This window comes from Pseudomonas sp. 18175 (assembly GCF_050432925.1).
In the GTDB taxonomy this organism is placed as follows: domain Bacteria; phylum Pseudomonadota; class Gammaproteobacteria; order Pseudomonadales; family Pseudomonadaceae; genus Aquipseudomonas.
In genome coordinates this window covers 115,344-173,014 of record NZ_JBKFTO010000010.1, presented here as the reverse complement: position 1 = coordinate 173,014, position 57,671 = coordinate 115,344, and the positions used below count along the sequence as shown (strand labels likewise).

Genomic DNA, 57,671 nt, shown 5'->3' with positions numbered 1-57,671 from the left:
GTCTTGACCACGGACAAGTCGCCGGCAGCCGCCACTTGCTGGATATACGTGCGCACCGGCAACCGGCCCTCATCCAACGCGGCTTGCTGGCCGTTGTCGATACCTGACTGCGAGTCTTTCGGCGGGTTATAGAACCGCGATTCGGCCACCGAACCGGAAAACCCATAGCGCAACTGCGCGCCATCAACGGTGCTCACGTACAAGGCCAGGTCAGTTACCTTCAACGCTCGGTGAAGGTTTATCCCATGGGCCAGCACCATGGGCGCAATAAAGCGCTCATACAGCCATGGTTGCGTAACCTGCGCCGGCGCCGGGGTATCGATGGCAAGCCAGTACATGCCCGCGAACTGATAACCGGGCGGCATAAAGAATGCGCCATCGGAGCCTGCGCGAAAGACCAGGCCCGGCGCAAAGACCGGCTCATCCACCACCACCGGCTCGGTCACGACAAACCTGGCCAGGTGCTGGTGCTTGAGCAAAAAGCCCATCTGCCGGACCTTGGGCTTGAGCAACAGGCGCTGCCCGGCGAAGTCCATGGCCGCCTGGGCTGCGCCATATACCTGGCTGATATAGGGGTCGACATTGGCCGGTTGCGGGTCGGGCGCATAGGCCTTCCAGCGTCGCGATAAGGGGCCGCGCCAGCCCGCCCAGGCCGGCGAGCTGATCACCACCGCTAACTCGCCTTTTTCCATCAGGTCGTGAATGTAGCGCTCTACCGGTTCGTGCTCGGCTGGCAGCGCATAGTCTTGGGGGGCAGGTGCCGGCCCCCCGCGCATAGAGACGCCGGTATCAGCCCAGAACCGGACCAGAGAGCCCTGGGGGCCAACGGCATAGAACGTAGATACCTGTAGGTTCAAGGCCGCCGTCGCCCTGGATGCCGGAAAACTCTGAGTCAGGGCAATACGTTGCGCCGACCAACTGGGTCGCAGACGCTGGATCTGGGCCTGGCGATCAATGTCGCAAAAGTAGTAGGCATGGTACCGATACCCCACGGGCATTAATCGATCACCATCAGTCTCCATGACAAACGGCCCTTCAAACAAAAAGTCCTCCAGCACGCCTTCAAGGGGCATCGTCGCTCGAAAGTGACCGCCAGGATCAATAAGGATGTAGCCGCCCATGGCACGGCCCTGGCGTTGGTCAATCTGAGCCATCGCGTAGCGGGCAGCATCGTCCGGGGTAAGAAAGGACGGGCTCAGGTGCCTCACCAGTTCATATGCAGCATGTGTAGACATTGCGAAATCCCTCGCGTGATTACAGTTCATCCCTGATGGGCCGTTGGGTGGAGGTGCCGGGCAAGTTCAGTTCGGCGTTGAGCCGGGTGCGCACAGTCCAGAAGTCGCCACTGCCGATCACACGCAACTCGCCGATGCGCGCCAACTCCGAGAGCACATGGGAGGGGTCGGGTGCGAACGAGGTATAGCCGCCCTCGGCGCTCCATTTGCCGGTGGTCGCCAGCAGGTTGTACTCGTCCTTGTTGAACTGCGGGATGTAGCTGAGCAACGCGCCGTCGCGGGCCGTCAGGTAAAACGCGCTGATGGCGAAACCACTTTTTTTCAAGTCGTGAACGTAATAAGCCAGCTCACGCCAAGAGACAAAGTTTTGCCGATAGGACAACTCAACGCCCAACTGGGGCTGATCAAGCCCGGCGTGAAACACCAGGTGCGCGGCGCTGACACGAAACCCGGCAGGCCACTGCGCGGGGAACAGGCTGGTTGCGATCGTCGATGGGAAACCATCATCCGGCACCGCCAGGACCGGCACATGGCTTTCACGGCCCTTGGTTCGCTCCAGCAATGCGCTGATCGCCTGCTGGCCGCTAAAGCGCCCGGCACGCTGGTGCACAAACTGCGCCGCATCGTCCCGATGGGCATGCACCGGCCCCAATGCAAAAGGGCTTTCCCCAGCGGGCAGTACGCCCTGTGAGCGTCCGGGCTGCCACTGTGCGTCCACCACGCCCACCTGCGGCCAGTGGGTGCTGGGCACCACGATGCGCAACTCCCCGGCCGCCGCCATGCGCCGGATATAGTCGCGCGGGCTCAGTTGCCGCTCGCGCAGGCTGATCAGGTCGCTCTGCTGGAAAATGATCCCGTTGCGTACCGTGAACTTCAGCAAGGCCCCATCGGCACACGACAGATAGAGAGGCAAAGCGGCGCGCTTGGGGGTGACAGCCACCTGATAAAACGCCGTCATGAAGGTGATGGGTGAGATCAGCCCGTGGAAAATCTCATCGCCAGCCTGCCATGGGCTGCCTGGATGGAAGTCATCCACCATTGGCCCACACACATAAATCCCGGCCAGCTCATGGCCGTGGGGGTAGCCCGCTTCGGAAAAGACCCGCCGATGGGCCAGGTTCGAGCCAGCATCGGTGACCGGCAGCGTGGTCACAAAATGCCCGTTGCCCTTGGCCTGCATCACATAGCCAAATTGCAACTCACCCCGCATGCCGGCCCGCTCGTGGGCATAACGCACCGCATCGTCGGCACGGATATGCACCGGGCTGCACGCCGGGTCGTGCTCGGCCTGCACATACCGGGTGTCGACACGGGCCGGGGAGGTAAAGGCACTCCAGGCCACCACCCGCCCCTGTTCCCCCCACATGGCACTGCCCACGACCACCTGCAATTCGAAGGTGGCGGCCACACGGTTGACGTATTCACTGGGAGTCAACTCACCGTTGCGGACCAGGCGCTCCAACCGGCCGCGCAGCCAATCGCAGCGACTGCGGGGACGGGGTATCAGGTCCAGCGGCGAGACCTGCGGGTACTTCAGTTCGGGGCGGGGCCGCAAGCGAATCAACGCACCGTCCGGCGCCAGCAGGTAGTGATAACGCCGCGCTTGTTCCACCGACAACGACTGGGCCAGCAGGCGTGTGGAAAACATATTGCCGTACACCGTCGATTCCGCCGGCGAAAGCACAAACGGCCACTGCCGGGCGGGCCGTGAATGATAGGCCCCGACCACGGCCACGCGTGACGGGTACAGGCCACGGCTGACCACCTCATCGGGGAACACCCATTTGATATCGAACACTTCATCCGGCACCCGCAGCGGTTCGGTCGCGACGAACCAGCCGTCATCGCGGCGCAGGATCACGCCGCCATAGGTGTATTCCAAACCAGTGGGCACACGCCCACGTACATAGCGTGCGGCGTCGTCCATTGTGAGAAACGCCGGGCTCAGGCGACGGCGCAGCAGGTGTTCGTAAGCATTCCACAGCCCTGGCACCGCGCCGACGCGATCCCAGCAATGGCTACTTTGGACCACACGTAGGCTGCCCGACGAAGCCACCCGGCGCACCACCTGAATCGGCGCCAGGGTGCCGACCTCCAACTTGGCTTGCAGCGCGCTGGCCGAGTCCGCTTCGCTGAGGGACTCGAACATCGCACGGGTAGAAGGCGACTGGTAACACAGCAGCGCGCCTTCCGGCGGCGCGATATACACCGGTGCACCGCGTGGCGGCAACCAGGCATTGGCCCGCGCCTGGGTGATGGCTTCGCTCAAGTCGGCGGGGGTAATAAAAAACCGTTGCAGCCAATCGGTGGAACCGTTGCCCGCCCACTGGCGGGTGTAATACAGGCTGTGGCATGCAAAACCTTCTGGCAGGCCCGCGCCATATAGGCTGGTAAGCGACAGCAACGGTGACTTGGCGGTGACCGGAATCAGCTCACTGGCCACGTACTCGTCGCGCGCTTCATGCTTGAGAATGAACGCGAAGTAACGGCTGACAGCGCGTTCGCCCTGGTCATCCGGATCGCGCAGGAGCAAGTCATTGGCGGCCGCATCGGCACTGTCAAAAACCGGCCCATGACCAACCGATTCGGGCCGCTGGTACGCCAGGGTCCGCACCCATGGCCCCCAATCCAGCTCGACATACCCGGCCGGCCCCCACAGGGCATTGCCCATCACCACCCGCAGCGTGCCAATCTCGGCCAGGGTGCGGACCACATCGGCAGGGGCTTTGGTGCCGTCCTCCAGGCTCTTGGCAATCGCACTGTTGCCGCCACCTACCGGCGCCTGCCATTGCTCGCGCCACGCCGGCAGCGTGGTGGCCGGTGCCAAGGCAATCAAACTGTCTTCGGCCCCCGACAGGTAGCCAACGCCGCCAGCAGCCAACAGGTCGGCCACGTCATGGTCGTGAAACATCTGGCCGTAGAGCTCGGCCGCCTGGCGGGTCCATTTGTAGCGCAGGGTGTGCGCAGGGTCGGTGAGCGACAACGCCCGGCGCGAGCCATAACGCCCATGCAAACGATGCCCTGGGGCGAGAATGATCGGTTTTTTCTGACGGTCCAGTGGGTACAGCTCGTTGAACGCAAACGGCCTCGGGCCGGTAGGCACAGGCTCGCTGATCACAAAGCGCCCGTCGCGCCGTTGCAGGATCAGGCCGCTCAGCGGCTGCTCGCGGCGCTGGCCAATCTGGCGGTGGGCATAACGGGCGGCGTCGTCGGCCGACAAAAACGCCGCGCTCAAGGTCGGCAACCCAAACCTCGCATAGGGCAGCCAGTCGTCACCCACTACGCCGCTGCGATCCCACAGTGCGCTGGTTTTTTCCACGCTCAGTTCGCCGGCAGCGGCCACTTGCCGGACGAAATCGCGGGTCAGCAACGAGCCATTGTGCAGCGAGGCCTGGATACCGTTATCGCTGACGGTGCCGTCGGCCGCCTGGGTAAACAACTGAGATTCCAGCGCCGAGCCTGAAAAGCGGTAGCGCAGGATAGCTTCGTCGCGCATGCGGATGTACAGAAAAACCCGCGTCTTAAGCCCATAGCGGCGCCACTGTGCAATATGCTGCGCCAACCCTATTGGGCTTACGAAATTACTGAACAGCCAGTCCTCAAAAGCCGGAGACTGCCCCGGCAGTGGCCGCGCATGAAAATAGATACCGTACAGATGAAATCCGGCAGGAAGCTGCGGCAGCGCGTCGCCTTCGGGCCAGCCAGCGGGCCCGGCAAACTCCGGCTCCGAAGCGATGTAATGTTCGTGGGTCGCGTGCTTGAGAATAAGCACGCGCTGCCTGGCAGTGGGCTTGCGCTGAATGCGTGTCCACGCCCGAGACAGTGCCTGAGCCTTGTCAGCAAATACTGGCCCGCAGGCCAAGGTTAATGGCAGTGCGTGAAAGGGTTTCATCGGCTCCCAGTTTTCAGGCACGTCCCCCACCGCCCCTCCCCATACAGGGCTCGACTGAAGAAACCGCAAGTGCCCCACCGAGGCGAGTTTTTTGAACGCGCCCTTGACGGTGCCATCGTGGGCATGGGGCGATTCCCATGGGCCTTTTGTGTGAAGCCACAGTGCATATTGATATTCGGCATTCGAATAACTGAGTTGATAACGCAGCAACGTCCCGTCGGGGCCCGACAGGTAGGCCATGGGCGTACTGACGCTCATGCCATGATTGGCGGCAACGTCAGTTTCCGAAAAAAAACTGGTGAAGGCTTTGACTTGTGCAGACGGCCAGCGCGGGTTGCGCCGCTGTATTTCGGCAGTATGGTCAGGGTGTGAATGCAGGCTCGCCGCAATCTTGTAGCCCTCTGGCTGCACGAAGTGATTGTCAGGGCCACGTTCCAGCAACTGATCAAAACTGAACGACACGCTTTGGCCGGGAACGGGTTCGGTAGCGACATACAAGTCATCGGACAGCCGGCGCAGAATAATGCTGCCGTACTCCACATCACTGCGACTGCCGATACGCTCGTGAAGATAACGGGCAGCATCGTCAGGGCTGGCGAAAGCCGGAGTGATCGCACCGAGCTTTGCATGCCCCTTGAGGCGGGCTTCGCGTTTTTCGCGGTCTCGCAGTTCATCCATGAGTGCACCTCATAACATAGAATTGAAACAACAGGCCCACCTCACAGGACAGGCACTAAAGGTTTCTCATCTTGAGAGCGCGGCCCCCCGTCAGTGCGCTACATAATGTTCACCTGGCACCACAACAGCCCATCGGCGTGCACGCGCGCCCTCGTCGAGCGCCACAATGGTGCACCGCCTGACCAGCAGTGCCTGGGCCCACCCCTTGCCTGCACGGCTTTGGCGACTTAGGCACAGCCCTTGCTATCTCCTACCTCCATCAGCCATCCAAGAAAAATCGGTCACGGAGATTGCACCATGAAGCGTCGCAGCTTGATCAAGGCTTTCACTCTTTCGGCATCCATTGCCGCCATGGGCATGACCTGGACGATCCAGGCCGCCGAGACCATCAAGGTCGGCATCCTGCACTCGCTGTCGGGCACCATGGCCATCTCCGAAACGTCCCTTAAAGACATGGCGTTGATGACCATCGACGAGATCAACGCCAAGGGCGGCGTGAACGGCAAGATGCTTGAACCGGTGGTGGTGGACCCGGCGTCCAACTGGCCGCTGTTCGCCGAAAAAGGCCGGCAGTTGCTGACCCAGGACAAAGTGGCCGTGGTATTTGGTTGCTGGACGTCGGTGTCGCGCAAATCGGTGTTGCCGGTGTTCGAAGAACTCAACGGCCTGCTGTTCTACCCCGTGCAATACGAAGGCGAAGAGATGTCGCCGAACGTGTTCTATACCGGTGCGGCGCCGAACCAGCAGGCCATCCCTGCGGTGGAATACCTGATGAGCGAAGAAGGCGGCGCGGCCAAGCGCTTCTTCCTGCTGGGCACCGACTACGTGTACCCGCGCACCACCAACAAGATTCTGCGCTCGTTCCTGCATTCCAAAGGCGTGGCGGATAAAGATATCGAAGAGGTCTACACCCCGTTCGGCCATGCCGATTACCAGACCATCGTGGCCAACATCAAAAAGTTCTCGGCCGGTGGCAAGACTGCGGTGATCTCCACCGTGAACGGCGATTCGAACGTGCCGTTCTACAAAGAGCTGGCCAACCAGGGCTTGAAAGCCACCGACGTACCGGTGGTGGCGTTCTCGGTGGGCGAAGAAGAACTGCGCGGCATCGACACCAAGCCGCTGGTGGGCAACCTCGCCGCCTGGAACTACTTCCAGTCGGTGGAAAACCCGGTGAACAAGAAATTCGTGGCGGACTGGAAAGCCTACGCCAAGAAACACAACCTGCCGGGCGCCGACAAAGCCGTGACCAACGACCCGATGGAAGCCACCTACGTGGGCATCCACATGTGGGCCCAGGCGGCGGAAAAAGCCAAGTCCACCGATGTCGACAAAGTGCGTGAAGCCCTGGCCGGGCAGACGTTTGCAGCACCGTCGGGCTTTACCCTGACCATGGACAAGACCAACCACCACTTGCACAAGCCGGTGATGATCGGTGAGATCCAGGCGGATGGGCAGTTCTCCGTTGTGTGGCAAACCAATGAGCCGATCCGTGCACAGCCGTGGAGCCCGTACATTCCGGGCAATGACAAGAAGCCGGACTATGCGGTGAAGAGCAACTAAAGCCCGACTCGGTCTAAAAAATGTGGGAGCGGGCTTGCTCGCGAATGCAGTGGATCAGTAACAGAGACATTGACTGACACACCGCATTCGCGAGCAAGCCCGCTCCCACAGTTTGAACCGTGCATGATCAGGACACTTTGTTATGCCCACTGCCCTCTGCCGTTTGATCCTCGCCGCCCTGCTGTTGCTGCCTTTCGCCGCACACGCCAGCGACGCCGAAGACTTCTTGTCCGCCAACCCCAGCCAACAAGCCAAACTGCTCCAGGACTGGGCCGCCCAGCCTGACCCGGCTCGCATCGAGTTGGTGGACGCCCTGCAACAAGGCCAGCTCACGGTCAACGGTGAAACCAAGACCGTGCGCCTGAACAACCGCCTGCGCAGCCTGATCGACAACGTACAAGCCAGCCAGCAACTGCTCGCTGCCGACCCCAAGGTGCGCCTGGCGGCTGCGGTGACCCTGCAAAAAAGTGCTACGCCTGCGCAGCTCAAATTCCTCGACCAGCAAGTCGCCAGCGAGACCAACGAGGACGTGCACACCGCCCTCAGCCTGGCCCTGGCCAATCTGCAATTGGTGGACACCGACCCCGTGGTTCGCCTCGCCGCCGTGCGCCTGCTGGGCAGCACCGGCGACCCGCTGGCCCGCACACGCCTTGAAGCCCTGCTCGCCCCTGGCGTCGAAACCGATGCCGCCGTGCACACCGCCGCCGAAACCAGCCTGGCCCAAGTCAAACGCAAACTGATGCTGGGCGAGATCCTCGGCCAAGCCTTCAGCGGCATGTCCCTGGGCTCGATCCTGCTGCTGGCAGCGCTGGGTTTGGCGATCACTTTCGGCCTGTTGGGCGTGATCAATATGGCCCACGGCGAAATGCTGATGCTCGGCGCGTATTCCACCTACGTGGTGCAAATGCTGATGCAGCGCTATGTACCGCACGCCATCGAGTTCTACCCGTTGATCGCGCTGCCGGTGGCGTTTTTTGTCACCGCTGCCATCGGCATGGCGTTGGAGCGCACGGTGATCCGTCACCTGTACGGTCGACCGCTGGAAACCCTGCTGGCCACCTGGGGTATCAGCCTGATGCTGATCCAGTTGGTGCGTTTGGTGTTTGGTGCACAGAACGTCGAAGTGTCCAACCCCGCGTGGCTGTCCGGTGGCATCCAGGTGCTGCCCAACCTGGTGCTGCCGTACAACCGCATCGTGATCATCGCCTTCGCCCTGTGCGTGGTGGTGCTGACCTGGCTGCTGCTGAACAAGACACGCCTGGGCTTGAACGTGCGCGCCGTCACCCAGAACCGCAACATGGCCGCCTGCTGCGGCGTGCCCACCGGGCGGGTGGACATGCTCGCCTTTGGCCTGGGCTCCGGCATCGCCGGCTTGGGCGGCGTGGCGCTGAGCCAGATCGGCAACGTCGGCCCGGACCTGGGCCAGAGCTACATCATCGACTCGTTCCTGGTGGTGGTGCTCGGCGGGGTCGGCCAGTTGGCCGGTAGCGTCATGGCGGCCTTTGGCCTGGGCATCGCCAACAAAATTCTGGAACCGCAGATCGGCGCCGTACTCGGCAAGATCCTGATCCTCGCGCTGATCATTCTGTTTATCCAGAAACGCCCGCAGGGACTCTTTGCACTGAAAGGACGGGTGATCGACTGATGAACCAGCCATTGATGCTCACGGCCGCGCAAAAGGCCGGCCCCAAAGTGACGATTGCGGTGGGTGCGGTGATCCTGCTTCTGCTGTTGGCGCTGCCACTGCTGTCGCTGCTGCCAGCCGACAACGCTTTTCATATCTCCGCCTACACGCTGACGCTGGTGGGCAAGATCCTCTGCTACGCCATCGTCGCCCTGGCGTTGGACTTGGTGTGGGGTTATGCGGGGATGCTGTCCCTCGGTCACGGCTTGTTCTTCGCCCTGGGCGGTTATGCGATGGGCATGTACCTGATGCGCCAAGCCTCGGGCGATGAGTTGCCAGCGTTCATGACCTTCCTCTCCTGGACCGAATTGCCCTGGTATTGGCTCGGTACCGAGCACTTCCTATGGGCCATGTGCCTAGTGGTGTTGGCGCCGGGTTTGCTGGCGTTGGTGTTCGGCTTCTTCGCCTTTCGCTCGCGAATCAAGGGCGTGTATTTCTCGATCATGACCCAGGCCCTGACCTTCGCCGGGATGCTGCTGTTCTTTCGCAACGAGACCGGCTTTGGCGGCAATAACGGCTTCACCAACTTCCGCAGCATCCTGGGTTTTGGCATTACCGAACCGGGCACGCGGGCAGTGCTTTTTATCGCAACGGTGCTGTTGCTGGTGGCCAGTTTGTTTATCGGCTGGCGCCTGGCAAAGAGCAAGTTCGGCCGGGTGTTGACCGCGCTGCGCGATGCCGAGAACCGCCTGATGTTCTGCGGCTACGACCCACGCGGTTTCAAGCTATTCGTGTGGGTACTGAGCGCCGTGCTGTGTGGTTTGGCCGGGGCGTTGTATGTGCCGCAAGTGGGCATCATCAACCCCAGCGAAATGTCGCCGACCAACTCCATCGAGGCCGCCGTGTGGGTGGCACTCGGCGGGCGTGGCACGCTGATCGGCCCGCTGCTGGGCGCGGGTGTGGTCAATGGCATGAAGAGTTGGTTCACCGTGGCCTTCCCCGAATATTGGCTGTTCTTCCTCGGGGCGCTGTTCATCATCGTCACGCTGTATCTGCCCAAGGGCGTGATCGGCCTGCTGAAAAAACGAGGTGAGTCATGAGATACCTGGAAATGCGCGCCGCGGGCGCCGCCGCCGAATTCATGCTCGAACCGATCCTGGACGCCGGCAGCGGCCGCGAGGCCATCGGCCTTGGCCAAGCGGCAGGCAAGGGCCTGAACACGCGCCACGGCACCATCCTGACCCTGGAAGACATCAGCGTCAGCTTCGACGGTTTCAAGGCCCTCAACAACCTGAACCTGTACATCGGCGTGGGCGAATTGCGCTGCATCATCGGCCCCAACGGCGCAGGCAAGACCACGCTGATGGATGTGATCACCGGCAAGACCCGCCCCAGCCACGGCGCCGCCTGGTTTGGCGAAAACCTCGATTTGACCCGCATGAGCGAAGTGCAGATCGCCCAGGCCGGCATCGGCCGCAAGTTCCAGAAGCCCACGGTATTCGAAGCCCTCAGCGTGTTCGAAAACCTGGAGCTGGCGCAAAAGACTGACAAGTCCGTGTGGGCCAGCCTGCGCGCACGCCTGAGTGGCGAGCAAAAGGACCGTATCGAGGAAGTGCTCGACACCATCCGCCTGACCACCTCAGTGCAGCGCCCGGCCGGCTTGCTGTCCCACGGGCAGAAGCAGTTCCTGGAAATCGGCATGCTGCTGATGCAAGACCCACAACTGTTGCTGCTGGACGAACCGGTGGCAGGCATGACCGACGCCGAAACCGAATTTACCGCCGAGCTGTTCAAGCGCCTGGCGGGCAAGCATTCGCTGATGGTGGTGGAGCACGACATGGGCTTTGTCGGCTCGATTGCCGACCATGTGACCGTGTTGCATCAGGGCAGCGTGCTGGCCGAAGGGTCGTTGGAGCAGGTGCAGGAAAACGAGCGGGTCATCGAGGTTTACCTCGGTCGCTGACCCAGACGCGCACTTGCTTTATGTGGGAGCGGGCTTGCTCGCGAATGCGGTGGCTCAGTAACAGATGCATGAACTGACACACCGCATTCGCGAGCAAGCCCGCTCCCACAAGGGATTTGAGGAGAGTTTGGATATGTTGCAAGTCGAAAAACTGCACCAATACTACGGCGGCAGCCACATCCTGCGCGGGCTGTCCTTTGACGTGAAGGTCGGCGAAGTCACCTGCCTGCTGGGCCGTAACGGCGTGGGCAAGACCACCCTGCTCAAGTGCCTGATGGGTTTGCTGCCCTCCAAGGAAGGCGCGGTGAATTGGGAGGGCAAAGCCATTACCGGCTTCAAACCCCACCAGCGTGTACATGCCGGTATTGCCTATGTGCCCCAGGGCCGGGAGATTTTCGGGCGACTCACGGTAGAGGAAAACCTGCTGATGGGCCTGGCGCGCTTCCCCGGTTCAGAGGCCAAGGAGGTCCCCGCGTTCATCTACGAGCTGTTTCCCGTACTGCTGCAAATGAAACATCGCCGTGGCGGTGACCTGTCCGGCGGCCAGCAACAGCAGTTGGCCATCGGCCGCGCCTTGGCCAGCCGCCCGCGCTTGTTGATCCTGGATGAGCCCACCGAAGGCATCCAGCCCTCGGTGATCAAAGAAATTGGCGCGGTAATCAAAAAGCTCGCCGCCCGTGGCGACATGGCGATTTTGTTGGTGGAGCAGTTCTACGATTTTGCCGCCGAGCTGGCCGACCAGTACCTCGTCATGTCCCGTGGCGAAATCGTCCAGCAAGGCCGTGGTGAAAATATGGAAAGCGAGGGTGTACGCGGCTTGGTAACCATCTAATCTGTAGCCTCCTAACGATAAGCACGCTGCCATGAACCTGCCCGCTACCTCTGCCCTGTTCACCCCCAGCTGGCACGCCGAGCTGGAACTCGGCTACGCGCGATTCGGCGACACTACGCGCCCGGTGATGCGCCGTCACCTTGGCCCGCTGCGGGTGCAAAAACACCTGTACGCCGAAGGCCCCGAGGTGTGCCAGCACATCATCGTGCACCCGCCCGGCGGGATTGCCGGCGGTGATCGCCTGGATATCAGCGCCCATGTGGCCGAAGGTGCCTGGGCCCAGTTGACCAGCCCCGGCGCGGCCAAGTGGTATCGCGCCAGCGGGCCAGCCTTTCAGCAGCTCGACCTCACCGTTGAGGCCGGTGCCACCCTGGAATGGCTGCCCCAGGAAACCATCGTATTCAGCGCAGCCCAGGCCGAACTCACCACGCGCATCGAGCTAAAAGGCGATGCCCGCTTGTTCTACTGGGACGTGATCGCCCTCGGCCGCCCCGCCAGCGGCGAGCGTTTTGACCTGGGCCACTTTCAATCGCACCTGGATATCCGCCGCGACGGCCAATTGCTGTGGCACGAACGCCAACGCATTGTCGGTGGCGATGGTTTGCTCGACTCCCCCATCGGGCTGGACGGGCACCCGGTGTTTGCCACGTTGCTGCTCACCGGCGATATCGACCCTGAACTACTCGAACAATGCCGCGCCCTGCCCCATGCGGTGCGCGGCGACCTGAGCCAATTGCCCGGCTTGCTGGTGGCCCGTTGCCTGGCCAGTGAAGCGCTGTTGGCCAGGGCTTGGTTGATTGATTTATGGAAATTGCTACGCCCCGCCGTACTGGGCCGGGAAGCCGTCTCACCCCGAATCTGGAGCACATGAAGATCCAAACTGTGGGAGCGGGCTTGCTCGCGAATGCGGTGGGTCAGCAACAAATTTATTACCTGACATACCGCTTTCGCGAGCAAGCCCGCTCCCACATTTGATCTCTGTTGTTTATAAGAATGCAGTCTAAGAGAGACCTTGAACCATGGACCTGACCCCACGGGAAAAAGACAAGCTGCTGATCTTCACCGCAGGCCTTGTCGCCGAGCGCCGCCTTGCGCGGGGCGTGAAGCTCAATTACCCGGAAACCATCGCCTACATCAGCGCCGCCCTTATGGAAGGTGCCCGTGACGGCCGCACCGTGGCCGACTTGATGCACTTTGGCACCACCCTGCTCAGCCGCGAACAAGTGATGGAAGGCATCCCGGAAATGATCCCGGATATCCAGGTGGAAGCCACCTTTCCCGACGGCACCAAGCTGGTCACCGTCCACCAGCCGATTGCGTGAGGCCAATGATGATTCGTGATGCAACCCAAACCGACCTGCCGGCGATTCGCGCGATCTACAACGACGCAGTGCTTAACACCACGGCAATCTGGAACGAACAACCGGTCGACCTGGGCAACCGTCAGGCCTGGTTCAGTGCCCGCCATGCCCAGGGTTATCCGATTCTGGTCTCGGTGGAAAACGATGAGGTCACCGGCTACGCCTCGTTCGGAGACTGGCGCCCGTTCGAAGGTTTCCGCTACAGCGTCGAGCACTCGGTGTATATCCGCAGCGACCAGCGTGGCAAAGGCCTCGGGCCGCTATTGATGCAAGCGCTGATTGAACGTGCGCGCCTGTGCGGCAAACACGTGATGGTCGCCGCCATCGAAAGCGGCAACCAGGCCTCGATCCGCCTGCATGAACGCCTGGGTTTCACCACCACCGGGCAAATGCCCCAAGTGGGCATCAAGTTTGGCCGCTGGCTGGACCTGACCTTTATGCAACTGGCCTTGAACCCAGGTGCCGAGCCGCCCAAGGAGTGACGTCGATGAACGCCGCGCAACTGCGTCGAGTCAATGCTGAAAGTTTTGCCCATTACCGCTCGGGCTTGGTGGAGCTGTTGCTGGACGCGGTCAAAAACGGCGCATCGGTAGGTTTTATCGCCGACTTCGATGAAGCCCAGGCGCGCACCTATCTGAGCGGCGTGCAGGCCAGCATCGAAGACGCCAGCCTGTTGCTGTGGGTTGTCGTTCGCGACGAGCAAGTGATCGCCAGCGTGCAATTGGCGCTGTGCCTGAAAGCCAATGGCCTGAACCGCGCCGAGGTGCAAAAGCTCTTGGTGCACAGCAGCGCACGGCGCCATGGCCTGGGCCAGCAATTGATGAACACCCTGGAACTCGCCGCGCGCCAGCACAAGCGCGGTTTGCTGTACCTGGACACCGAAGCCGGCTCCCCCGCCGAAGCCTTCTACCAGTCGCTGCGCTACACCAAGATCGGTGAATTGCCCGACTACTGCCAAAGCCCGGACGGGCGCTACAGCCCGACCGCCATCTACTTCAAAACCCTGGGGCAACCTGCATGATTCCTGGCGAATATCAGATCCAGCCTGGCGAGATCGAACTCAACGTCGGCCGTCGCACTGTCACCCTAAGCGTGGCCAACAGTGGCGACCGGCCGATCCAGGTAGGCTCGCATTATCATTTTTTCGAGACCAACGACGCGCTGACCTTTGACCGTGTGGCGAGCCGGGGCATGCGTTTGAATATTCCGGCGGGCACGGCGGTGCGGTTTGAGCCGGGGCAGAGCCGGGAGGTGGAGTTGGTGGATTTGAGTGGTGGGCGGCGGGTGTTTGGGTTTGCCGGGCGGATTATGGGTGACCTCTAGGGCCTCTTCGCGAGCAAGCCCGCTCCCACATTTGGAATGCATTCCCCTGTGGGAGCGGGCTTGCTCGCGAAAGCAGTCTCACATTCAACACAACTATTTCAGGGCACACACATGAAAATCACCCGCCAAGCCTACGCCGACATGTACGGCCCCACCGTCGGTGACAAGGTCCGCCTGGCCGACACCGAGTTATTTGTCGAAGTCGAACAGGACTTCACCGTTTACGGCGAAGAAGTCAAATTCGGCGGCGGTAAAGTGATCCGCGACGGCCAGGGCCAAAGCCAATTGCTCGCCCATGAAGTGGTCGACACCCTGATCACCAACGCGCTGATCATCGACCACTGGGGCATCGTCAAGGCCGACGTGGGCCTGAAAAACGGCCGCATCCACGCCATCGGCAAGGCCGGCAACCCGGATATCCAGCCCGGCGTGACCATGGCCATCGGCGCCAGCACCGAGGTGATCGCGGGCGAAGGCATGATCCTCACCGCCGGCGGCATCGACAGCCACGTGCATTTCATCTGCCCGCAACAGATCGAAGAGGCGCTGACCAGCGGCGTCACCACCATGATCGGCGGCGGCACCGGCCCGGCCACCGGCACCAATGCGACCACCTGCACCTCCGGCCCATGGCACCTGGCGCGCATGCTCCAGGCCAGCGATTCGTTCCCGATGAACATCGGTTTTACCGGCAAGGGCAACGCCAGTCTGCCGGAGCCGTTGATCGAACAGGTCAAGGCCGGTGCCATCGGTTTGAAGCTGCATGAGGATTGGGGCACCACCCCCGCGAGCATCGACAACTGCCTCAGCGTGGCCGACGAATACGACGTGCAGGTGGCGATCCACAGCGACACCCTCAACGAATCGGGCTTCGTCGAAACCACCCTCGCCGCCCTCAAGGGCCGTACCATTCACACCTACCACACCGAAGGTGCCGGTGGCGGCCACGCGCCGGACATCATCAAGGCCTGTGGCTTCCCCAACGTATTGCCCAGCTCCACCAACCCGACGCGGCCGTTCACGCGCAACACCATCGACGAACACCTCGACATGCTGATGGTCTGCCATCACCTGGACCCAAGCATTGCCGAAGACGTGGCGTTCGCCGAAAGCCGCATCCGCCGCGAAACCATCGCCGCCGAAGACATCCTGCACGACCTCGGCGCGTTCTCCATGATCAGCTCCGACAGCCAGGCCATGGGCCGTGTCGGTGAGGTGATCACGCGCACTTGGCAGACCGCCGACAAGATGAAAAAACAGCGCGGCGCCCTGCCCGGCGACGGCCCTGGCAACGACAACTTCCGCGCCAAGCGCTACATCGCCAAGTACACCATCAACCCGGCGATCACCCATGGCATCAGCCATATCGTCGGCTCCATCGAGGTGGGCAAGTGGGCTGATCTGGTGCTGTGGCGCCCGGCGTTTTTTGGCATCAAACCGACCCTGATCCTCAAGGGCGGTGCAATTGCCTCAAGCCTCATGGGCGATGCCAACGCCTCGATCCCGACGCCACAGCCGGTGCATTACCGCCCGATGTTCGCCAGCTTCGGCAGCTCGCTGCACGCCACCAGCCTGACCTTTATCAGCCAGGCCGCCCAGGACGCCGGCTTGCCCGCAGCCCTGGGTTTGAAAAAGCAGATCGCCGTGGTCAAGGGTTGCCGCGACGTGCAGAAAACCGACTTGATCCACAACGATTACCTGCCAGACATCGAGGTGGACCCGCAGACGTATCAGGTCAAGGCCGATGGCGTACTGCTGTGGTGTGAACCCGCCGACGTATTGCCGATGGCCCAGCGTTATTTTCTGTTCTGAGTCACGTCATCGTTACCCTGAACCACTTGGAAAGGGATTTCCGTACGCTGCAGTTTGGCGCGCTGCATCGCTTCGCGGGTCAGTTTGAGGATCAGCGCTCGCTGATCCGCTTCTATCACGCGCATGCCAGCCGTGTAGCTGCCGGGTGGTACGTCACCCTGATCGAGCAAGGCCTCGGCGCGAAGGCGAAACTGCTGGAACAGTTTTGGGTATGACAGTTTGACAAAGTCGGCCCAGAACGGCTGGCTGATGATCTGTTGTTCCAATAGAGGCCCTTCTTCCAGCGCCAGCACACGCTGGCGCGCTTCCTCGATCATCGCCTCGTTCACATCCGGCTCCCGGAACATCATGTTGCGTGACTGCCATGGCAAGTCCAACGGCTCCGCCAAACGCGTGGGGTAAATCATGTGGATTTCAACTTCATCAATATCCCTGAGCGCATTGCCCTGGCTATCGCGATGGGTGATGCGCAGCCCCTCTTCATCGTATTCGGGAAATTTGCGCCCTTGTTTGACCAACTCATTAACCCGCGCAACCGCGATACGACCCAGTTCGTTGAGCCGTGACTTGCCTTGCGCCAGCTCAAGCAAACGGGCCTCGATCAGGTCCACGGCCGCCAACTCATAGGCCTGCTTGATCAAGACTTCAACGCCCATTGCATTAAACAATTGTGCACCCGCATCCACACAGCTGGTGGGCGCTTGCGCCATGCGGAATAACGTTCTGCGCAACTGCCAGTCCTCTGCGGCTGCTTCAACCATCTCCCAGACTCGACGTGTCAGCGCCAAACGGGCTGCCTCATCCTCGGATAGCGCATCAGCCGAGGTCGCCAACTTGCGCAGCTCATCGAAAAACGGTTCTGAACCCAGCTCATCCTCAAGGCGCTCCCACACCTCGGATTTGGCCTGCCATTGCTCATCGTCAAGCCCGGCACGCCAACTGAAGCTGTCGAGCATGCCGCGGGCAGGGGAGCGGCGATTAGGGTCCAGGCCGACCGACTCGCGATAATTGCGCACTTGCTCCAGGTTCTGAGCCGAGATGTATTCAGGCTCCTCGCTGATCGTCGTGCGCGCAATCGTTTCGGCGGCATCGGAACCCAGCTCGACTTGGGGAATGCTTGCCAGCACATTTTCACTCAGGTCCAAGTTGAAGGTGCGCCCTCGTGGCAGGTCGAACACGCCCGCTGGCCAAGTGTTGATGCCGGTTTTCGCCAATATCACGACCACCAACTCCGGCATGCGGCCAATGTTCGGTATGACGGTAAGCGGGTTGCGTTCCAGGCTGAGAAAGCCCATATGCGCCAGTTGGCTCAACGCGTTGGCAGACTCCACGGTCAGTACGATGCGGTTGTCGGAGAGATCGAGATCGGTCAGTTGACGCATTTCGCCCACCGAAGCGGGCAGCGCTTCCAGTCGATTGCGACTCAGGTCCAAGCGGCGCAGCCTGGTGAAGTGCCCCAGAAAACCGTCGATGTTCTGGCTCAGGCCGGTATTGGACACATCCAGACGCGTGACATGGTCGAAGTTCGCGCTCAGCGCAGGCAGCGTATTGAGTTCACCCAGCAACTCCTCGTCAGCCAGGTCGAAGAATTGGCCCATCACCACACCTTCGACATTCACGTCGACCGTTCCGGTGCGCTGCCAGGCCTCAATCAGTTCCCTGGCTATGAGGCTACGGACGTGGCGCCGAGCGCGGAATGCATCGGCTGCTTGCTCTTGCTGGCTCACACCCTGCGACAGTTGCTGCTTCCAGGATCGCAAGCGGCTGGACAACTGCTTGAACTCCTTCTCCAATCGCCCAAGCTTCAGCTCTCGATCCTGCCCCAGGTTTTCTATAAATGTGCGCACCTCGGCCGTGGAAAACGCGGGGTATAGGCTGCGTACCCGCTCTTCGGTGATTTGCCGCCACGTCTCTTGGCCCGCGCCACGCCCGCTCAACGGATACCCCAGGCGCTCACCGGGCAGGCGCAGCGGCCACCGGACGATTGGCAGGCGCTCTGGCCGCATGCCCAAGACGCGACGTAACTGTTCGCGGGGCAGGGCCTTGGCGCGGATCAATGCCTGCAATTGCTCGCCTTGCCCCACGTGCGGCAGGCCGAGGGCTTTACGGTGCGCGTCGGGCAACGCGTGCTGCAAAGCGCCATACAGACCATTGACGCCATGCAGTTCCTGGCCGCGATCATCGAACGCTTGGTAGCGCCCATCGGCCACGCGCAGCAGGATCTTTTTCTCGCCGCTCTGCGGGCCGAAGCTGGCGCGCAATTCACCCTCCAAGCCACCTTCGCGCACTTCCAGGCGCAGGTTGTCCGACCAGCCGGGCAGGTTCGGTAACGAATTGAGCACCAGCGCTTCGGTGTCTCGGTTGGCCAGGGCGTCGAGGAACAGACCTTCGTAGGCGTGGCTCAAGCGCACCTGTTGTTGCAGCAAGCGGGCCTTTTGCGCGAGGTCCAGGGGCAAGCGCGTCGCGCGTTTGAGCGCGGCGCGTTGCGCAGCCGGCAGCTCGGCCAGCATCTCGCGCACCATCAGCGTCGGCAGGCTCTTGAAGTCACGCTGTACCAGCGCCTCCGCCGCATCGGTCAACGGCTGTTGATCGGCGTACACACTGCGCATCAAGCGCGCCCGCACCAGGTTTGCCCGGGCCTGCAATTGTGCTTTCACGGCTGCGATGCGGGCTACGCGAGTGCGCGGGGTGTAGCGTCCAACCAATTGCTCCAGTTGCGTATCGCTTAGAAAATCCACAATGCGCTCGGGCAGCTTCCCGCCCATCAACTCCCTGCGGCTGATTTGCAGGGTGTCCGAAGGCACCGCCTCGGCACTCCCGTACTTGACCGATGGGCCGGTGAGACCGGGCTCGTCAAACGCCTGCACCGCCCGCTCTACCGGCCAACCCGGCAGTTCGACGGCCAGGGTCGCCGCGTATCCGCACAGGGTATCGGGCAAGCTGCCGCTGCCGATGCCTTCGGCCACTTGCATCGCGCTGGCGTAGGCACGGAACTGGCGCGCCGTATCCAGTAGCACCGCCGGCACCGGCTCGCTTTCGACATGCACACGACGCAGCACGTCCTCGTCGATGTCGCTGACCTGGCGGATCTGCTCCAGTTGGACATCGCTGAACCCCTCGAACGTCGGGCCCAAGCGGCGCATCAGCCGAGGCCCCGCCCAGGTCAGCGGGCGCTCCAGCTCGTGACGCCAGGCGCCTGCGCCGTTGTGTTCAAGGGTCGGTTGATAGGCGTCCGGGCGGGACGGGTGTTCGATCACATAGCCGTCGTCGGCCGGCTTTTGGCGCACCTTGAAGCGCTTATCCTCCAGCGCGATCACCGCCTCGCCATTGACCTGGTGCACACCGTGCTCGTTGGGCACCGAGCCCTCGGGAATGGCGCGGGTATGCTCGTAAGGGGCGAGATCGGGATTCCACAGCCGCGTCTTGCCGCTGGGCAGCGTGACCCGCTTGAGGTTCTCGATGAAGGGCACCGCGGTAAAGTGAAACGCCGCGCCGCCGGCCACCAGGGCCGCGAGGTTTTCCACCACGTCGGTGATGTGCGCCCAACCGGCCTCGCGATCGCCCTCGCTGAGCTCGATCACACCGTCGAGGACTTCGTAGAGCATCTGGCCCACCATCACCACCGCCATCGCCTCGCCCAATGGCGGGATGACCATCGCGAGCACATTGACCCCAAGCAGGCCGATGTTCAGGTAATGCTGCAGGCGCCTGGCGCTGGCGGCCTCGTCCGCATCGGCCGTCGAGACGGCCTGGGCACTGGCATCGTCGAGCTGGCGCTGGCGCCAGCTTTCAAAGTGCTGTGGCCACAAGTCCACCGCCACCCACAGCCCACTGATGGAGTGGATATTGATGTAGAAATCCGGGTCGGTAATCGGCACGCGCACCTGGGGCTGCGGGTCCGTATTGACCAGTGTGAGTGTCGATAATGTCGGAGCCAGCAGCTTTGCCGCCACCTGCCCCCACTCCGACCGCAGCCACTGCGCGCCGATAGGCTGGGGCGGCGCATCCACCACCAGTTCGGTCAAGCGACGGAAATAATACGGGCGATCCTTGTAGGCGACGAACTGGCTGAAAAACCGCTGAAAGTTGGTGATCGACGTCGTCTCGGAGCGCTCGGCAACCCGCTGTGGCCCGGCCTTCAAGCGCGCGGTCAAGTCATTGCGAAACTCATTGAGCGAGGCATAGCGCTTGATCGGATGTTCCGGGTGGTCCGGGATATACGCGATAAACCAATCGCCGTAGCGGTGCTCCACACAGGGGTCGATGATCAAGCAACCCTGCAGCTGCAGGTTCATCAGGCAGGGCGCGCGATACCAGACCTGCTTGTCGCCGAGCATGATCTTCTGCTCGCCCGCCAGCACGCGCAGCAATAGCGCGTAGTCGCTGTCGGAGATATCCCCCTTGAGCTGCGCCAGCAGGGCCGCCGCCGCAAAGGCATCCTGGTGATAGCGGATGAATTGCTCGCGCAACACGCCTTCGGGCACGACGGCGCCAGGGTGCAGCGCGTTCGTGAGGTAGGTTTGGTACTTCGCGCCCAGGTCCAGCGTGCGGCACAGGCTGACGAACGCGTCGATGGCCAGCGTGGTGGTATGCCGCTCGAAGTGGCCGCGCTCATCCGGCGCGGTGATAAAACCCGACGCACTGTTGAAATAATCCGGCTCGGCTTCCCGGGCTTCGAAGTTGTTCAAGGCCGCTTGCAGCAGCGAATAGGTCCGGACCTTGAAGCCCCCCGTGCGCACGCCGAAGGCATCCTCGGCCGGGCTGTACAGGCGCAGCCAGGTGAGGTTGACGTCCAGCTCAAAGCCTTGCGCCTTGAGGGCCGCCACCAGCAATGGCTGCGCGAAGGCGTCCAGCGCCTGGGTCTTGCCCAGGGTTCGCTCCAGGCGGTTGAGCGACTCGCAGCGCGCCTGCAACAGGGTATTGAGTTGATCCTTGGACGCTTGTGAAGCGGCGTCGTACCAGGCCGGCACCTGTGGCGCGGTCTGCTTGAGCGCCAGGCGCCGCGCGGGAGACGACTGCACCAGGCAGTCCGGGATGACCTGGCGGATAAAGGAATAATGTTGCCCCTGCTCACCGGGCAAGGCCGGTGGCAGGGTTTCGGAGGAAGGCGTAGCAGGCATGATGTGGCTCCGGTGAAAAGGAGCCTCAATACATCATGGCCATGGGGCGAGTTATCGGTAGATAGTTAACCTCCCTGTCAACGCTCAGGCGTGCCCATCAGCTCGGCAGAGGTGCCTGGCTGGTCAGGGTCGCGCAACGCCGTTTCTGCGCGTTGCGAGACCGCGATGCGGGTGTTGGTTTCATCATTCTGCAACCGCTCGGCCAGCTTCGCCGCCGCGTCGGCGTAGCCTTCGCCGGTGTAGTCGGGGTGGTCGTTTTCAAACGCCTCGCGCGCCGCGTTACTGCGTTGCTCCAGTGCGGCGAAGTCTTCGGGGTAGCGTTCTTGCAGGTACTCGACCCAGAAGTCTCGCAGGATCAGGTTCTGATGAAACGCGGTGGTTTTTTCCTTCGACTTGATCGCCGCAGCCGCGTCGGTGGCCACCTTGCCAGTGATGGGTTTGTCGAAACGCATGGCGTGGGGGATGGCGGGCAAGTCGAGTTTGTCTTGCAGACCGATCAGGTACTTGAGGCGCACCTCGGCCGGGTCTGCCTGGCGACCGGTATTGTCCCGCGCCAACGCCTCGACTTGCTCCAGGCGAAACAGCTTGCGCGACAAATCCAATAACGCCGAGCCTTTGAGCCTGAGGTCGGTGGGATTGACCCCTTCCAGAGCGTTGGCGACATACACCCGCATCTCCAGTTGGCTGAAGCTCAGGATACGGCCATCGACGCACGTCGGGATGGTCTTGGCCAGGCTGAAAAGCTCCTCGCGCAGGTCGGCGCGGCGGCCCGCAGCCTCCATCACGCGCCAGACCCGTTGTGTCAGCGAGGTGCGAAAATTCTGGTAGTCCGGGGAATCACGCACCGCCGCCAACAGGTTGAACAGCGCTGCACTGTCGTCCTCCTCTGCCAGACGGTTCCAAAGCGCAGTGTTGTGCGTCTGTTCAGTCTGCGACAAACGCTCGGTCCAGGGGCTGAGGTCATCGGCCGTCACCCTTGGCGCTCCCAGTTGCTCGTCGGGCTGGAAAGGTTGCACGGGCAGCCCATCGTCGTCCTCGTCGCCGTTCGTGCTGAAGTCATCGTTGGACGGGCTCTCCAGTGCGTCGATCATCTCGTGGATATCTACCGGGCTCAAACCCAGCGCGCGATCGCGGCCGGTGCGCAGCGCATACGCCTGCAAGCGGTTCAGATCGTCCATCGAAAAATGGAAATTGTCCGACAGGTCGACGCCGGCCATCAGGGTATCGTGCGCGCCTTCCAGCGCCCCGGGCGGGATCGACTCCAGCCCGTTGCTGCTCAGGTCCAGCCTGCGCAAAGCTGGCGCGGTGAGTGCGCCTTGGGGCCATTCAGTCAGTTCGTTGTTGCTCAGGTTCAGGGTGTGCAGCCGGTCGAATTGATCGACCCGGAAACTGCCCAGGTCGCAGTAGCTCAGGTCCAGGTATTGCAACTGCTCAAGGCGCACCAGTGTGGCGTACAAGTGCTCAGCATCATTGATGCCGACCGCCGACAACTCCAGCCGGGTCAGGTGCGTCAAACCGGCCAAGGCATCCGGCAGGGTCGCCAAGGGGTTGCTGCTCAGCACCAGAGTCTGCACCTTGGGGAAGGCCCTGAGGAAAGCGTTGGAGCCTTGCGCGGAAATCTGCACGCCGTTCAGGTTCAGGGTGCCGATGGACTCCAGCGTCACCCCAAGCTCCGGCAGTTCACCCAGGGTCATGCCATAGAAGCTCAGCTCGCGCCCAGCGTCTGCTGACACCCCGGCAACGCCATCGCGCCAGCGGGCGAGGATGGTCTCGGCGGCCAACTGCCGCGTGTTGGCGGTCACCAGCATGTCGGGCCCCAGGCTGAACCGACGTGTGAATACCCAGCCATTGAGGCGCCGGGTCAGCCCATCCGCTGCCTGCTCCCAGGCGCTGATGCGCTCACGTATTTGCGGGTCAGTCAGGCCTTCGCTGCGCAAGCGTTCGAGCCATTGCCCGGCGCCCTCGTCACCCAGCGTTGGGTGCAGCTGTTGCAGTTGCTGCACCAGCGGCAGCGCGTCGTCGACCGGCGCCGGCAAGGGCACCAGCAACTCGGTAAGGCTGCTGCCGCTTTCAACCGGCGGGAACCCATCGCCCACCGGCCGCTGCTCGAACACACTCAACGTGCCTTGGGAGAGGCCCAGGCGATGCTCGATGCGATGGCGCGCCGTGGCCAGGGCCGATTGCGCCTCAGGCGTCAGCGGTACGCCAGACAACTGGGTGTCGAGCAGGATGCGGTCGTGGGCCAGGACGGTGTCCGGCAGTTCGGTGAGGCGTGTATTACGCAAGTCGAGCCACTCAAGCTCAGGCAATTGCTCTGCCCCGGTTGGCCAGGTGGGTAACGCGCTGCCGCGCAGGTTCACTGCCTGGAGCTGGCTGAGGCCGCTGACATCCAGCTCAACCAGTGGGTTGTTGCCCAGGTCCAGTTTGCGCAGTTGTGGCCACTCGCCGGGCGCCACGGTCCATTGCGTCAGGCCGCAGCCGTTCGCGTCCAGCGTGCGCAGGAATTTGAAGCCGCGGATAAACGCGTTCAGCTGCGCCGCAGGCACTTGCGAGTTTTGCACGCGTAACTGCGTCACATGGGCAAAGCCTTCCTCCGGCAGCCGTGGCAACTCGCTGACGTTGAGGGCCGACAGTTCCAGGGACGGGAAATGCGTCACCTCATACCGAGAAAACAAGCCCCGGTACCAGGTGCCGCGCAACTCGGTAGCGAGCATGGCGCGGTTATGCTGCTCGACGGGCTCGGCCGCCTGGCTCACCCAGGTGTCGAGGCCCTCGGCCAGTTCGCCGTATTCTGTCGTCAGTGCTTCCATGGCATTGAACTGCGCCTGGGCGCTCGGCCAGCGGGTAAAAAACGCATTCCTCATGTAGACGTCTTGTCCGAAGTCGATGCTCACCGGCCGGCCGAGGTGCTCATAGAAACGTCCAGTACAGTAGTCCCTGACCATTTCCTCCTCATAGAGCAGGTGCGCCGGCCAGTTCTTCACATAGTTGAACGCCGCCTTGAAGTGCTCGCGCGACAGCTTTGACCATTTCACCGACAGCCCGGCCCACAGGCGTTCATTCGCCGGATCAAACAGTTGCGCCGGCAACGCGTTGATATTCGCCCGGCCCAAATCCAGGGTCTGCAACTCGGGCAGGTCAAACACGCCGGACGGAAACGCCCACTGCGCCAGACCCGACAGCGTCAGGCTGCGCAGCTTGCGCATGCGGCTGAGATCCAGGGCACGCATCGCCCTCCCCGACAAGCCCAGATTCAGCTCTTGAAGCTGCGTCAGCCGCTCCAGCTGAAGCTGTTCGGCCTGCAGAAGCCCCGAGGAGGATTCGATATGCAAACGGCTGAGCCCGGGAAGCGATTCAAGTGCGCCGAGAACCGGCTCCAGCGAACTGCTGACACCCGCCAGCGTCACCCCTTGCAGTCCGGGGAAATTGCCCAGCATTTGCCCGACATTGCCCGAGATAAGCCGGCTGCCTCGTAGGGTCAACGTGCGCACATGGGAAAAGTCGGCGTTCAGCGCCGGCAACGCCACATCGCCGTCCAGGACCAGTTCGTCGTAGCGTGGAAATTCACTCAACAACCGCCGCTGCCAGCAGCGCTTGAGTGCCTGCGCCATCCGCGGTCGCGGGTCCAGTGTCGGCACCATGCCCGCGAACGGATCGTCCGACTCCGCCGCCATCCAGGTCTCCAGTGTGGTTTGCAACTGCTCCCATTCGCGGCGACTGTTTTCCAACAGGGTGAAAACCCCTGCGTGACCTCGACCGAGTTCTTCACTGCGCACAAACGCCTCGGCCTGTGCTTCGGACATCTCGGGATAGAGCGCCTGCGCCCGATTGGCCAACAACAGCCACGCGCCCTCCCCGCGCCCACTGGCCGGGTAGCCCAGCACGTTCGGTGCAATGCGCTGGGGCGGCTTGAACCAGCCTTGCCGCGCCGGAGCGTCTTCGACTATCTGCGTCGATTCCAGTGGGTGTGTAGCGGCGTAGTCGATGATCACGCGGCGCAGGTCCAGGCTTTGCCCTACGTGAGGCAGGCCCAGGGCCTGGCGGGTTTCATCGGGCAGCGCATGCATCAGCGAGGCGTAGAAGTTGTCGCCATAGCGCGCGTGGCTGTTGAGCGCCTCGCCGCGCTCATTAAACGCCTGGTACTGCGGCCCGCGCTTGACCAGGTACTTGCGCTGCTGCGCCGTCTCGCTGCCGATGCTGTCGAGCAGCGCGCCGTTGACGTTGCCGTCGCGCACTTCAAGGCGCAATGCGTCCGACCAACCCGGCAGTTTGCCCAAGGTGTGCAGGGCCAGGCGCTTGCTGTCGGCCGAGGTCAGGTTTTCCATGTGCAGGCCGGCGTAGGCGCGGCCCATGCGGCCCTGGCGTACATGCCAGCGCGCCAGTTCTTCCATGCCCAATGGCACTCGCCCGCTGCGGTGAAACCGCGCCAATTCGTCGAGGTCGGCGTGGGCCAGTACGCTTTGTGCGGCGTCTTCACTCAAGCCTGGGTACAGGCGTTGCAATTTCGCCACCGCGGGGTCAGGCCGTTCGGTGCCGGTGTAGAGGCTGTCGAACAGCGCCGGTTGGCGGGTGCGGGCATAGTCGGCCAATTGCGTGCGCAGCTCCTGGGGGCGGTTTTCGCGCACCCGCGCCGCTTCACCGCCGAGCAGGCCGACGATCTCCGACTCATCCAGCGCGGCCAGGATATGGGCCGGCAACTGGCTGGTCACCACATCGGCACGGGTGATGCGAATCCTCGGTTTGCGCGGGGCGCCGGGGTACAGGCGTTCGACGCCGTAGCGCTGTGAGTTGCCGGTGAACCCCGGGCCATCGAACACTTCCAACACACGGCCGGCGGGCCAGCGCGGCATTTCGGTGACGAGCGCCAGGGTATACAGGTAGCGACCGTCCACGGCCCGGCCGCTGCTGACTTGTTCGAGCACCTGGGCCACATCCTGATCCGCCCTGAACAGGCGCAGGGTATCGGCCAGTTCCGGCGGCGGCGCGGCGTTGTCCACGTGCATCTTGCGCAGGGCATCATCACTGACGCCGCTGATGTCGGCCATGTTCAACAGTTGCTCATCGGTGAAACCTTGGGCCATGGGCCCCAGGCGCTGCATCAACGTGAGGCGATCCCAGTCCTGCGGGCGCTCCAGAGAATAGCGCCAGGCGCCGACGCCATTGTGGCTGAGGACGGGCTGGTAGGCGCTGGGGTCGGTGGGGTGCTGGATGCGCCAGCGGCCCAGGGAAGGGTCCAAGGTTTTTTCATAGAACTTGCCCGCCTGGCGAATATAGGTCTTGCCCTGGTACAGGTACTGGCCCTGGGCGTTGGGAACGACATTCGCCGGCAGGGTCACGGGGCTTTCGTAGCCGCTCAGGTCAGGCTTCCATAAACGCGTTTGGCCGTTGGGCAACGTAACAGGGGCCAGGCCTTCGATCTGCGGGGTGGGCTTGGCCGCGATCACCTTGGACAACACTTTGCCACCCACTGCCATGAGCGCGATAAACGCCAGGTTTTCCGCCACGTCCACCAAGTGCGCCTTGGCTGCGCGGCGGTCGCCTTCGGCCCACTCGATCGAACCTTCGAGGGTCTCGTAGAGCAGTTGGCCGGCCATCACCACCATCATCACTTCGCCCAGCACCGGCACGAACATCGACACCACGTTCAACGCCAGCATGCCGATGCCCAGCAGTTTGGCGAACTTTTCCGAGCGCACCCGCGCATCTACATCAGCGGTGGGCACCGCGTGGCTGCGGGCGTCGGCCAGCAGCTTGTCGCGGTGCTGGTCGAAGAGGTAGGTCCACAGGTCGAGGTTGTCTTCCCAGCCGACAACGCCTTTTTGATTCATCCTGCTCGGGCCCAGGTACGGGGTCGGGTTCAGGCGCCTGATCGGTGCCGGGTCGGGTGGCACATCGAGCACAGGCGCGAATAACGAGAACGGATTAAGCCCCCGCAGAAAATCGTTCAGCAACGGCGAATAAGGCTTGAGGCCCGGCGTGGCCCCAGGCGCTGGGGTGGTTACCGTGAGTTCATCGAAATACCCAGGCAAGTCGCCGTAGCGCACGAACCGGCTGAAAAACCGATGGTAGGCCGTCGGGCTGCCATCATCGGGTGTCGAGGCGTCACGCTCGGTGAAGCGTTGCTTGAAGATCGCCTGGAACTCGTCCGCCGTGACGCGCTTGAGGGGATGGTGCGGATCGTGGGGGATGTAAAGAATCAGATCCCGGGTGTAGTGGTACTTCTCGCAGATCACAAACGCCATGCAGCCGGTGAGGCGTTTTCGCATCAGCTCCAGGTCGCGGAACCACACTTGGCGCGTGCCCATCCAGGGATGGTTCTGGCCATTGATCACCGAGGTGATCATCTGGTAATCCTCTGGCCCGATGTCCTGTGTCAGCAGCGCCTGCTCCGCCGCCGCCGCCAGGTCGGCCTTGCGGGCCGCGCTGAACTTATGGCGCAACGCCTGCTCGGCCGTTGAGTCCTCGGGGTACATGAAGGCCTTGAGGTAGCGTTGATACTGCGCGCCGATATCCAGCGAACGGCACAAGCCGGTGAACTGCACGACCGTCAGCGTGGTGCTGACCTTCTCGTAGGCATCACCTTGTGCGGTGGCGACCACAAAACCGGACGACGCATGAAACGCCCCGGCCTTGCATTCCCACTCTTCAAAGTTATGCAGCGCCGCTTGCAGCAGCGGCAGGCGCACGATATCGAACGTGCGTAAGGTATAAGCCGGCTGCCGCACTTCGACTTCGGTGCGCAGCTGCAAGATGGTCTTGTGCACGTCCAACTGCACATTGAACTGCTCGCTCAACGCCTTGACCAGCAGGGGCTCGGCAAAGCTGTCGATGTCTTGCAGGGTCGCGAAGGCCTTGTCCAGGGCGGACTGGGCGGTGAAGCTGGCGGTGTATGTGTCGTTCAGCGTTTTTTGCTGCTGCGGTGTGGCGCGCAGATACCAATCCGGGGGCTGCACGGGCGCGGCCTTGAGGTGCTCTCGACGGGCCGAAGTGGTGCCGACGAGCCAGGGCGGGCTGGAGCGTTCGAGATAATCGCGGTGGATACTGAGGGTCGCCGCCGGGGTGGCGGACGGAAGATCGGCCATGATGTTGCTCCTGTTAAAGGGAGCATCAGCACATCATGGCCGACTCTTTGAGCCGCGCTAGATAGTTAGCGCGTGGGTGCTATTTTCAGAACTGCTCACGTGGGTTGAACGCGGCCTTTTTCGCCAGTTCCTGCCACAGGGCGATGGTTTCGTCGTCAGCCTGCTTGGGCATCACGGCCTTGAGCTGGATGTACAGGAAACCGCGCTCCCCGGCCTTGTTCAACAAGCCATGGCCCTTGGCACGCATGCGCTGGCCGTTCTGGCTGCCGGCAGGCACCTTGAGGTTGATCTTGCCGGTCAGGGTCGGTACGGCCACTTCTGCGCCCAGTGCCAGTTCCCATGGCGCCAGCGGCAGGTTGATGATCAGGTTTTCGCCATCCACTTCGAATTTCGGATGCGGCGCAAACTTGATGATCAGGTACAGGTCGCCATTGGCCCCACCGCCAATGCCCGGTGCACCCTGGCCTTTGAGGCGGATGCGCTCGCCGTCGGCCACGCCGGCGGGGATCTTCACGTTCAGGCTCTTGGTGGTGTTGCTCACATGTCGGCCCGAGGCGTCGTACTGCGGCACCTGGAAGCTGATCTGCTTGGACTCGGTGGACAGTGTCTCTTCAAGCGACACCGTCAGTTGCAACTCCACGTCCTGGCCCTTGCGCCCGGTCGGACGGCGCTGGCCACCACCAAAAGCATCGCCACGGGAGCCGAAGATCGAACTGAAAAAGTCCGAGAAGTCCTCACCGCCGCCGCCGCCACCGCCAAAGCCGCCACGGCTCTGCCAGCCCGGTGGGCCCTGGAACGGTTGGCCATGCTGGCCGTATTTGCGCAGTTCGTCGTACTCGGCGCGTTTGTCGGCGCTTTTGAGCGCCTCGTAGGCTTCGGACGCGTCCTTGAACTTGGCTTCGGCGTCTTTTTCCTTGCTCACATCGGGGTGATATTTGCGCGCGAGCTTGCGATAGGCCGCCTTGATTTCCTTGTCGTCGGCCGTCGGCTCTACGCCCAATATCTTGTAGTAGTCTTTGAAATCCATCGGCGGTTCACCATCCTTAATCGAGATCGCACAGCCCGGGGCACAACGTGCGGTGGTTTGCACCTGTTGAGTCTTGTGGCCTGGGGGTGCGTCAAAGTGTTATCGGCGCTTGCCGTATGCAGCTGATGTGGGGGCGAATCGCCAGGTTTCAAGCAAGATTTAACAGATGGTCGGCCTACGCATCCGCCCTCGACTGGCATACACTGCGCGGCCGTTTTTCAACCGGAACCTGATTGTCATGGAAAACCCATCCCCAGCCCGTGCCTGCGGCATTGACTTTGGCACGTCCAACTCCACCGTCGGCTGGATCCGCCCCGGCGAGGAGACGCTTATTGCGCTGGAGGACGACAAGATCACGCTGCCGTCGGTGGTGTTCTTCAACTTCGAGGAGCGCCGCCCGGTGTACGGTCGCCTGGCGCTGCACGAGTACCTGGAAAACTACGAAGGCCGGCTGATGCGCTCGCTCAAGAGCCTGCTGGGTTCCAAGCTGATCAAGCACGACACCAGCGTATTGGGTACGGCGATGCCGTTCACCGACCTGTTGGCGCTGTTTATCGGCCAGCTCAAGAGCCGCGCCGAAGCCAACGCCGGCCGCGAGTTCGAAGAAGTGGTGCTGGGCCGCCCGGTGTTTTTCGTCGATGACGACCCGATGGCCGACCAGGAAGCCGAAAACACCCTGGTCGATGTAGCGCGCAAGATCGGCTTCAAGGACATCTCGTTCCAGTACGAGCCGATTGCGGCCGCGTTCGACTACGAGTCCACCATCCAGAAGGAAGAGCTGGTACTGATCGTCGACATCGGCGGTGGTACGTCCGACTTCTCCCTGGTGCGCCTGTCGCCGGATCGCCGCCACAACGACAACCGCCAGAGCGACATCCTCGCCACTGGCGGCGTGCACATCGGCGGGACCGACTTCGACAAGCAGCTCTCGTTGAACGGCATGATGCCGCTGTTCGGCTACGGCAGCCGCATGAAAAGCGGCGCCTACATGCCCACCAGCCACCACATGAACCTGGCCACCTGGCACACCATCAACTCGGTGTACTCGCAAAAGTCCCAGTTGGCCCTGGGCAGCATGCGCTACGACATCGAAGACACCGGCGGCATCGACCGTCTGTTCAAGTTGATCGAAGAACGCGCCGGGCACTGGTTGGCGATGGAAGTGGAAGAAACCAAGATCCAGCTGACCCACGATGACAGTCGCCATGTGGCGCTGGACCGTATCGAGGCAGGCTTGAGTGTGGACCTGAGCCGGACGCTGTTCGAGTCGTCCATCGACAGTTTGCTGGAGCGTGTGCGCGGCAGCGTGACGCAGCTGCTCAACGACGCCTCGGTGAGCGTGGCGCAGGTGGACACGGTGTTCTTTACCGGCGGTTCCAGCGGGATTCCGGCCCTGCGCCACAGCATCTCGGCGATGCTGCCGAATGCGCGGCATGTGGAAGGCAATATCTTTGGCAGTATCGGCAGTGGTCTGGCGATTGAGGCCAGTAAGCGGTACGGCTACTGAGTTTTAGCTGAAAGACCGCGGCGCGCCCTTCGCGAGCAAGCCCGCTCCCACACTGACTGTGTTCACAAGTCTAAATATGTAAACACAGTAAATGTGGGAGCGGGCTTGCTCGCGAAGAGGCCAGCCCAGCCAACACAAGGCCTAAACCATCCCGCCCAACTTCAACTCACTCTTGAGATACGCATAATAAATCGGCCCCGCCACCACACCGGGCAGCCCGAATGCAGCCTCAAACACCAGCATCGCCAACAACAACTCCCACGACTTGGCACTGATCTGCCCGCCCACAATCCGCGCGTTGAGGAAGTACTCGACCTTGTGGATAACAATCAAATACCCCAGCGCCGCCACCGCCACCCAGATCGACAACGACAGCGCGACGATGGTGATCAGCGTGTTGGACATCAGGTTGCCGATCACCGGCAGCAGGCCCAGCAGGAAGGTCAGCACGATCAGGGTCTTGGTCAGCGGCAGGTGAATCCCGCACAACGGCAGCACCACAGCCAGGAACACGGCAGTGAAGGCAGTGTTGAGCGCGGCGATCTTGATTTGCGCGAAGACGATATTGCGAAACGCCTGGACCAGCAGGTGCAGGCGGTCGAACAGCGCGGCGGCCAGGGGTTTGCGCTTGGTCAGGTCGGGCACGCGTTGCAGGGCGATGATGGCGCCGAGCACCATGCCGATCAGCAGGGTGACGAACATGTGGGCGGCGTCTTTGCCGACTAGCTGCAGTTCGCTCAGGTGCTTGCTCATCCAGTCGCCGATGGCCACACGGAACTCGGCGGCGCTGGCGGGCAAATAGGCGTCGATAAACGGCGGCAACTGGCCGCGTGCACGGTCAACTACGCCCATGAATTTGTCGAGGGACGCCCCTGGGTTTTCTGCTTCGTGGAGCAAAAAGCTGATGGCGCCGGCGAAGATCAGCGTCAGCACACTGACGATCAAGGTGCCGAGCAACGCCACCGCCAACCAGCGCGCACGCCGACCTTCGATCAGCCGTTGCAGTTGGGGGGTGAGCATGTTGACCAGCTCATACACCAACAGGCCCGCTAATAGGCTGGGCAGCAATTTGAGCGGCAGTACCAGCAGCAGTCCGCCGAAAATGATGATGTAGCTGGCCAGCAACAACACATGACGCTGAGAAAACGTTGGCATACAGCCTCAAAACGAACGGCGTTAAAGGATGGGCAGTCTGCCAGCCTTGAGGGAATCAAGCGAGAGTTCTGAAAATTGTGAACACCGTCAGTGTGGGAGCGGGCTTGCTCGCGAATACGGTGTATCAGTCGCCAGCTTTGTTGACTGACCCACCGCTTTCGCGAGCAAGTCGAGTCGTCGCACCGCCGCTCCCACAGGGGATCTGCGTGAATCAGCTGCCTTTGAGGCAAGTGCTCATAAAGGTCTTGCGCGCATCGCCCGTCAACGCCTTGGTTTTCGCCGAAGCATTGCAGTCTTTCATCTTCTGCTGCTGCGGCGTAAGGGTCTTGGCGTCGTTAGCCGCCGGGGCCGACAGACAGGTTTTCATGAACGCCTTGCGGTCGTCGCCCTTGAGCGTCTTGGTGGTGGCTTCGGCATTGCACGTGGTCATTTTGTTTTGCTGGGCGGTGGCAGCGAAGCCTTGGGAACACAGCAGCAGGCCCATCATCAACAGCGGAATTCGCAACATCTTCATGGAGTTTTCTCCCGGTTACCGCGCCGAGGGGCACGGCCTGTACAGCAGTGTAGTCAAAGCCTGTTACATCTTCACCGTGGGCGGATATTCGACCGACGGTACTGCTCCGGGGTGCAACCGGCGTGGCGTTGGAACATGGCGATAAAGGCCGAGGCGGTGCTGTAGCCCAGGTCGAAAGCCACATGTTGCACGCTGTGGTCACTGTCCAGGGCCTCAATGGCCGCGAGGTAGCGCAAGCGCTGGCGCCATTCGCCGAAGCTCATGCCCAACTCCCGCACAAATTGGCGGGCCAGGGTGCGCTCGCTGACGTGCACGTGCTCGGCCCACTGGGCCAACGGGCGGTTGTCGGCCGGGTCGACCTGCATGCCTTCCAATACACCCAGTAATCCTGGGCTTTGAGCGTAGGGCAGGAAACCATCGTGGATCGGCGCCTGCTTGAGCTGGTCCACCAGCAGCTGGGCCAGGCGGATGTCGGCTTCAGTCTGCGGGATATTCACATCACGTTTGGCGAAGTCGCTGAGGATGGCCTTGAGGATGTCGCTGATGGCCAGGGTGCAGGGCTGTTGCGGCAGCTGCGCGCAGAGTTCCGGGGCCAGGCCCACCGAGTGATAGACAATCGCCTCGGCATTGTAGGAGCTGTGCTCGGTATGGGGCGGCACCCACACCGCGTATTGCGGCGGTGACATAAAGCGGTTGCCGGCCACTTCCATGCGCATCACGCCGCTGGCGGAATAATCCAGCTAGCCCCAGGCGTGCTGGTGCGGTGTGCACTCGGTGTCCGGGGCAAAATCCGAATAACGAAAGTACACCGGGCTGGGCAGCCGGCGGAAATCCTGCAGGCGTACGTTGTGCTTGGCCATATTGTCTGGATGCAACGGTCGTTTGTCTGGATCGCAGTATAGGCTTCGATCCAGACAAGGGATAATCCGGCCTCATCAACACACCTGGTTCCTTGCGATGCAATACGCTTACCCCCTGCTGGCCATTTTTATCTGGGCCGGCAATACCGTGGTCAACAAGCTGGCCGTGGGTGCGATCTTTCCCGCCGAGATCGGTTTTTACCGCTGGTCGCTGGCCGCGCTGCTGTTTACGCCCTTCATGATCAAACCGGTGATCGCCCATTGGGCGCTGATCCGCCCGAACCTGGGCAAGATCGTCATCCTTGGCGTGCTCGGCATGGCGGTGTACCAGAGTTTGGCCTACTACGCCGCATCGCTGACCTCGGCGACCAACATGGGCATCATCCTGTCGCTGATGCCATTGATGGCACTGACGGCGGCGATCATCAGCCTGGGCCAGCGCCTCACCTACGGCGCGCTCACCGGTGCGGTGCTGTCGTTTGCCGGTGTGGTGGTGGTGGTGTCGTCGGGCAGCCTCGGCGCGTTGCTGCAACACGGGGTGAACCTGGGCGACGGCATGATGCTGATTGCGACCTTGGCCTACGCGGTCTACAGCACCTTGCTGAAAAAGTGGCAGCTGCGCCTGCCGCCTTTGGTGCTTCTGTACTTGCAGGTGCTAGTGGCGGTGGTGGTGCTGTTTCCGCTGTACCTGTTCTCGGCAAAATCTGGCCTTGGCTGGGCGAATATCCCGTTGGTGCTGTATGCGTGCCTGTTGGCGTCGATGCTGGCGCCATTGGCGTGGATGCATTCGGTGAAGACCTTGGGCCCGAGCCGGACCACGCTGTTTTTCAATTTGCTGCCGTTGATTACGGCGTTGATTGCGGCGGTGGTGTTGAAGGAAGAGTTGGCGCTGTATCACTTGGTCGGTGGATTGCTGACGTTGGGTGGGGTGATTCTGTCGGAGCGGTGGACCACGCCGGTGCGCACGGTCTAAATGTGGGAGGGGGCTTGCTCCCGATAGCGGTGTATCAGCCACATATCCAGTGACTGACACCCTGCTATCGGGAGCAAGCCCCCTCCCACATTAGACTCCTGCCGCCTTTAGCCTTTGCGCATGCTCCACAAACAACCGAATCGGCTCGGCGCCCTTGCCGACTAATCCCATCGATTGGTTGACGATATCGAAGTGGTCCAGAGCGTAGTCATCACCGATCACCACGCCAAGGTGCGAGCTGTAGCGCCCGACCATGCCGTCGCACTGGCCTTTTTCCCGTACAAAACTGCGGGCAAACAGGCGACAGCTGCGGTTCGTGCCATCGAACAGGTTGCGACCCCGATCGGTGATGCCCGGCTGCAAGGTGCCGGACCACGAGTAATAGCGCACCCCGTTGACCTCTGCATCGCCCTGCCCGCCCCACACCTGGGGCAAACCCTGGGGATATTCGCGATTGAACAGCGCCACCCCCGCACTGGTCAGGGAATGGTGCGAAGCCTGCAAATCCGCCTTGAAGCGCGGCCCGCGATAGCCGGTCTCCAGCACGCCCATCACCCAGGCGACCAGATGGAACAGCGCGCTCATGAGCCGCCCTTTCACGCCATCGATGGGGAAGTTGAGGTGAATATGGTCCGCCAGCTCCGAGCCATGGTTGGGCCCGGCCACCGAGGTCACCGACGCCACCCACTCCGGGCGTTTGGCCGCCGCGTAGCGCGCCGTCAGTGAGCCTTGGCTGTGGCCGATCAGGTTGACCTTGTCGACACCGGTGTCGCGGCGAATCTGCTCGATTTGCACCAGCAATTGCTCGCCACGCACCTCGCTGGAGTCCAGCGGTGCCACTTGCACGGGGAACACCTGCGCCCCGCCCGCCCGCAGTGCCGGCACGATGCCGTACCAATAGGGGAAAAACCCCAGGCGCACAAAGCCGAGCATGCCGGGCACCAGCACCAGGGGATAACGCGTGGCTAACGACTGCGGCATGGGCCGAACGTCCTCGATCAAAACGGATACTTGGAGGCTAGCCGAGTCCCGCGACGGGGTTGTGACATACATCCGATAAAACTTTTTGCGTGACGCGCCACTCACAACTGGGAGCGATCACGCCGGCAGAGCGTGGCGCAAAACCGGATTAGTACCAGGAGATTGAGATGACTGAAGCACACCTGACAGACGTTGCCACCCTGCGCAGCCGCGCCCGTCAAAACGTCGAAAATGGCGCCGTGACCGAAGGCTACGACGCCGACCGCGAAGAAATCATCCGCTTGCTCAACGCATCGCTGGCCACCGAGTTGGTCTGCGTGCTGCGCTACAAGCGTCACTACTTCATGGCCAGTGGTATCAAGGCCTCGGTCGCCGCCGACGAATTCCTTGAACATGCCACCCAAGAGGCCGAGCACGCCGACAAGCTCGCCGAGCGCATCGTGCAATTGGGCGGTGAGCCGGAGTTCAACCCGGACCTGCTGACCAAGAACTCCCACGCTCAATACGTGGCGGGCAAAGACCTCAAGGAAATGGTCTATGAAGACTTGGTCGCCGAGCGGATCGCGGTAGACAGCTATCGCGAAATCATCCAGTACATCGGTGACAAAGACCCGACTACCCGTCGCCTCTTCGAAGAGATCCTGGCTCAGGAAGAAGAGCACGCAGATGACATGGCGGACATTTTGGAAAGCCTGTAATCCAGCAACACTGCAAAACTAATGTGGGAGGGGGCTTGCTCCCTCCCACATTTGCTCCTGCGTTTAGTCCAGTTAGCCCTTCACGGTTTTCGGGGCCTTGCCTTCCTTCATCTGTTGCAGCAGTGGCGCGCATTCATTGGGCTCGCCACCGCTTGGCGCGACCAACGCAAGCAGGCCAGCAGCAGGCCCGGCAATCACACCCAACGCCACCATCCCCGCACCGCGCAATGCCAGTGGAATTGCTTTGACCCCGGCATTGGGCTTGATGAACGGCCCGTTGACGTACAACGGTGAACGCAGGGAGAACAAGCGAAAACCCTTCGATTCGGGCGTGATGGTCAGGTCCAACTGCTCCGTGGCCATGTTCGCCGTACCATCGATATAGATGATGGCGTTCTCGGTATCGAACACAAACAAGCGCGTGGTCGCCAGGCCCGTCTTGATGCCAAAGTTGGCGGCTGCGCAGTTGATCTTCACTTCCTTGTCGCCAAACAAGCGGCCGACCACATAGTTACCCACGTTGAGTCCGGCGATTTCCATCAGGCTGCGGCTGATGGCGCCGTCGTTGATCAGCATTTTCAGATCACCGTTGGACGTGCCCAGCAACGCTGCCACGGAGTTGCCGCGCCCGGAAATATCCGCATCGCCGTTGAGCTCGCCGAAGCTGGTTTTCATCGGTTCGAAGGTAGGAAACAACTGCTTGAGCTTGAAGTTGCGCGCAGTCAGTTTGGCGCGGCCTTCCATCGGGGTGGTGCGGCCGTTCAGGCGAATCTGCGCGTCCAGCTTGCCGCCGGCGACACCAAAACGCAGGGGTTCCAAGCTCAGTTCACCGTCGTTGAGTACCAAGTGGGTGTAGAGATCGGTGAAGGGCAGCTCGGCACTGTGCACGATGCGCTTGCCGGTGAATTCCACATCGGCGTCCATGTCGCGCCAGCGTTCGGTGCGGAACTCTTCCACCGGTAATACCTTGGTCGCCGGTTGCTTGCTTTCGCCGCCACGGGCCTTTTGCTTGGCGTTGGAGTCGGCACCGATCAGCGGGGCAAGGTCGGTCATCAGCAGTTGGTTGGAGACCAGCGCACCGGTGAGTTTGGGCCGTGGCTGGCTGGCGACGTAGCCCAGGTTGCCATGGATATCACTGTTGCCGATCTTGCCGTTGAAGTTTTCATAGCTGAACGACGCACCGGTGGGTTCGTGCAGCTTGGCGATCAGATGGCCGTCGGTGGAGTACGCAGGCGAATCCGGCAAGGTTACGCCGGTGAGCGGGTACAGGTTGCCCAGGCTTGATCCTGCGAGTTTCAGGCGCAGGTCGAGGGCACCCAAGTTGAGTGGATCAGTGAGGGTGCCCGCCAGGGCGATGCTGGTGTCGGCGATCTTGACCTGGGCTTGCAACGGAAACGGCTTGGCGGCGTCCTGCAGGGCCAGCAGGCCACCAATCTTGCCGGTGCCATCGAGTTTCTGGCCGTGGTATTGGCCTTTGACCTTGAGGCCGAACGCATAGTCCTGGGGCTTCGAGCCTTTTTCCAGGGCCTTCTTGGCATCGGCATCGCCGACGATCTCACCGAAGGGAATCGGCTTGCCCAGTGGGTCGATGATCACGTCCAGTTGGGTCTTGAGGGTCTGGTCGTCAAGGGTGACGTGGCCTTTGTCAAAGCCAATGGCGCCGATGTCCACCACCCAGCTGGAAGGCTCGGCGTTGGGGTCTTTGGGATCGAATTTGAACGTCCAGTTGGCGCGGCCGTCGGCCAGGCGCTGCAGTTGCGCGCTCGGTTCGGTGAGGTCGATACGCGGGATCACCACACGCTGCACCAGCAGGGCCAGGGGCGAGATACGCAGTTCCACCTTCTTGAGGGTGACCATTTGCGGGGCTTTCGACCAGTCGGGGTTACCCAAGGTCAGGTCTTCGGCAATCACATGGGGCCATGGCACCCAGGCCCGCCAGCCGCCTTCATCGGGCTCGCGCGCCCATGCCACTGCCAGGTTGCCGTTGATGGCAAACGGGCGATGCAACTCTTCGGAAACCTTGGCATTGATCTGCGGTTTGATGCGGTTCCAATCGAAAAACACCAACAGCAACACCACCACGGCGATTAATAGAACGAAGCTGGCGCAGCTCCAAGCGACGATTTTACGAGTGCGCGTCATTGCACAGGACTCCTGAATACGACTACTGGCTGAACTACAGCCCATAAGGGTACGACTGGCAAACCGCCCAGGGGTTTAACCCGGCTTCCGATTTAACCGTAAAAACCACCTTTCCTGACCATCTCGACAGATTTCGATCATCAACGGCGCACCATTGTTACCCATACCCGTGTCGAAAATACCCACCACAGTGCAAAACCGCGGGCTTGAGAGGTGCGGGCTAGAGCCTCTGCGGCGAACAATCAATTCCGTTGATTATTACCATTGTATTTATGAACTTTTATATCGACTTATCGAGAGTAGCATTAGCCCTGTACCCACTTTATCGCCCTCCCAAGGAGCAACAATCATGAAACGCCAAATACTCGCTACCGTCCTCTTGTCTGTCCTGGCTTCCAGCGCTTTTGCCCTGCCAGCCGCCGAACAAGCGACCCCACAGAATAAAGCGCAAGCCGTACAGTCCAGCCAAACCCTGGCCCGCAGCGGTTCGCAAGAAGAAGAAAACCGTGACTACGCCAAAGGCGCTGTTGCTGAAAATGGCTCCGACCGCCTGCGTGGCAACACCGTTGCCGAAGATGGTTCCGACCGTCTGCGTGGCAACACCGTTGCTGAAGATGGTTCCGACCGCCTGCGTGGCAACACCGTTGCTGAAGATGGTTCCGACCGCCTGCGTGGCAACACCGTTGCTGAAGATGGCTCCGACCGTCTGCGTGGCAACCTGGTCGCTGAAGATGGTTCCGACCGTCTGAAAGAACAACAGCAAGCCCAGAGCTAAGCCTGTGGAGGCCGATAAAAAAGCCCGATCTGTCGATCGGGCTTTTGCTTTGCTGTAGACCGCATCACGCCCTTCCCCCGCCAAGTTCGACGCCGACTGAGCTGTTTTGCTAGAGTGCATCGCTGTACTTGTCGACTAAGCCCGCCCGCCGATGCTGCCCCGCGCCGAACAGAAGCAACAGACCCGCCTCGCCTTGATGGACGCAGCCCGCCATCTGATGGAATGTGGCCGTGGGTTTGGTAGCCTCAGCCTGCGGGAAGTGGCCAAGACGGCCGGTATTGTACCCACCGGTTTTTATCGCCATTTCGCCGATATGGACCAACTGGGGCTGGTTTTGGTCAGTGAAGTCGGCCAGACCTTCCGCGCCACGATCCGCCTGGTGCGCCACAACGAATTCGTGATGGGCGGCATCATCGATGCCTCTGTGCGGATATTCCTGGATGTGGTCTCGGCCAACCGTTCCCAATTCCTGTTCCTGGCCCGCGAGCAATATGGCGGCTGCCTGGCCGTGCGCCAAGCCATCGGCGCCTTGCGTGAAGACATCACCCGCGACCTGGCGGCGGACCTTACGCTGATGCCCAAGCTGCAACACCTGGACGCCGAAGGCTTGCACGTGATGGCCGACTTGATCGTCAAAAGCGTGTTCGCCACCCTCCCCGACATCATCGACCCGCCGGCCCAGGCCTTACCCGCCCACCTCACGCCCCAGGCAAAAATCACCCAGCAATTGCGCTTTATCTTTATTGGCCTCAAGCACTGGCAAGGCCTGGGCAGCACCGAATAACCCGGTCAGCCCGCAGAGTGAAAGCGCTTGGCCGTGGTGTAGTTTTTATTCCAATAGCGGTTGCTCAACGAATCGATACGGATATTTTTTCCGGTGCGCGGCGAATGAATAAATTTGCCCTCGCCGATATACAGGCCCACGTGACTGACCTGGCCGCGCCCATTGCCCTTGAAAAACACCGCATCACCCGGTTTCAGCGCGCTGCGCTTAATGGTGGTGGCCTTGGAACGGTGCATCGCCGCCGTGGTACGCGGGATGTGAATATTGGCTTCGGTCTTGAACAGATAAACCAGGAAACTGCTGCAATCAAAGCCCTGCTCCACGGAATTGCCCCCCCACTTGTAAGGGGTGCCCAGCAACTCATGGGCGCGATCGATCACGTTATCGATCACATCGGTAATCGCAGGCTCTTTCAGGGTTTCGACAAACGTAAGGCGCGGCTGCAGCGTGGCCGAAGCCGAGGAAATAACCAAAGACAGGCTGACAATGACTAACCAATAAAATGACTTGATCATGATGAACGTCGCAGTGAATTGAACACAGCGAAAAGCCTACTTTTCCTGCACGTAACGTTATGAACGGAAAGTCCCGAGACCTCGTAGGACTAATCCGAAAACGCACGCCGCGGGTGCGACGAACGGAACCGCGCACCATCTTGAGGCGCGAACTTGTTTCACCAACGCCCTATTTAGTGGCGTCGTCACCTTGGCTGTAAGGCATTTCCTACTCTTCCCCAGGATTGGCAAGCCCCTTGCTCTAGCACTTGCTTCGCTCATAGCTGGAAGCCTTCTGATGCTGGTGATCCACCGCCGAATCGCCCCCCAAGCCCTCTGGGCCGCCGAGTTGCTGCTGAATTTTGAAGCCCGCAGCAAAAGCCGCCTGCGCTGTTTCAGTGCCGACGGTGAAGACGTCGGCCTTTTCCTGGAGCGTGGCCAGCCGCCGTTGCACGATGGCGAATTCCTGCAGGCGGAGGACGGACGTGTCGTACGCGTCTGCGCCCGCCCAGAACAATTGCTGCACGTGTCCTGCAGCAGCGCCTTCGAACTGACTCGCGCGGCCTATCACCTGGGCAATCGCCACGTCGCCTTGCAGGTCGGGGATGGCTGGCTGCGCCTGCTCGATGACTACGTGCTCAAGGCCATGCTTGATCAGTTGGGCGCCACCACCGAGACCATCGAGGCGCCGTTCCAACCGGAACACGGCGCCTATGGCGGCGGCCATCATCATTCACGCCATGGCGACGAAGACTTCAACTACCCGCCCAAGCTGCATCAGTTCGGCGTACGTCTATGAACCCAGCCTGGGCGCTGCTGCGTCTGGCCAGTCCGCAATTGCCGATTGGCGGCTACAGCTATTCCCAGGGCCTGGAAATGGCCGTGGAGAATGGTCGCGTCAGCGACGCAGCCACGGCCCGCCGCTGGATCAGTGATCAATTACTGCTCAACCTTGCCCGCTTCGAAGCGCCGTTGCTGCTTGCCCACTGCCGCGCCGCTGCCGATGAAGATTGGCAACGCCTGTCGCAGCTGTGGGAAGAACACCGCGCCAGCCGTGAGACCCGCGAGCTGTACCAAGAGAGCCGGCAGATGGGCTATTCGCTGCAACAACTGCTCAATGGCTTGCCGGAATTGGACAGCTCTGCCCGCGCAGTCCTTGAGCAATGCAGTAAACCCCATCTCGCCCTGGGCTGGGCCCTGGCCGCTCGCGCCTGGGCCATCAGCCCCGACGACGCCCTCGCCGCCTGGCTATGGAGTTGGCTGGAAAACCAATTGGCAGTGCTGATGAAAACCCTGCCTCTGGGCCAGCAAGCCGCCCAGCGCCTGACCAGCGAACTGCTGCCGCTGCTGCAACAGGCCCAGCAGGAGGCGTCGCGCATCGACCCCAACCATTTTGGCAGCGCCGCGTTTGGCCTGTCCCTGGCGTGCATGGCCCATGAGCGCCAGTACAGCCGCCTATTCCGTTCCTAGGAGAAGAAGCATATGAACACACAACCTTTGCGCGTCGGCATCGGCGGCCCAGTGGGCTCCGGCAAGACGGCCCTGACCCTGGCCCTGTGCCTGGCCCTGCGCGATCGCTACAACCTGGCCGTGGTCACCAACGACATCTACACCCGCGAAGACGCCGACTTCCTGGTGCGCAACCAGGCCTTGGCGCCAGAACGCATCATCGGCGTGGAAACCGGCGGCTGCCCGCACACCGCGATCCGCGAAGACGCCTCGATCAACCTCGAAGCGGTGGACCAATTGAACCGCCGCTTCCCTGGCCTGGACCTGATCCTGGTGGAGTCCGGCGGCGACAACCTGTCGGCCACCTTCAGCCCCGAGCTGTCAGACCTGACCATCTACGTGATCGATGTGTCCGCCGGCGACAAGCTGCCGCGCAAGGGCGGACCGGGGATCTGCAAATCCGACCTGCTGGTGATCAACAAGATCGACCTCGCGCCGCTGGTGGGGGCTTCGCTGGAGTTGATGAACAGCGACACAACGCGCATGCGCAACGGCAAACCTTTTGTGTTCAGCAACCAGAAAACCGGTGTCGGCCTGGATGAGATCGTCGCCTTTATCGAACGCCAAGGCCTGCTGACCGCCGCCTGACCCACCCACAAGGAACCTGACCATGAGTCTCAAAAAACTCTTCACCGCCGCCACCCTGTTGTTGGCCCCGGCACTGGCCTTTGCCCACCCGGGCCATGGCGACAATGGCCTGGTGGCCGGTATCAGCCATCCACTGGGCGGCATCGACCACTTGCTGGCGATGGTCGCCGTGGGTTTGTGGGCCGCCCAACAAAAAGGCGCCGCACGCTGGGCCCTGCCGTGCACCTTCGTCGGCACCATGCTGATGGGCGGCGTGCTGGGTTTTGAAGGCATGCAACTGCCGGCGATGGAAAGTGGGATTGCTGCATCGGTGCTGGCCCTGGGCTTGGCGGTGGCGCTAGCGGTGCGTCCGCCACTCTTTGTAGCAGTGGGGGCGACGGCGTTGTTTGCGCTGTTCCACGGTGTGGCGCATGGCCTTGAGCTGCCGGACATGTCCAGCCCGTGGGCGTATGCGGCCGGGTTTGTCGGTGCGACGGCTGTTTTGCACGCGGCCGGGTATGCCGTGGTGCGTTTCCTGCCGGCTGCGGCGGCGCCGTTGGTGCGGGTTGCGGGCGCGGCTTCGGCGGCGACTGGGGTTTGGTTGTTGGCAGGCTGATCTTCGGCGCTATCAAGGGCCTCTTCGCGAGCAAGCCCGCTCCCACAGTTTGACCGAGTACATCCTTGGAATACGGTCAAACTGTGGGAGCGGGCTTGCTCGCGAAGACGGCAGCACAAACAACACAGATCCCAAGCCTGCTACCATGCGCGCCTACACCCCTGCCGTGACGACGCCAGCCAATGCCCACCGCTCCAAACTCCGCCCTGAACGCCGTGCTCACGCACTTCCACAGCCTGATCGTGCCGCTCTGGCAAGGCCCGGGCTGGAATGCCGACCTGGCGCTGCCCTATGAAGCGCTGGACGCCGATCACCGCCCATTGCCTCCACAGCGCTACCGCGCCATGGCCTGCGCCCGGCAGTTATATCTGTTCGCCAGCCTGATCGGCGAACCCGGTGCAGCCTTTGCCGAGGAACGTGCGGCGGCGCTGTTCCGTTCCCTGCAACGGCACTTCCACGATGCCGAGCACGGCGGCTGGTTCTACAGCATCGACCCAGCCGGGCAGCCGCTGGACAAGCGCAAAGACCTCTACACCCACGCCTTCATCATCTTCGCCTGCGCTCACTACTGGGCCAAAGTGCGCGAGCCGTTGGTGGAGTCGGTGCTCAATGCCGCCCTGGAAGTGGTCGCACTGCGCTTTGCCACAGGCGACGGCCTCTACGAAGCCGTGCTGGAGCGCAATTGGTCATCCCTCAAGTCCGGCCCGCTGCAAAACCCGTTGATGCACCTGGCCGAAGGCTTCCTGGCCACCCTCGCCGTGCGTGAAGACGCCGGTGTACAAGCGGCCCTGCTGGAATTGGCGACGGCCATGCAGCAGCGTTTCATCGACCGCCAGCACGGCGTGATGATGGAAAAGCCGTTGGGTGCTGTGGATAACTGGTTTGAGCCGGGGCATCAGTTCGAGTGGTTTTTCCTGCTGGAATCTTCGGATGTACTGCGCGGTACGCCCTTGCACGGCTCGTTGACGCGGGCATTTGCCTACGCCGAGCAAATGGGTGTGGATAAGTTGAGCGGTGCGGTCAGCGGCATGCTGGCGCTGGATGGCAGCGTGCGCGATGGCACCCAGCGCATCTGGGCCCAAGCGGAATACCTGCGGGCGCTGACCTTGCGGCCGGGCAGCGAGGCGGTGTTGCAGCGTCAGTTGCAGGCGCTGCAACAGCACTTCTTGCATGAGAAAGGCTGGAATGAATGCCTGGATGCCCAGGGTGTGGTGAGTCGGTGGGATATGCCGTCGACTACGCCTTATCACTTGGCGACTTGCTATCAGGGGCTGATCCAGCATCTGGGCTGACCTTTAGGGCCCTATCGCAGGCAAGCCAGCTCCCACATTCGACCGTGTACTCGGTCAAAACTGTGGGAGCTGGCTTGTCGGGTCGCCGCATCGCTGCGATAGCCTCACCTCGGTCTAACAGACCTCACGCAATCCACTTGCGATCCCCCGTAAAACTGATGGTCAGCCACCGCGCCGCATCCGGTTTGCCCAGCCCTGTGGATATCTCTTCGCGCAGCCCGTCCAGGGTCGCGACGTTATCCACCGGGTAATCCGCCGGCAACACCACATGAATCTCGATAAACCGCGCCCGCCCGTGCTTTTGCACGTAGGACACGTAGTCGTCGAAACCGTGTTTGGCCTGGGCCGCGTCCATCACTTCGCGCACTTTGTCGTCCAACTGGTCCGGGGCAATCCCCAGCACTTCACGCAACGCCGGGCGCAGGATCTTGAACGCCGGCGCCAGCATGCTCAGGGCCAGCAGGATCAGAATCAGCGGGTCGACATACACCGCCCACTCGCCATAACCCTGGGACTTGAGCAACAAGGCCGCCAGGAAGCTGATCAGCAAGCCTACCGACAGCATGGCGTCCACCAGCCAGCTGATGTTGTCGAACTGGATCAGCGAAGACTTGAGCGTGCGGTTGCGATAGCGCACGTAGAAGAAGTAGGCGAACTCCACGACGGTAAACACCGCCGCATAAATGATCACCAGTCCCAACTCGATCTCGCGCCCGCCATTGATAATGCCGAACACCCCGTTGAGAAACGCATAGATGGCGATCAGCAGCAGGAAGCTGCCTTCGATCAGCAGCACCATGGGCTCCAGGTGCCAATAGCCGAACTGGAAGCGCTCGTTGCTTTTTTTGGCGATCAGCTTGGCCGTGATCAGCATCAACACCTTGATGGCGGTGGCGATCAGCGAGAAAAAGCCGTCGAACAGAATGGATTGGGCGCCAGAGATCACACCCGTGACAATCCCGGCGATCGCTACGGCGAACATCAGGATGGTCGATTGTTTGAGCAGGGCCTGCTCACCTCGGTTACTCACATTTCCTCCCGTCAAAACCTTAAAACCGCACGATGCGGAGGGGTTTTCAGGAGGGGAGTGTACCTTATGGCCTGTTTTGGCTGATTGTGGCGAGGGAGCTTGCTCCCGCTGGGCTGCGCAGCGGCCCCAAAATCTTAGGGCCGCTTCGCGCCCCAGCGGGAGCAAGCTCCCTCGCCACAGGAGCGATCAGTCTTAAGCTTTGGCGCCGCGCTCGATGGCAAACCCAGCCCAAGTCTGGCTCACCGGCATCAGTTCCAAGCGGTTGATGTTCACATGCGCTGGGGTGTTCATGACCCAGAAGATCGTGTCGGCAATGTCCTGCGGCTGGATCGGCTCGGCACCGGCATAGGTCGCGTCATACCGCGCCTGGTCGCCGCCAAAGCGCACCAGCGAGAACTCGCTCTCACACAGGCCTGGCTCGATGTTGGTCACACGTACACCCGTGCCTTGCAGGTCGCAACGCAGGTTCAGCGAGAACTGCTTCACGAACGCCTTGGAGCCGCCATACACGTGGCTGCCTGGGTACGGGTAGTTACCAGCGATGGAACCCAGGTTGATGATGCCCGCGCCACGGCCGTGGGCGATCAGACGCGGCAGCAGCAGGTTGGTGGTGGTCAGCAGGCCCTTGATGTTGGTGTCGACCATGGTTTCCCAATCGTCGAGGCTGCACTTGGGCGCTGGGTCAGTGCCCACCGCCAGGCCGGCGTTGTTGATCAGCCCGCGCAGCTTGGCGAACGACGGCGGCAAGCTAGCGATGGCATCTTCCATGCCTTTGCGGTCACGCACGTCTACCACCAGGCCATGTACTTCGGTTTGCTTGGAAAGCTCTTCGACCAGCGCATTCAAGCGGTCGGCACGACGGCCGGTGAGCACCAGTTTCCAGCCGGCTTCGGCAAAACGTCGGGCGCAGGCTTCGCCGAAACCTGAGGTTGCGCCAGTAATAAACAGCGTGTTGGACATGGTGTTCTCCTTGCGGGCATCGGGAAAAAAATCAGCCAGCAGAATGCCCGTACACCGCCGTTGCGGCAACCGCTATGCGCAGAACTTCACTCACAGCTGATCACTTTTTAACCATGTCGCGAAAAGCCTTATGAACCGTGGCTTACAGCTATGTGCACGCAGGTTATCCACAGCTGCGCCCACAGTCTTTGGGGGCAAGTACAAAAAGCCCCAAGCCGCTGTATGCGGGGCTTTCAGGCGGTTTTAGAAAGTTTTTTGCTTGACCTAGGCAGGGCCATATGTAGGCCCCTTGAATCTGGAAAAATCAGAACGATGGCTCCAGGCCAGTCGTTCCGGCCCCTGCGGCGGTCTTTCCAGAGTTTAATCACAGACTTATCCACAGGCCGAGGGGACATAAATCGGTCATATACCTGTGTCTTTAAACAGGTTGACAAACCCCTTGGCCGGTCGCGAAAAAACCCCTGATCAAAAAACGATCACAAGTCTGTAAGCCACGGTTTTAAAGGTGTTCAGCCAAGTACTACCACGTTACCCACAGCCGGTTCCACAGTAGGTGGGGACAAGTCAAAACTGTGACAAAACAGGGATTTGCGGCGGCTATATGTCGCGCTTTGGAGGGAGGCTGGATTTGTTTTCCACAATTTGGAATCGGCCTTGTGAACACCGAAAAACAAATGTGGGAGCGGCGGTGCGACGATTCGACTTGCTCGCGAATGCGGTGAGTCAGTTTCAGATGTACTGACTGACACACCGCTTTCGCGAGCAAGCCCGCTCCCACAGGGGGCTTGCGTCAAATTTGAGATCAGTGCCCGCCCAGGTAGGCGTTGCGCACTTCCTCGTTCACCAACAACTCTTTACCCGTGCCTGTAAGACGAATCTCGCCGTTGACCATCACATACGCCCGGTCCGACAAGCGCAGCGCATGGTTGGCGTTCTGTTCCACCAGGAAGATGGTCATCCCAGTGGCCGCCAGCTCGCGCAGGGTCGCGAAGATCTGCTTCACCACAATCGGCGCCAGGCCCAGGCTTGGCTCGTCCAGCAGCAACAGCTTGGGCCGACTCATCAGCGCACGTGCGATGGCGAGCATTTGCTGTTCGCCACCGGACATGGTCATGGCCCGCTGGGTGCGCCGCTCCTTGAGCCTGGGGAACAGCTCAAACATGCGCTGCATGTCTTCCTGGGCGTACTTGTCACCGATGGGGATGGTGCCCATCAGCAGGTTTTCCTCGACGGTCATATCAGGGAACACCCGCCGCCCTTCCGGCGACTGCGCAATGCCGTTGGAGGCGATGTAGTGGGACGACTTGTGGGTAATGTCCACGCCGTTGTACAGAATCTGCCCCGACTCGGCGCGTGGCTGGCCGAAGATCGACATCAGCAGCGTGGATTTGCCCGCGCCGTTGGAACCGATCAGGCTCACGGTTTCGCCTTCGTTAATGTGCAACGAGACTTTTTTCAGGGCCTGGATCGGGCCGTAGTACACGTCCAGGTCCTTCATTTCGAGGATAGGTGCGCTCATACCAGCTCCTCTTCGTCGGCGCCCAGGTAGGCGGCAATCACTTTCGGGTCGTTGCGGATCGCGTCCGGCCCGCCTTCGGCAATCACGTTGCCGTGGTCCAGCACCACGATGTGGTCGGAAATACTCATCACCATGCCCATGTCGTGTTCGATCAGCACCACCGTGAGGTCATGTTCGTCGCGCAGCAGGCGAATCATCGCGCTGAGGGCTTCGGTTTCCTGGGGGTTGAGGCCAGCGGCCGGTTCGTCCAGGCAAATGATCTGTGGCCGGGTGCACATGGCCCGGGCGATTTCCAGGCGGCGCTGTTGGCCGTAGGAAAGCTCACCGGCCAAGCGGTTGGCGCAGTCCACCAGGTCCACCACTTCGAGCCAGTAGAAGGCGTGGTCGAGGGCGTCGCTTTCGGCCTTGCGGTAACCCTTGGTGTTGAGGATGCCCGCCAGCATGTTGCGGTTGACCCACATGTGTTGGGCCACCAGCAGGTTCTCTACCACCGACATTTCCTTGAACAGGCGAATGTTCTGGAACGTACGGGCCAGACCTGCGCGGTTCACCAGGTGAGTACCGCCGAACATCTTGTAGTACACCCGGCTGAGGAAGCTTTTGGGCGACACAAAGTCAGTGGGCTGGAAACGCTCGCCCAGCAACTGGATCACATCGGTCTGCTTGCCGCGCACGTTGAGGTTGATCTTGCCGCCGCTGGCTTTGTAAAAGCCGGTGAGGCAGTTGAACACCGTGGTCTTGCCCGCGCCGTTGGGGCCGATCAGGGCGAAGATCGAGTTGCGTTCGACCTTGAGGCTTACATCGCTCAAGGCCTTGATGCCACCGAAGTGCATCATCAGGTGTTCCACGGAAAGAACGACTTCCTTGCTCATGGCGCCACTCCCTTACGTGGTGTCACACCGGTACGGCTGATGCGGATCAACCCGCGTGGGCGCCAGATCATCATCACCACCATCAACACACCGAACAGCAGCACGCGGTATTCGGAGAAGCTGCGCAGCAGCTCCGGCGCAACGGTCAGCACGAACGCCGCAATCACCACACCCACTGTGGAGCCCATACCGCCTAACACCACGATGGCCAGGATCAGCGCCGACTCGAAGAAGGTGAACGACGACGGGTTGACGAAGCCCTGGTAGCTGGCAAAGAACACCCCGGCAAGCCCTGCGGTGGAGGCACCAATGGTGAACGCCGAGAGCTTGACCAGTACGTGGTTCAGGCCCATGGAACGGCAGGCGATTTCATCTTCGCGCAAGGCTTCCCAGGCGCGGCCCACCGGCATGCGGGTCAAGCGGTGCTTGATGTACAGCACGGCCAGCACCACCAAAAACAGCACGATGTAGATGAACATGAACTTGATGTTGGGGTTGTAATCGAGGCCGAAGAACTCGTGGAACGGAACCCCGCCCTCCTTCGCCTTGCGCCCGAATTCCAGGCCGAGGAATGTCGGGGATGGCACCGGCATGCCGTTCGGGCCGCCGGTAAACGACAGCCAGTTATTGAGCACCAGGCGGATGATTTCACCAAAGCCCAGGGTCACGATGGCCAGGTAGTCACCGTGCATTCGCAACACCGGGAAGCCGAGTATGCACCCCGCTAAGGCTGCCGCGATGGCCGCCAGCGGCAGCACGCTCCAGAAGCCCAGGCCGAGGTATTGGTAACCCAGCGCCAGGCCGTAGGCGCCGATGGCGTAGAACGCCACGTAACCCAGGTCGAGCAAGCCCGCCAGGCCCACCACGATGTTCAGGCCCAGGCCAAGCAACACGTAGATCAGCCCCAGGATCACCACGGTCAGCAGGTACTTGTTGGCGAAGATCGGGAATACGATGGCGATCACGATCAGCGCCGGAATGATCCAGCGCAGTCGCGATTTGTAGTCCGGCGCCAGCACATGCACGCCAGAGCCACTGCTTTCAAAGCCCTGCAGAATCTTCAAGCCCTTAGGGGTTTGCAGGAACAGGCTCAGGGCAAACCGGCCAGCCATCACGATGGCGACCAGGGTGGCCACGCGGGCCGGTTCCAGGTTGAAGCTGTAGCCGTCGAGGACTACGCCGACGATAGGGCCGAACACGACCAGCGAAATAAGCCCGGCAAGGATCGTATCGACCACACTTTTCTTGATATCGATAGGTTTGGCAGCAGACATGTTTACACCTTAGCCACGAGTGGGCGACCCAGCAGGCCCTGGGGACGGAAGATCAGGATCACCACCAGCAGGGAGAAACTGAACACGTCTTTGTAGTCAGAGTTGATCAACCCCGAGAACAGCGACTCGGAGATACCGAGGATGATCCCGCCGAGCATCGCCCCAGGCAGGGAGCCGATGCCACCGAGTACCGCTGCGGTAAATGCCTTGATGCCGATGATGAAGCCGGCATAGAAGTCGAAGGTGCCGTAGTTGAGGGTGATGAGCACGCCGGCCAGTGCGGCCATGGCGGCACCGATGACGAATACGTAGGAGATCACGCGGTCGGTGTTGATCCCGAGGATCGACGCCATCTTGCGGTCTTGCTGGGTGGCGCGGCACATGCGGCCGAGCTTGGTGTATTTGATGATGTAGGTCAGCAAGGCCATGCCTGCGAAGGCGGCGACCAGGATAAACACCTTGGTGTACGTGAGCTGGACGAACCCGGTGCCGATATCGACACGCCAGGCCCCGGCCAGCAGCGTAGGAATACCTTGTTGCTTGGCGCCCTGGGCGATCTGCGCGTAGTTCTGCAGGATCAGGGAGATGCCGATCGCGCTGATCAGCGGGGCCAGGCGGGTGGAGTTGCGCAGCGGTTTGTAGGCGACACGTTCGATGACCCAACCGTAAACGCCGGTGACGACCACGGTGAAGATCAAGGTGCCGAGAATGAGCAGCGGGAAGGATTCGATGCCGAAGTAAGCCAGCAGTGCCAGACTGATCGCCGCGAGGTAAGCGGAAATCATATAAACCTCGCCGTGGGCGAAGTTGATCATGCCGATGATGCCATAGACCATTGTGTAGCCGATGGCGATCAAGCCGTAGACCGACCCGAGGGTCAGGCCGTTGACCAGTTGCTGCAGGAAAATACCATCCATAACGCAATCTCACGCGGTGAGCACCTGCACACCTGTGGGTGTGCGGCGCTTCTGGAGGAAAAGACAGATCTCGATCACAACACAGTCCCCTGCGGGAGATGCTTATGTGGCGAGGGAGCTTGCTCCCGCTGGGCTGCGAAGCAGCCCCAAACTGGGCGATCGAGATACATCAGATGTACTTCGGTGATCGGTTTGGGAGTGCTACGCACTCCAGCGGGAGCAAGCTCCCTCGCCACAACAAGCCACTTCCACATTGGGCATGTGGTGCTTGTGCTTACTTCTGTTTTTCCAGCTGATGGTATTTACCGTCTTTGTCCCACTGGTAAACCACGTAATCGGAGATTTTCAGGTCGCCCTTGCCATCCCATTCCTTTTTACCCATGACGGTCTGGACAGGGTTGGCTTTCAGCCACTTGGCCGCATCTTCGCCCTTGTTGGACTTGGCGCCATTGAAACCAGCCGCCAGGGCCTGGATCGAAGCGTAGGCGTACAGGGTGTAGCCTTCTGGCTCATACCCGGCCTTGCGGAACTCATCCACCACGGCTTTGCTGTCTGGCAGCAGCCGTGGGTCGGCACCGAAGGTCATGTAGACGCCATCGACGTACTGGTTGCCACCGGCGGTTTTCGCCAGTTCGTCGGTCACTACGCCGTCATCGGACATGAACGCAGCCTTGAGGCCGGCTTCACGAATCTGGCGAACCAACGGGCCCGCTTCCGGGTGCAGGCCGCCGAAGTACACGACGTCCGCGCCGATGGAGCGGATCTTGGTGACCAAAGCGCTGAAGTCTTTCTCGCCACGGGTCAGGCCCTCTTCCAGCACTGGCTTGACGCCGCGCTTGGTCAACTGGGCAGCGGTGGCGTCGGCCAGGCCTTTGCCGTAGGTGTCCTTGTCGTTGATAACCGCGACTTTCTTGCCCTTGAGCACATCGACAATGTAGTCACCGGCAACGATGCCTTGCTGGTCGTCACGCCCGCACATACGGAACATGGCGGCCAGGCCGCGCTCGGTGACTTGTGGGTTGGTGGAGCCTGGGGTGATCGCGATGACCCCCGCTTCGTCGTAGACCTCAGAGGCCGGGATGGTGTTGGAGGAGCAGAAGTGCCCGACCACGCCGATCACTTTGTCCTGGTCGGCCAGGCGGTTGGCCACGGCCACGGCCTGCTTGGGTTCACACGCGTCGTCGCCGGCCACCAGGACGATTTTCTCGCCGTTGATGCCGCCAGCCTTGTTGATCACATCAGCTGCCGCCTGGGCACCCTTCATGTACTGCTCACCGAAAGCTGCGTTGGCGCCCGTCATGGGCCCCGCTACGCCAATCTTCACATCAGCTTGGACAAACGTAGAAACACCCAGCGCCGCTGCAACGGCGAGGGCCAGAAAACCTTTCTTGTAAAACGTCTGGGACATGAGTGGTGCTCCGATATTTTTGATTTTAGGCACGACAACTTGCGTTCAAACTTTTCACTGAAAGCCCAGAGCAAGCCTCGTGCCAGTACGTTTTTATTCTTCAAAAAGACCCGGTGTCATTGTTATTACGGGCGTTTGGACGCCGTTCGTCAGGACGTGCAACCCTTCAACCTCAATAGGTGCAACCAACCACCTAAAAAAAGTACAACCCTGACAGGTCGCACCTGCAACCAGACGGAGAAACGACAGTTCCTACAGCTGTAACAAATGGCGTAACGGAACTGCACATTTACAGTGCATGATTGCTACGACTTGCACCAATACAGATTAATAGCCTGCTAAGAAAATGCAGGCTTCTGAGCGGTATTTCGCTGATCAGATCACGATCCTCAGGCATTGCCCCGCGTGATACAGCGAGAATCCCGCCTCATAAAGGCAGCTGCGCAGGCCCACGCCGGCTAACGGCTGCATCGGTGCGAACGGAATCGGCAACGCCTGGGGATTCTGGTGACACAGGTAGTCGGCAAATGCCTTGCCGACCACACTGCCAGTGGTCACGCCACGGCCGTTATAGCCCGTGACTGCCACCAAGCCAGGGGCAGGTTCGAACAGGCGCATCAGGTGATCCGGGGTGAAGGCGATGCGGCCGGTCCAGGTGTACTCCCACTGCACCGATTTGAGGTACGGGAAGTAGTGCTGCTGCACCCGATCGGCCCACGCCTTGAGGAACCACGCCGGTTTCTGGTTGCCATTGCCCAGGCTGCCCAGCAACAAACGGCCATCGGCATCGCGGCGGATGCTGCTCAGGACCTGGCGTGTGTCCCACGAACCTTGGCCACCCGGCAGGATTTGTTTGGCCGCCTCATCCGTCAGTGGGGCCGACGCGACCTGGTAGTAGTAGCCGGGGAAAAAATTGCGCCGCAGCTCGGTCCATTCACCTTCGGTGTAGGCATTGGACGCGATCACCACTTGTGCAGCCTGCACCGAGCCCTGGGCCGTTTGCACCGACCACTGCGTGCCTTGGCGCTCCAACTGGGTCACCGGAGAATGGTCGAACAACTGCCCGCCCAAACCTACGGCAGCGTTGGCCAACCCACTGGTGTAGGCCATCGGGTTCAAGGTGCCGGCGCGCCGATCCAGCAGGGCTGCTGCAATTTTTTTGGTGCCGGTGGCTTGCTCGCAGGCCTGGCCGGTGAGCAATTCTACCGGGGCGCCACGGCGCTTCCATTGTTCTTCACGGCTGCGCAGATCCGCCTCGCCACGGGCGTTGTGCGCCATGTGCAAGGTGCCCTCGCGGCGTAGCTGGCAGTCGATGTTGTATTTGTCGATCAGGCTGAACACCAGGGACGGCGCCGCCCCCAGCATGCGATTGAGCTGGCTGCCTACGGCCTCGCCGAAACCGGCTTCGATGTCATCCGGCGGGATCCACAGGCCTGCGTTGACCAAGCCCACGTTGCGCCCCGAACCACCGTGGCCGGTGCGATGGGCCTCCAGTACGGCGACGCTTTTACCTTGTTCCAACAAATGAATGGCCGCCGACAAACCGGTGATGCCGGCGCCGATCACGCACACATCCACTTTGACCTCGCCCTTGAGCGCGGCGCGATCGGGGCGGCTGGGGGTGAGGTACTCCCATAAACATGTTTCGCGTAATGCCATTGCCAGACTCCGGTGAGACCTAACAAACCACTTTTCAAATTGTGAATGGGATCAAATGTGGGAGCGGGCTTGCTCGCGAATGCGGTGGATCAGTTGAATATCTGTTGACTGACACACCGCATTCGCGAGCAAGCCCGCTCCCACATTTTTAGCCGCGTTTCGTCAGGGATTTAGTCGAAAGTGATGCCCTGCGCCAGCGGCAACTCCAGCGAGTAATTCACGGTATTGGTCTGGCGACGCATATACCCACGCCACGCATCCGAACCCGACTCACGCCCGCCACCGGTCTCTTTTTCACCGCCAAACGCGCCGCCGATTTCCGCGCCGCTTGGGCCGATATTGACGTTGGCGATACCGCAGTCACTGCCCACCGCCGACATGAACTGCTCCGCCTCGCGCACGTCAGTGGTGAAGATGCACGACGACAATCCTTGAGGCACTGCGTTGTTCAAGCGCAGCGCTTCAGCGAAGTCGGTGTAGCCGACCACATACAGAATCGGTGCGAAGGTTTCGGTGCAGACCACGTCGCTTTGCTCGGGCATTTCCACAATGGCGGGCGATACGTAGTAGGCATTCGGGAATTGGTCTTCCAGTTGGCGCTTGCCGCCGAATACCTTGCCGCCTTCGCTCAAGGCTTGCTCAAGGGCGTCCTGCATGTTGTCGAAGCCGTGCTTGTCGATCAGCGGGCCGATCAGGTTGCCTTCCAGCGGGTGGCCGATGCGCACTTTGGAGTAGGCTGCCTTGAGGCGGGTGACGATCTCTGCCTTTACCGATTCATGGGCAATCAGGCGGCGCAGGGTGGTGCAACGCTGGCCAGCGGTGCCGACGGCGCTGAACAGGATGGCGCGCACGGCCATGTCCATGTCGGCGCTTGGGCCAAGGATCATCGCGTTGTTGCCGCCCAACTCAAGGATGCTGCGGGCAAAACGCGCGGCGACTTTCGGCGCTACTTCGCGGCCCATGCGGGTACTGCCGGTGGCGCTGATCAAAGCCACACGCGGGTCATCGACCAAGGCGGCGCCGGCATCGCGCCCACCGATGATCACTTGGCTCAGGTACGGCGGTGCATCGGTGAAGTTTTTCACCACGCGCTCGAACAGCGCCTGGCAGGCCAGGGCGGTGAGCGGGGTTTTTTCCGAGGGTTTCCAGATCACCGCGTTGCCGCACACCAGCGCCAGGGTGGTGTTCCAGGCCCATACGGCCACCGGGAAGTTGAAGGCGCTGATCACGCCGACCACCCCCAGCGGGTGCCAGGTTTCACGCATGTGGTGGCCTGGACGCTCAGAGGCGATGGTCAAGCCGTAGAGCTGGCGGGACAGGCCGACGGCGAAGTCGCAGATGTCGATCATTTCCTGCACTTCGCCCAGGCCTTCCTGGGTGATCTTGCCAGCTTCCCAGGACACCAACTCGCCCAGGTCCGCCTTGTATTCGCGCAATACGTCGCCGAATTGGCGCACCAGTTCACCACGGCGCGGCGCTGGCACTTTGCGCCAGGCGTCGAATGCATGCTCGGCGCGACTGACCTGTTGCTCCACTTCGGCGGCACCTTCCCAGTGCACGCTGCCGATAACGCTGCCATCAATGGGCGAATGCACCGGGTTTTTACCCGACTGGTACAGCGCCGGGTTTACTCCGAGACGATCAAGCAATGCGGCAACCATGGGTCACTCCTTCAATCTGCAAACATCAAAATTGCGCCGCCGACAGACACGGCGATCCAGGCCTTATTTGTAGCTGGCCCAAGACTTGCCAACAAACGACCATTAGGCGAGATATCATTCCGTTTATTCATGCAAAGTATAAAAAGAGGCACGCCGTGCTGAACAAAAGACATTTGCCTTCGATCACCGCCCTGCAGTGTTTCGAAGCTGCCACTCGGCATTTGAGCTTCACCCGCGCCGCCGAGGAGCTGAACCTCACCCAAAGTGCCGTGAGCAAGCAGGTGGCACAGTTGGAAGAACTGCTGCAACACCTGCTGTTTCGCCGCGTGCGTCGCCGCTTGCAGATGACCCCGGCGGGCGACCTGTACCTGGTGGAGGTGCGCAAGATCCTCACCCAAGTGGAGATGTCCACCCACTACCTGCGCTCCTACGGCGGCGAGACCGAAGTGCTGCGGGTGTCCACGCCCTACACGTTCGGCGCGCGCTGGCTGGTGCCGCGCCTCAAGGGTTGGCGGCTGCGTCACCCGCACATCCACCTGGACCTGTGCAACGAGCAGGAGCCGGACGAACTGCTGCAAGGCAAGGCCGACATGGCCTTCTACTTTGGCCAGGGTTCACGCCCCGGCACCGAGAGCCTCAGGTTGTTCAGCGAAGAGCTCATCCCCGTGTGCGCACCGGAAAGCCTGCCCGCCCAGCCCTTTACTGACCCAACGCAACTGAGCGAACTGGTGCTGCTGCAAAATGCCTCGCGCCCGCAAGGCTGGCATGACTGGTTTGCCAGCCAGGGTTACCAGACCGAGCACAGCTACCATGGGCCGCGGTTCGATACGTTCTATATGTGCATTCGTGCGGCGCAGGTCGGCTGCGGCGTGGCGTTGTTGCCACGGTTTCTGGTGGAAGAAGAACTCGCCGAGGGCAAGTTGGTGATCCCGTGGCAGCACGCGATGCCGAGCCAGGATGCGTATTACCTGGCTTACCCGGAGCATTCGGCGGAGGTGCCCAAGGTGCGCGAATTTGTGAAGTGGATGATGGAGCAGGTTATTTAGTGCCTGGACTATCGCCTTCGCGAGCAAGCCCGCTCCCACACTTGGAATGCATTCCAAAATGTGGGAGCGGGCTTGCTCGCGAAGGCGTCAGTGGCCACAACGCAAAAAATCACTGGCAAACCACCCCTTGCCTATGCGCCACTAGCCCCCTTCCTTAATTGTGCGTAAAGGCCGGCGCCCATCGCCGACCCGTCTGGAGATTCCCGTTATGAGCGAGAGTGTGTTTGCCGATCGCATCGTGCAGAACCTGCTCGACACCGACTTCTACAAGCTGACCATGATGCAGGCGGTGCTGCACAACTACCCCAACGTGGAAGTTGAATGGGAGTTTCGTTGCCGTAACAGTGAAGACCTGCGCCCGTACCTGGCGGAAATCCGCTACCAGATCGAACGCCTCGCCGAGCTGAGCCTGAGCCCTGACCAATTGGGTTTCCTGGAGCGCATCAGCTTTATGAAGCCAGACTTCTTGCGCTTTCTCGGGCTGTTCCGCTTCAACCTGCGCTATGTGCAAACCGGCATCGAGAACGGCGAGCTGTTCATCCGCCTGCGCGGGCCGTGGCTACATGTGATCCTGTTTGAAGTGCCGATGCTGGCCATCGTCAGCGAAGTGCGTAACCGCTATCGCTACCAGACCGTGATCCTCGAACAGGCCCGCGAACAGCTTTACCGCAAGTTTGATTGGCTCACGGCCAATGCCAGCAGCGAAGAGCTGTCCGAACTGCAAGTGGCCGACTTCGGCACCCGCCGACGCTTTTCGTACCGGGTGCAGGAAGAAGTGGTCAGCGTGCTCAAGCACGATTTCCCCGGCCGCTTCGTCGGCACCAGCAACGTGCACCTGGCCCGCGAATTCGACATGAAACCCCTGGGCACCATGGCCCACGAATGGATCATGGCCCACCAGCAACTCGGCCCGCGCCTGATCGACAGCCAGATCGCCGCCCTCGAC

Annotated in this window: 42 protein-coding genes and 1 pseudogene (2 of these 43 cut by a window edge); 23 read left to right on the top strand and 20 right to left on the bottom strand. The window is 61.4% G+C overall.

Going from position 1 to position 57,671, the window contains the following annotated elements:
* Positions 1-1,235: the 5' end (the start) of a hypothetical protein gene (locus ACLD1Y_RS15860; RefSeq protein ID WP_429478815.1), read on the bottom strand. The gene continues 3,244 nt to the left of window position 1, outside the view; only the first 1,235 of its 4,479 coding nucleotides appear in the window; the start codon lies at positions 1,233-1,235; its stop codon lies off the left edge, out of view.
* Positions 1,236-1,254: 19 nt separating this feature from the next.
* A complete protein-coding gene (locus tag ACLD1Y_RS15855; RefSeq protein WP_429478814.1) occupies positions 1,255-5,805 on the bottom strand; it encodes a DUF4329 domain-containing protein in 4,551 nt (1,516 codons plus the stop codon).
* Between the two features lie 297 nt (positions 5,806-6,102).
* Here ACLD1Y_RS15855 and urtA point away from each other — a divergent pair, with 297 nt between their 5' ends.
* The 11 genes from urtA (at position 6,103) to ureC (ending at position 16,283) form a co-directional block, all read left to right on the top strand.
* On the top strand, positions 6,103-7,368 hold the full coding sequence (gene urtA, locus ACLD1Y_RS15850; protein WP_429478813.1) for an urea ABC transporter substrate-binding protein: 1,266 nt from the start codon (positions 6,103-6,105) through the stop codon (positions 7,366-7,368).
* 142 nt (positions 7,369-7,510) lie between these two features.
* Positions 7,511-9,013 carry an urea ABC transporter permease subunit UrtB gene (gene urtB, locus ACLD1Y_RS15845; protein WP_429478812.1) on the top strand — a complete coding sequence of 501 codons (1,503 nt, stop codon included), beginning with the start codon at positions 7,511-7,513 and terminating at the stop codon, positions 9,011-9,013.
* On the top strand, positions 9,013-10,092 hold the full coding sequence (gene urtC / locus ACLD1Y_RS15840) for an urea ABC transporter permease subunit UrtC (protein ID WP_429478811.1): 1,080 nt from the start codon (positions 9,013-9,015) through the stop codon (positions 10,090-10,092). The genes urtB and urtC overlap by 1 nt, the downstream gene beginning before the upstream one ends.
* A gap of 11 nt (positions 10,093-10,103) precedes the next feature.
* Positions 10,104-10,955 carry an urea ABC transporter ATP-binding protein UrtD gene (gene urtD / locus ACLD1Y_RS15835; protein ID WP_429478883.1) on the top strand — a complete coding sequence of 284 codons (852 nt, stop codon included), beginning with the start codon at positions 10,104-10,106 and terminating at the stop codon, positions 10,953-10,955.
* A 133-nt stretch (positions 10,956-11,088) separates the two neighbouring features.
* Positions 11,089-11,787 carry an urea ABC transporter ATP-binding subunit UrtE gene (gene urtE, locus ACLD1Y_RS15830; protein WP_135309979.1) on the top strand — a complete coding sequence of 233 codons (699 nt, stop codon included), beginning with the start codon at positions 11,089-11,091 and terminating at the stop codon, positions 11,785-11,787.
* 31 nt (positions 11,788-11,818) lie between these two features.
* On the top strand, positions 11,819-12,658 hold the full coding sequence (locus tag ACLD1Y_RS15825; RefSeq protein ID WP_429478810.1) for an urease accessory protein UreD: 840 nt from the start codon (positions 11,819-11,821) through the stop codon (positions 12,656-12,658).
* Between the two features lie 148 nt (positions 12,659-12,806).
* Positions 12,807-13,109 carry an urease subunit gamma gene (locus tag ACLD1Y_RS15820; RefSeq protein ID WP_010213535.1) on the top strand — a complete coding sequence of 101 codons (303 nt, stop codon included), beginning with the start codon at positions 12,807-12,809 and terminating at the stop codon, positions 13,107-13,109.
* 8 nt (positions 13,110-13,117) lie between these two features.
* Positions 13,118-13,630 (top strand): N-acetyltransferase family protein, encoded by a 513-nt coding sequence (locus tag ACLD1Y_RS15815; RefSeq protein ID WP_429478809.1) that lies wholly within the window; start codon positions 13,118-13,120, stop codon positions 13,628-13,630.
* 5 nt (positions 13,631-13,635) lie between these two features.
* Positions 13,636-14,169 carry a GNAT family N-acetyltransferase gene (locus ACLD1Y_RS15810; RefSeq protein ID WP_429478808.1) on the top strand — a complete coding sequence of 178 codons (534 nt, stop codon included), beginning with the start codon at positions 13,636-13,638 and terminating at the stop codon, positions 14,167-14,169.
* On the top strand, positions 14,166-14,471 hold the full coding sequence (locus ACLD1Y_RS15805) for an urease subunit beta (protein WP_429478807.1): 306 nt from the start codon (positions 14,166-14,168) through the stop codon (positions 14,469-14,471). The genes ACLD1Y_RS15810 and ACLD1Y_RS15805 overlap by 4 nt, the downstream gene beginning before the upstream one ends.
* A gap of 111 nt (positions 14,472-14,582) precedes the next feature.
* Complete coding sequence (ureC, locus tag ACLD1Y_RS15800; RefSeq protein ID WP_429478806.1) at positions 14,583-16,283, top strand: urease subunit alpha; 1,701 nt, start codon at positions 14,583-14,585, stop codon at positions 16,281-16,283.
* Here the strand turns inward: ureC and ACLD1Y_RS15795 are convergent.
* From ACLD1Y_RS15795 to ACLD1Y_RS15785, 3 genes are all read right to left on the bottom strand, one after another.
* Positions 16,268-21,403 carry a dermonecrotic toxin domain-containing protein gene (locus ACLD1Y_RS15795; protein ID WP_429478805.1) on the bottom strand — a complete coding sequence of 1,712 codons (5,136 nt, stop codon included), beginning with the start codon at positions 21,401-21,403 and terminating at the stop codon, positions 16,268-16,270. The genes ureC and ACLD1Y_RS15795 overlap by 16 nt on opposite strands.
* Positions 21,404-21,480: 77 nt before the next feature.
* Positions 21,481-28,485: an NEL-type E3 ubiquitin ligase domain-containing protein gene (locus ACLD1Y_RS15790; protein ID WP_429478803.1), complete on the bottom strand. Its 7,005-nt coding sequence runs from the start codon at positions 28,483-28,485 to the stop codon at positions 21,481-21,483.
* An 85-nt stretch (positions 28,486-28,570) separates the two neighbouring features.
* On the bottom strand, positions 28,571-29,512 hold the full coding sequence (locus ACLD1Y_RS15785) for a DnaJ C-terminal domain-containing protein (RefSeq protein WP_429478801.1): 942 nt from the start codon (positions 29,510-29,512) through the stop codon (positions 28,571-28,573).
* A 238-nt stretch (positions 29,513-29,750) separates the two neighbouring features.
* On the opposite strand from ACLD1Y_RS15785, the gene ACLD1Y_RS15780 reads away from it, so the two are divergent.
* Positions 29,751-31,019, top strand: coding sequence for an Hsp70 family protein (locus ACLD1Y_RS15780; RefSeq protein WP_429478799.1), 1,269 nt, complete (start codon positions 29,751-29,753; stop codon positions 31,017-31,019).
* A 141-nt stretch (positions 31,020-31,160) separates the two neighbouring features.
* Here ACLD1Y_RS15780 and ACLD1Y_RS15775 read toward each other — a convergent pair whose 3' ends face one another.
* The 3 genes and pseudogenes from ACLD1Y_RS15775 to ACLD1Y_RS15765 all read right to left on the bottom strand — a co-directional run bounded on the left by ACLD1Y_RS15775 (position 31,161) and on the right by ACLD1Y_RS15765 (position 33,548).
* Entirely contained in the window at positions 31,161-32,174 is a 1,014-nt protein-coding gene (locus tag ACLD1Y_RS15775; RefSeq protein WP_032878157.1) for an AI-2E family transporter, read from the bottom strand.
* A gap of 211 nt (positions 32,175-32,385) precedes the next feature.
* Entirely contained in the window at positions 32,386-32,688 is a 303-nt protein-coding gene (locus ACLD1Y_RS15770; RefSeq protein WP_016972558.1) for a PsiF family protein, read from the bottom strand.
* A gap of 71 nt (positions 32,689-32,759) precedes the next feature.
* Positions 32,760-33,548 (bottom strand): annotated as a pseudogene (locus tag ACLD1Y_RS15765) (AraC family transcriptional regulator).
* Between the two features lie 97 nt (positions 33,549-33,645).
* Here ACLD1Y_RS15765 and ACLD1Y_RS15760 point away from each other — a divergent pair.
* A complete protein-coding gene (locus ACLD1Y_RS15760; protein WP_429478798.1) occupies positions 33,646-34,521 on the top strand; it encodes a DMT family transporter in 876 nt (291 codons plus the stop codon).
* A 90-nt stretch (positions 34,522-34,611) separates the two neighbouring features.
* Here the strand turns inward: ACLD1Y_RS15760 and ACLD1Y_RS15755 are convergent, their stop codons facing one another.
* On the bottom strand, positions 34,612-35,502 hold the full coding sequence (locus ACLD1Y_RS15755; protein ID WP_429478797.1) for an esterase/lipase family protein: 891 nt from the start codon (positions 35,500-35,502) through the stop codon (positions 34,612-34,614).
* 167 nt (positions 35,503-35,669) lie between these two features.
* On the opposite strand from ACLD1Y_RS15755, the gene ACLD1Y_RS15750 reads away from it, so the two are divergent.
* Positions 35,670-36,200: a ferritin-like domain-containing protein gene (locus tag ACLD1Y_RS15750; protein ID WP_429478795.1), complete on the top strand. Its 531-nt coding sequence runs from the start codon at positions 35,670-35,672 to the stop codon at positions 36,198-36,200.
* A gap of 72 nt (positions 36,201-36,272) precedes the next feature.
* On the opposite strand, the gene ACLD1Y_RS15745 is transcribed toward ACLD1Y_RS15750, so the two are convergent.
* Positions 36,273-38,342 (bottom strand): AsmA family protein, encoded by a 2,070-nt coding sequence (locus tag ACLD1Y_RS15745; RefSeq protein ID WP_429478794.1) that lies wholly within the window; start codon positions 38,340-38,342, stop codon positions 36,273-36,275.
* 349 nt (positions 38,343-38,691) lie between these two features.
* Here ACLD1Y_RS15745 and ACLD1Y_RS15740 point away from each other — a divergent pair, with 349 nt between their 5' ends.
* Both ACLD1Y_RS15740 and ACLD1Y_RS15735 read left to right on the top strand, forming a co-directional pair.
* A complete protein-coding gene (locus ACLD1Y_RS15740) occupies positions 38,692-39,117 on the top strand; it encodes a hypothetical protein (RefSeq protein WP_429478793.1) in 426 nt (141 codons plus the stop codon).
* A gap of 151 nt (positions 39,118-39,268) precedes the next feature.
* Positions 39,269-39,901, top strand: a complete 633-nt coding sequence (locus tag ACLD1Y_RS15735) for a TetR family transcriptional regulator (RefSeq protein WP_065900186.1) — start codon at positions 39,269-39,271, stop codon at positions 39,899-39,901.
* A 5-nt stretch (positions 39,902-39,906) separates the two neighbouring features.
* Here the strand turns inward: ACLD1Y_RS15735 and ACLD1Y_RS15730 are convergent, their stop codons facing one another.
* On the bottom strand, positions 39,907-40,416 hold the full coding sequence (locus ACLD1Y_RS15730; RefSeq protein WP_429478792.1) for a C40 family peptidase: 510 nt from the start codon (positions 40,414-40,416) through the stop codon (positions 39,907-39,909).
* Between the two features lie 277 nt (positions 40,417-40,693).
* Between ACLD1Y_RS15730 and ureE the strand changes: the two genes are divergently transcribed.
* From ureE to ACLD1Y_RS15705, 5 genes are all read left to right on the top strand, one after another.
* Positions 40,694-41,194, top strand: coding sequence for an urease accessory protein UreE (gene ureE, locus ACLD1Y_RS15725; RefSeq protein ID WP_429478791.1), 501 nt, complete (start codon positions 40,694-40,696; stop codon positions 41,192-41,194).
* A complete protein-coding gene (locus ACLD1Y_RS15720) occupies positions 41,191-41,865 on the top strand; it encodes an urease accessory protein UreF (protein WP_429478790.1) in 675 nt (224 codons plus the stop codon). The genes ureE and ACLD1Y_RS15720 overlap by 4 nt, the downstream gene beginning before the upstream one ends.
* 12 nt (positions 41,866-41,877) lie before the next feature.
* A complete protein-coding gene (ureG, locus tag ACLD1Y_RS15715; RefSeq protein ID WP_028615537.1) occupies positions 41,878-42,492 on the top strand; it encodes an urease accessory protein UreG in 615 nt (204 codons plus the stop codon).
* A gap of 22 nt (positions 42,493-42,514) precedes the next feature.
* Positions 42,515-43,087 (top strand): HupE/UreJ family protein, encoded by a 573-nt coding sequence (locus ACLD1Y_RS15710; protein WP_429478789.1) that lies wholly within the window; start codon positions 42,515-42,517, stop codon positions 43,085-43,087.
* A gap of 182 nt (positions 43,088-43,269) precedes the next feature.
* Positions 43,270-44,379 carry an AGE family epimerase/isomerase gene (locus ACLD1Y_RS15705; protein ID WP_429478788.1) on the top strand — a complete coding sequence of 370 codons (1,110 nt, stop codon included), beginning with the start codon at positions 43,270-43,272 and terminating at the stop codon, positions 44,377-44,379.
* A 124-nt stretch (positions 44,380-44,503) separates the two neighbouring features.
* Here ACLD1Y_RS15705 and ACLD1Y_RS15700 read toward each other — a convergent pair whose 3' ends face one another.
* The 9 genes from ACLD1Y_RS15700 to amaB form a co-directional block, all read right to left on the bottom strand.
* On the bottom strand, positions 44,504-45,409 hold the full coding sequence (locus tag ACLD1Y_RS15700) for a cation diffusion facilitator family transporter (RefSeq protein WP_429478787.1): 906 nt from the start codon (positions 45,407-45,409) through the stop codon (positions 44,504-44,506).
* Between the two features lie 192 nt (positions 45,410-45,601).
* Complete coding sequence (locus ACLD1Y_RS15695) at positions 45,602-46,369, bottom strand: SDR family oxidoreductase (RefSeq protein ID WP_429478786.1); 768 nt, start codon at positions 46,367-46,369, stop codon at positions 45,602-45,604.
* An 802-nt stretch (positions 46,370-47,171) separates the two neighbouring features.
* Positions 47,172-47,888 (bottom strand): ABC transporter ATP-binding protein, encoded by a 717-nt coding sequence (locus ACLD1Y_RS15690; RefSeq protein ID WP_135292394.1) that lies wholly within the window; start codon positions 47,886-47,888, stop codon positions 47,172-47,174.
* Positions 47,885-48,760, bottom strand: coding sequence for an ABC transporter ATP-binding protein (locus ACLD1Y_RS15685; RefSeq protein ID WP_124525577.1), 876 nt, complete (start codon positions 48,758-48,760; stop codon positions 47,885-47,887). The genes ACLD1Y_RS15690 and ACLD1Y_RS15685 overlap by 4 nt, the downstream gene beginning before the upstream one ends.
* On the bottom strand, positions 48,757-50,034 hold the full coding sequence (livM, locus tag ACLD1Y_RS15680) for a high-affinity branched-chain amino acid ABC transporter permease LivM (RefSeq protein ID WP_429478784.1): 1,278 nt from the start codon (positions 50,032-50,034) through the stop codon (positions 48,757-48,759). The genes ACLD1Y_RS15685 and livM overlap by 4 nt, the downstream gene beginning before the upstream one ends.
* Before the next feature lie 2 nt (positions 50,035-50,036).
* Complete coding sequence (locus ACLD1Y_RS15675; RefSeq protein WP_003188099.1) at positions 50,037-50,951, bottom strand: ABC transporter permease subunit; 915 nt, start codon at positions 50,949-50,951, stop codon at positions 50,037-50,039.
* Between the two features lie 274 nt (positions 50,952-51,225).
* Positions 51,226-52,359, bottom strand: coding sequence for a branched-chain amino acid ABC transporter substrate-binding protein (locus ACLD1Y_RS15670; protein ID WP_429478783.1), 1,134 nt, complete (start codon positions 52,357-52,359; stop codon positions 51,226-51,228).
* Positions 52,360-52,734: 375 nt separating this feature from the next.
* Complete coding sequence (amaA, locus tag ACLD1Y_RS15665; RefSeq protein WP_429478782.1) at positions 52,735-54,018, bottom strand: L-pipecolate oxidase; 1,284 nt, start codon at positions 54,016-54,018, stop codon at positions 52,735-52,737.
* A gap of 170 nt (positions 54,019-54,188) precedes the next feature.
* Positions 54,189-55,679, bottom strand: a complete 1,491-nt coding sequence (gene amaB / locus ACLD1Y_RS15660; protein ID WP_429478781.1) for an L-piperidine-6-carboxylate dehydrogenase — start codon at positions 55,677-55,679, stop codon at positions 54,189-54,191.
* A gap of 155 nt (positions 55,680-55,834) precedes the next feature.
* Between amaB and ACLD1Y_RS15655 the strand changes: the two genes are divergently transcribed.
* Together ACLD1Y_RS15655 and pncB are read left to right on the top strand one after the other, a co-directional pair.
* Positions 55,835-56,725 carry a LysR family transcriptional regulator gene (locus tag ACLD1Y_RS15655; RefSeq protein ID WP_429478780.1) on the top strand — a complete coding sequence of 297 codons (891 nt, stop codon included), beginning with the start codon at positions 55,835-55,837 and terminating at the stop codon, positions 56,723-56,725.
* Between the two features lie 208 nt (positions 56,726-56,933).
* Positions 56,934-57,671 carry the 5' portion of a nicotinate phosphoribosyltransferase gene (pncB, locus tag ACLD1Y_RS15650; protein ID WP_429478779.1) on the top strand. It continues 477 nt past the right edge of the window, so the window shows 738 of its 1,215 coding nt (coding positions 1-738); its start codon is at positions 56,934-56,936; the stop codon falls past the right edge of the window.

Bases quoted from the DNA above. Each gene is read 5' to 3' on its own strand.
- ACLD1Y_RS15820 (WP_010213535.1), top strand. From the start codon at position 12,807: ATGGACCTGACCCCACGGGAAAAAGACAAGCTGCTGATCTTCACCGCA.
- urtA (WP_429478813.1), top strand. From the start codon at position 6,103: ATGAAGCGTCGCAGCTTGATCAAGGCTTTCACTCTTTCGGCATCCATT.
- ACLD1Y_RS15695 (WP_429478786.1), bottom strand. From the start codon at position 46,369: ATGTCCAACACGCTGTTTATTACTGGCGCAACCTCAGGTTTCGGCGAA.
- ACLD1Y_RS15825 (WP_429478810.1), top strand. From the start codon at position 11,819: ATGAACCTGCCCGCTACCTCTGCCCTGTTCACCCCCAGCTGGCACGCC.
- ACLD1Y_RS15710 (WP_429478789.1), top strand. From the start codon at position 42,515: ATGAGTCTCAAAAAACTCTTCACCGCCGCCACCCTGTTGTTGGCCCCG.
- ACLD1Y_RS15780 (WP_429478799.1), top strand. From the start codon at position 29,751: ATGGAAAACCCATCCCCAGCCCGTGCCTGCGGCATTGACTTTGGCACG.
- ureG (WP_028615537.1), top strand. From the start codon at position 41,878: ATGAACACACAACCTTTGCGCGTCGGCATCGGCGGCCCAGTGGGCTCC.
- ACLD1Y_RS15790 (WP_429478803.1), bottom strand. From the start codon at position 28,485: ATGGCCGATCTTCCGTCCGCCACCCCGGCGGCGACCCTCAGTATCCAC.
- urtC (WP_429478811.1), top strand. From the start codon at position 9,013: ATGAACCAGCCATTGATGCTCACGGCCGCGCAAAAGGCCGGCCCCAAA.
- ACLD1Y_RS15690 (WP_135292394.1), bottom strand. From the start codon at position 47,888: ATGAGCGCACCTATCCTCGAAATGAAGGACCTGGACGTGTACTACGGC.
- ACLD1Y_RS15815 (WP_429478809.1), top strand. From the start codon at position 13,118: ATGATTCGTGATGCAACCCAAACCGACCTGCCGGCGATTCGCGCGATC.
- ACLD1Y_RS15740 (WP_429478793.1), top strand. From the start codon at position 38,692: ATGAAACGCCAAATACTCGCTACCGTCCTCTTGTCTGTCCTGGCTTCC.
- urtD (WP_429478883.1), top strand. From the start codon at position 10,104: ATGCGCGCCGCGGGCGCCGCCGCCGAATTCATGCTCGAACCGATCCTG.
- ACLD1Y_RS15670 (WP_429478783.1), bottom strand. From the start codon at position 52,359: ATGTCCCAGACGTTTTACAAGAAAGGTTTTCTGGCCCTCGCCGTTGCA.
- livM (WP_429478784.1), bottom strand. From the start codon at position 50,034: ATGTCTGCTGCCAAACCTATCGATATCAAGAAAAGTGTGGTCGATACG.
- ACLD1Y_RS15755 (WP_429478797.1), bottom strand. From the start codon at position 35,502: ATGCCGCAGTCGTTAGCCACGCGTTATCCCCTGGTGCTGGTGCCCGGC.
- ACLD1Y_RS15745 (WP_429478794.1), bottom strand. From the start codon at position 38,342: ATGACGCGCACTCGTAAAATCGTCGCTTGGAGCTGCGCCAGCTTCGTT.
- amaB (WP_429478781.1), bottom strand. From the start codon at position 55,679: ATGGTTGCCGCATTGCTTGATCGTCTCGGAGTAAACCCGGCGCTGTAC.
- ACLD1Y_RS15785 (WP_429478801.1), bottom strand. From the start codon at position 29,512: ATGGATTTCAAAGACTACTACAAGATATTGGGCGTAGAGCCGACGGCC.
- ACLD1Y_RS15795 (WP_429478805.1), bottom strand. From the start codon at position 21,403: ATGCCTGCTACGCCTTCCTCCGAAACCCTGCCACCGGCCTTGCCCGGT.
- ACLD1Y_RS15760 (WP_429478798.1), top strand. From the start codon at position 33,646: ATGCAATACGCTTACCCCCTGCTGGCCATTTTTATCTGGGCCGGCAAT.
- ACLD1Y_RS15770 (WP_016972558.1), bottom strand. From the start codon at position 32,688: ATGAAGATGTTGCGAATTCCGCTGTTGATGATGGGCCTGCTGCTGTGT.
- ACLD1Y_RS15775 (WP_032878157.1), bottom strand. From the start codon at position 32,174: ATGCCAACGTTTTCTCAGCGTCATGTGTTGTTGCTGGCCAGCTACATC.
- ACLD1Y_RS15685 (WP_124525577.1), bottom strand. From the start codon at position 48,760: ATGAGCAAGGAAGTCGTTCTTTCCGTGGAACACCTGATGATGCACTTC.
- ACLD1Y_RS15730 (WP_429478792.1), bottom strand. From the start codon at position 40,416: ATGATCAAGTCATTTTATTGGTTAGTCATTGTCAGCCTGTCTTTGGTT.
- ureE (WP_429478791.1), top strand. From the start codon at position 40,694: ATGCTGGTGATCCACCGCCGAATCGCCCCCCAAGCCCTCTGGGCCGCC.
- ACLD1Y_RS15675 (WP_003188099.1), bottom strand. From the start codon at position 50,951: ATGGATGGTATTTTCCTGCAGCAACTGGTCAACGGCCTGACCCTCGGG.
- ACLD1Y_RS15705 (WP_429478788.1), top strand. From the start codon at position 43,270: ATGCCCACCGCTCCAAACTCCGCCCTGAACGCCGTGCTCACGCACTTC.
- ACLD1Y_RS15805 (WP_429478807.1), top strand. From the start codon at position 14,166: ATGATTCCTGGCGAATATCAGATCCAGCCTGGCGAGATCGAACTCAAC.
- ureC (WP_429478806.1), top strand. From the start codon at position 14,583: ATGAAAATCACCCGCCAAGCCTACGCCGACATGTACGGCCCCACCGTC.
- urtE (WP_135309979.1), top strand. From the start codon at position 11,089: ATGTTGCAAGTCGAAAAACTGCACCAATACTACGGCGGCAGCCACATC.
- ACLD1Y_RS15735 (WP_065900186.1), top strand. From the start codon at position 39,269: ATGCTGCCCCGCGCCGAACAGAAGCAACAGACCCGCCTCGCCTTGATG.
- ACLD1Y_RS15750 (WP_429478795.1), top strand. From the start codon at position 35,670: ATGACTGAAGCACACCTGACAGACGTTGCCACCCTGCGCAGCCGCGCC.
- amaA (WP_429478782.1), bottom strand. From the start codon at position 54,018: ATGGCATTACGCGAAACATGTTTATGGGAGTACCTCACCCCCAGCCGC.
- ACLD1Y_RS15810 (WP_429478808.1), top strand. From the start codon at position 13,636: ATGAACGCCGCGCAACTGCGTCGAGTCAATGCTGAAAGTTTTGCCCAT.
- ACLD1Y_RS15720 (WP_429478790.1), top strand. From the start codon at position 41,191: ATGAACCCAGCCTGGGCGCTGCTGCGTCTGGCCAGTCCGCAATTGCCG.
- urtB (WP_429478812.1), top strand. From the start codon at position 7,511: ATGCCCACTGCCCTCTGCCGTTTGATCCTCGCCGCCCTGCTGTTGCTG.
- ACLD1Y_RS15855 (WP_429478814.1), bottom strand. From the start codon at position 5,805: ATGGATGAACTGCGAGACCGCGAAAAACGCGAAGCCCGCCTCAAGGGG.